This window comes from Anaerobacillus sp. MEB173 (assembly GCF_052119505.1).
Classification (GTDB): Bacteria; Bacillota; Bacilli; order Bacillales; family JBJMAU01; genus JBJMAU01.
Window position 1 is genome coordinate 1 of sequence record NZ_JBJMAU010000017.1, and the last position, 57,671, is coordinate 57,671.

Consider the following 57,671-nt stretch of genomic DNA (forward strand, 5'->3'; position numbering starts at 1 on the left):
AAATAATGATGACAAATCATTAAGAATCACACAGTTATCCATGCTGCACTCACTTTTCAAACACCCCTATATTTTTTCTAAGCTTTGGAACATACATCCATAAAAACAAAGAACGTGCCAACATAAATAAAATAAATGCAAGCCATAATCCATTGTTTTCGTAGAGTGGGATAAACAACCAGTTAGCTGTAAAGAAGACAAGTAATGCAAGAATAATCGAGTTCCGGATAAACTTTGCCTCTGTTGCACCTGAAAAAATTCCCTCTAATTGAGCATACCAAAATCCGACAAATGGAAAAATTATCATCCATATTAGGAGACTGACTGTTATCTCTTTGACAATAGATATAGTCGTAAATAATGAAACAACATATTCACCCAATATTGAGATACAAATTGAAAGAACGATTGCAGATAAAATTCCCCATTGTGCAGATAAGGTAAATGCTCTTTTATACAAGTCTTCATCTTTACTGCCAATTGCACGACCAACAAGAATACTGGAGGCATTAGCAAATCCGCCAAAAAAGTATGCTAAAAGGTAATGAATTTGCAAAAGTATAGCATTTGCTGCTAATGTTACCTCTCCCATACTTGCTCCTTTAGCTGTAAAAATTACAGTCATCGTCAGGAGACAAACCGTTCGTAAAAACAAATCACGATTTACTTTTAACATTTTCATAAGAGGGGCAGTTTCTAATATCATGTTTACTTTTATTTTTGAAATATGTAATTGTTGTGCACGATAGATCATCAATAGCCCAAATAATACTGCACTTATTTCAGAAATTAACGTTGCACTGGCGACTCCTGCTACACCAAACCCAAATCCTAATACAAAAATAAGATCAAGAATAATGTTTAACACATTCATAAATATTTGCGTAGTTAATGATAAACGAACCTTCCCAAGTCCCACTAGCCAACCAATAATGACATAACTAAGTAATGTAAAGGGGGCACCCCAAATTCGAATTGAAAAATACGTCTCTGCATGATTCGTAACCGCCTCACTAGCTCCTACTAAATAACAAGCTGCCTGTAGAATCGGATACTGCACAGCTATAAAAAATATGCCAAACAAGACCGCAATGACCATAGGCCGTAAAAAAGATAAGGTCATTTCCATTTCATTGTTTGATCCTTGAGCTTGTGATGTAAAGCCCGTTGTACTAACTCGAAGAAAGCCAAGTAACCAATACATTGTATTAAAGATTAGCGTACCAACTGCAACTCCACCGATAAAAGACGGATCAGGCATTCGACCAACGACAGCCGTGTCCACTGCACCTAAAACAGGTGTTGATATTCCCGCTACAATGAGTGGTATAGCAAGAGTTAAATATTCCTTATTTGAAAAGGGTGACTTGCTTTGTATCTTTATAGATTCCGTTTCTAGTTTCATAATCTTTCACCTTTTTTCAATACGTAATGAACAGGCATAGATCACCATTCAAATAGCCATGTATTTTTAATGGATAAAGATATTTAAATAATGATTTGAATATCTTATTTTTTGTAAATTCATATTCCTTCTCTTTTAACACAAAAAAGGTCACACATAATGATATGTTGTGACACTATTTTTTCATTTTTTCCGGACCCACAGGTTCACCCTAGCAAAAGTGAACGAAACCGTGGATGCTCTGCAAGAATGGATTCTCTCATTCGTAAAACATTAGGGTTTTTTGAGGAAAAAAATTGCTCTTTCGAATCATAAAGCTCGATCAACTCTCCTTTTTCCAGTACACCTAATGTATCAGAGATTGAAAAGGCAGCTTTAATATCATGGGTAATAAAGAGATAAGATAAGCCGAAGTCATCTTTTAATTCTCTTAATAAGTCTAAAGTTAAGCTTTGTGTAACCATATCTAAACTACTGACCGATTCGTCCAGGACGATTAACTTTGGTTTAAGAGAGATTGCTCTAGCAATATTAATTCTTTGCAATTGTCCGCCGCTAAATTGATGCGGGTATTTTTTTAAATCCTTCTCACTCAACCCTACTCGTTCCAAAAGCGAAATGATCGTTCTTCTCCGCTCATCTATAGTTAAATTTTCATAGTTCTCTAACGGTTCGCTTATAATACGCTCAGCCGTCATACGGGGATTAACAGATGAATATGAATCCTGAAAAACAACTTGCAGATCACGGCGTATTTTTCGTTGAGTCATTTTATCCGAATTATAAATATCGTATCCTTGAAACAAAACCTGGCCTTGATGCGGACGTTGTATGCCAAGAATCACTTTCCCTAAGGTACTTTTACCAGCCCCACTCGTCCCGAGTAATCCTAGACAGGTTCCTTCCTCAATTGAAAAGGAAATATCAGTAAGTGCATTATTTGACTGTTTTCTCCATGTAAAAAGCTTTTTAGAATTGTAGCTATGAGTTACTTCTTTTACCTGTAATAAGCTCATTGGTTTCACCTCTTTGCAAAATGCATTCTATCGATCACAACAACATATGGGTGATAGACTGTTGTTCAACTTGTAAGGTAGGCCTTGTGGTTAACAGCTTCTTTGTGTACTCATGTTGTGGATGATCAAATAATTGAAATACATTTGCTTTTTCGACAATCCTGCCATGTTGCATCACAATTACATCATCAGCCATTTCTGCAATTACCCCAAGATCATGGGAAATCAGTAAAATCGATGTTCCGTATTCTGAACGAATTTTATCTAATAGACGAAGGACTAATAGTTGGTTATGAAGATCAAGTGCTGTTGTTGGCTCATCAGCAATAATTACTGCAGGATGTAAGCATGCTGCCATGGCAATCATTACACGCTGAAGCATTCCTCCACTTAATTGAAAAGGATATTTTTTTAATAACTTATCAGGATGTGGTAAATTTACACTTTCCATTATATCAATCGCAAGCTCCTTTGCTTGCTTCTTATTTAATGTAGTATGCGACCTAATCGTTTCAACAAATTGGTGACCAACCGTAAAAACAGGCGTAAAGGCATTCATCGGATTTTGCATAATAAAGGCAATATCCTTCCCTCGAATTTGCCGCATTTCTTTGTTTTTTAACCCATTTAATTCTTGCCCTCTAAGTGTAATGCTTCCCTCTATTTTCATGTTTTTTCGATCAAGCAGTTGTAAGATAGACATACTTGTGACTGTTTTACCACTGCCACTTTCCCCAACAAGTCCCAGTACCTTTCCTTTTTCAATTCCGAAATTAATGTCTTGAACAAGTGTGGAAAGGACATTTTTTGTTTTTACTTGTACATGTAAGTCACTGACTTGTAAAATATTTCTCTCTTTTGGTTCCATTATTTTATCAGTCCTTCTTTATTATCGACGTTTAATCCCAAAACGTTCTGATAGTGATTCGCCTAATAAATTAAAGGTAACGACAACAAGCATAATCATTAGACCAGGATAAATCATTAATGATGGATTTGTCCTGATATATGATTTCCCTTCGTGTATCATGGCTCCCCACTCTGGTGTAGGGGGTTGCACACCTAAACCTAAAAATGACATGGAAGATAAATGCATGATAGCCCAACCCATTTCTAATGTTCCCATTACTGCTAGTGGTGGAAGGACATTAGGAATGATATGGTTCTTCATAATCTTCCATTGAGAAGAACCACTTATTTTTGCAGCGGTAATATAGTTCTGTTCTTTCAGGCTTAGAACTACTCCTCTTATGACCCTTGCGTAATAGACCCATTGTACAAAAATTAAAGCAATTACTACTTGTTTAAGGCCAGCCCCCCATATACCAATTAACCCAAGAACTAGCAAAAGGTCTGGAAATGACATCACACCATCACCAAATCTCATTAACGCTTGATCTACCCAACCACCTTTATAACCTGCAATAAGTCCGATGATCAAACCGATGCTTAAAGAAGAAATAAAAATCAAAGTAGCAAACCCCAGTGAAACACGAGCGCCATATAAGATACGTGATAACGTACATCTGCCTAAGTGATCTGTTCCTAATGGGTAATTCAAGGAAGGGCCCTGAAGTTTGTGAGCAAAATTAACTAAAGTGGGGTCATTAGGTGTAAGCCATGGAGCAAAGATCATGATAAAAAATAATATGCATAATATTAGAGAACATAAAACAATTACTTTTTGAGTTTTTACTATATCACCTAAACTTGCAATCATTGGAACTGCCTACCTTTTCTTGAAATACGTGGGTCAATGTACATTTGAATAAGGTCAACGATTAAGTTGCTAATAAGAAATAAACCTGCAGCTAACAGTACATAGCATTGAATAACAGGAATATCCCGGTTAAAAATTGCCTCGATAAAATACCGCCCAAATCCTGGCCATGAAAATACTGCCTCTACAATGATAGCACCTGTCATCAGCTTTCCTAAATTAATACCAAGACCAGTAACCATAGGGGATATGGCAATTCTTAATACATGTTTTCCCATTATTTTTTTTTCATGAATTCCTCTCGTTCGGGCGAAAAGCACATAAGGCTCTTCTAAGTTTTCAAGCACGCTTGCACGTAATAATCGGGTATATAAAGCGATTAATGGTAAAGCCAAAGTTATAGCGGGTAAAACCAGATGTTTCCAAGTTCCTATACCTTCTACTGGGAATAGGTCTAGTTTTACAGAAAAGAAAAAGATCAACAAATATCCAAACCAAAAGGAAGGTATGGATGCCCCGAAAAAAGAGAGAAATCGACTAAAATGGTCGATTCCACTGTTTTTCTTTATACCTGCCAAAAACCCAAGTGGGATACTGACTAGAACCGCTATGATGAGGCTCCCTACAGTCAACTGAATGGTTGCTGATATTCGAGAAGATATCTCTTCCCATACAGGTTTATTCGTTACATAAGATACCCCAAAGTTAAATTGGGATATCTGAATAACGGAGTTTACATACTGTACAAGAAGAGGTTTATCTAAGCCAAATTCGTGTCTTACTTGGGCCAATAGCTCTTCTGTTGGCTGGATATGCGCAGCAGCTAAGTACGCTTCAGCAGGATCTACTGGTGATAGGTGAATCATTCCAAATGTTAGCAAAGTAGCTACTAGAAAAATTGGAATTATAGTCATAATTCGTTTCAAAATATAAGTACCCATTAGAAAACTCCTGTCACTTACTCCTCGATACTAATACTTGTAAAAGGATGCTCATCCCGATTAGCAGGGAATGTAAAATTAGAAACACCTTTTTGATAGATTGCAATTTGCTTAATATAAGAAATCGGTACAATTGCACCTTGCTCTTGTAAAGAACCTAAAATGGATGTGTATAGTTCCTGACGCTCATTTTCGTCAGTTGTTTGTTGGACAGCAGCAATTTGGCTCAACAACTCATCTTTGTTAGGATAAGATGATATAGCTTCTCTAAACCCAAATCCTTCTGTTGAAACTACGTTTACGAAAGCATGCGGGTCATATGGAGCACCATAGTTACTGTAGAAATTCATATCAAATTCATTCTTACCGAATCTTTCCACTTGAGTAGGAAGTTCAACTCCGTCAATGTTTAATTTCACACCAATTTTCGCCCACTCTGATTGTAATGCTTCTGCCATCGTTTTTTGAATAGATTCAGCAGAATTATACATTAACTCGATTTCAAGTGATTTCCCGTCTTTTTCACGAATATCTTTTCCTTCTGGTAACTTCCATCCTGCATCGTCTAATAATTGCTCAGCTTTATTAACATCATAATCAACCGTTTTTACATCAATATTTGAAGTGTATGGAAGATTTGTTGATAAAATATAGTCGGCCTCTTCTTCCAATCCAGATGTTACACCCTCGACGATTGCTTGTTTATTAAACCCATAATGTAAAGCCTGACGCACCTGGATATCTGAAAGCGTCTCCCTATTCGTATTCATTACTAGTATTCTAGTTGCAACTGGTTCAGAAATACTACTCTCATATGAACCTGTAGATTTTAATTGATTAAAAGCATCTATATTAATAACACCTTCACCATATATAAGGTCTAATTCACCTTTCTCAAAAGCTAGTACGCGTGTTTCCGCATCAGGCATGATATTGACTTTAATTCGCTCTACACTTGGGAGTTCACCCCAATAATTTTCATTACGTTTAAAAATAGCATATTGATCTACTTTATGTTCTTCCAAAACCCACGGACCTGTACCGATTGGTTGTTCTACACCTTTTGAAGTGTCACCATTTTCAGGGAATCCCGCCTCTCCTAAGAAACGTACTGGACGAACAACAGCTAATTCCTGAATTGTAGGGTAATATGATTCCTTTAAAGTAAACTTAAATGTATGTTCATCTATGACCTCAGTATTATCAATTAACGAAATAAATCTTAACCAACCATGTCTTTCTCTGTGGTCTAAAATAGTATCAAAGTTCTTTTTCACAATCTCAGCATTGAAACTTGAGCCATCAGAAAATTTCACACCTTGACGTAAATTGAATACATATTCTTTCCCATCCTCAGAAATCTCCCAGGATTCTGCTAATTGTGGTTTTAACTCTCCTCCATCTTGGTAACTAACTAACGTTTCATAAACCATAGATTGAGCAAACATTTGAGATGGATTGTAGACATGTGGATTCATTTCTCCGACATCTCTAGGCCAAGCAAAAGTAATCATATTGCTACTTTCACTAGTAGAAGCTGAATTTTCTACTGATTCACTTGAACCTGAACAACCAAGTAAAGTCATAGATAAAATAAGAATTAATGCAGACATAAATAAAAATCGTTTTTTATGTATTTGGTTTGCCATAAAACTTGTTCCTCCCAATTGATATTGAAAACTATTATCAATAGTAAGGTACGAACATCTAATTGTCAATAAAATTTAAATATTTAACGGGGGCTTAATGTTTATATGTTTTTTAATAAATTACTGGTTGTAATTAGAATTGAAAGGAAGTTCATTCACCTTAACGGATTCAGCTCTTCTAGATATTTAAAAGCTATTAAATTTTTGCTTAATCAATCGTCGTTGTTTTTATCATTTTTTCAATTGTTAATTCTTATGTTTTTATACAAATTTAAATAAAATAGCTTTACAATAATAATCGTAACAATTACGATTAACTATTTATAATCTACGGAAAACGAAAGAAGGTAATTTATTTGAAGAGTACTACCGTTGATATTTTTATTCTTAGTGGCTTTTTAGGTAGCGGAAAAAGTACATTACTAGCAAAAATAATAGAATATGAGCAGCAGCAAGGTAGAAAAATTGGCATTATTATGAATGAAATGGGACAAGTAAGCATTGATTCGGATTTTATCCCCGATGAAACTCCATTCAAAGAATTATCAAATGGTTGTATTTGCTGTAATTTACAGGGAGAATTAAGTTTACAATTAAAACAGTTAATTGAAGAATATCAGCTTGATGCGATCTATATTGAATCAACAGGTGCTGCCCACCTACTTGATGTCATTGACGCATGTACCCATCCAACTTTACTTCATGGTGTAAAATTGAAAAGTATTATTACGGTAGTTAATGCAAAGCAATGGCAAGAAGGTAAAATGAGCATTAAACTAAAAAAACTGTTAATGGAGCAAATCAAGTATGCAGATATTATCGTCTTGAATAAATTGGATACGATTGAGAAAAGAGACGTAGATTCGTTAAGCAATAGTATAAGAGAGATTAATCCCGATGGACAGATTATCCCGACTTCTTATGCGGAAATCGACTTATCATTATTAACATCAACCATGATCAATTCAATAACAGTTACCAACGAAGACGATAATGAACATGCCCATTTTCATTTAAAAACCTTTACGTTCTCGATACATCATCCGATAAGTAGAATTGAATTAGAGAACTATCTCCAAATATGCTCAGGACAATTATATCGAGTAAAAGGGTTTATCAAAATCAAAGAAACACCTGGGATTTTCCTATTTAACTACGCTTATGGGTATCCAATATTTGAACGCTGCAAGCCTAATAAACAATACGAACCTGTACTCGTTTTTATCGGCGAAAATTTAGATGGACTGGAAATTGAATCAGCATTATTAAAATTGCAAAATGACTAACAACGAGAATAGGAAGTGTGCTTTATAATGACACTTCCTTTTTATCTAAGGATAGATATACGGATCAAGAGGCAAATCAATTTCTTCCCAGCTGTCTACTTTTATTATCGGTATCAGCAATTCATCTTCCTTTTGTACATCCAATTTCCCTATTAATCGTATCCATGAATTTTCTTTCATTCCAAGACTAAAGCCATCTTCAATTACTAATCCGGCAGCATGGGCATCTGCCACACAATGAGTGACAAGAAACCTCGTTATCACCATGCGTTTTGTATTGACATGAAAATCATCCTCTAAAATAAATCCAGCCAATTCAATTGATTTTCCAACAAAGCCTTCTGGATACGTCGTTATTGCGGTAAGATAGTTTGCATAGTTAATGTTGTCAAAATTAAGGACTGGCTCGTCAATTATTTTAAGAATATCTTTCTCTTGAGGGAAAAATTCATGATCTCTAAGCTCACCATGGTCATGATGAACTGAATAGCTAACTCCTCTTTTTTGAGCTTCTGCTGCACCAAAATCTTTATAAGGAAGAACAAAACCGGTCACTAATGGTACGATGATAATGCCATAACCTATGATTGCCCGTAGTGATAATCTCCCAACATTTCCATGATCATGATTACAGCCCCAAGGACCACATTGACTATGGTCATGTTCAAGCGAAGTAAAAATTCGCGTTACTTGAATAAAAAATAGAAACAAAAAAAGCACTGACGCAATCTGACTAAAATAAATATAATTTGGATTGATGAACCGGCTAATCTCCCCCGTCTCATGTAAAACAAAAATAAAAACAGCAAACAATAATAATACGAACGCCTTAAATAGTTGTCTTAGTTGTATGCGTATGATCGTTTCTCCCCCCTTTTAGATCCACGGATGTACAAATAGTAAAATCCCTAGTACAGTTGTTGTGATAATGATCATTAGTACAATAACAAAGCGAATGTTAAAAACGGCCATCATCATAATCGTATTTTTTAAATCAAGCATTGGTCCATAAATTAAAAATCCTAGCAATGACGTTTGTGGAAACAAATGGCGGAAAGATGCTGCGATAAATGCGTCTGCTTCGGAACATAACGATAGTAAATACGCAAGTCCCATCATAACAAGTGTGGAAGCAAAAACCCCTTCTCCCAGCCCCAAAACGGTTTTCGTTGATACGTATGTCTGTACAAATGCGGCTAAAATCGCGCCGATAATTAAAAATTTCCCCATATCAAAAAATTCATCTATCGCGTGCTCAAACATTGATTTTACACGAAAACCTAAAGGTTGATTGATGGTTGAATGTGATTCTACGGATAGTAATTGTTTACTTCTTTTTAACTGGTTTCTTTTAAACAGAATAGAGATGCTGCCAGTGATAATTATCGCGATCACTAAACCGAGCCCCATTCTTAATAAGGCAATCTTCAAATTTTCACCAAATGCCATATACGTTGAGAAAATAACAATCGGGTTAATCAGAGGACCTGTAAGCAGAAAGCCTACCCCTGCAAATAAGGGAACTCCCTTTGCGACTAAACGACGCACAATTGGAACAATTCCACATTCGCAAGCTGGAAACAACGCACCTATAAAACAACTCATAATCACAGCTAGGAATTTATTTTGGGGAATTAACCTTTTCAAGTGCTCCTCCGTGACAAAAACCTGAATCATCCCCGCAATAAATACCCCGATTAATACAAACGGAATAGCTTCAATCAAAATACTTAAAAAAATCATATTAAAGGTTAAGAACGAATCCGGTATATAGAAAGTAGTGATTGTCAATTGGTTGCTAAATAATATGAAGAGTGCAGCAACGGCTAAGAGGAGAAATCCTATCATTTCAGCTAGACGATCGTTTATTTGCATATCTATATTGCCTCCAACATTTTCTTTAATTCACTATATGCGGACAAGGACCATTCCATGATACAATTCGTAATGATTACGATTTAAATGTTTTTAGTCAAAAAAATAAACGTTAAAATTTGGTTAGAATCTTAACGTTTTAATTTCAATTATGCTTTTGTTTTTTGGATCATATGCTCCCATTCCTTCCAAATTTCTTCTTTAGGAAGGTCTATTCCAATTAGAACTAAATAATGGTCACCGCTATAATCTGTACGTTCCCAACTCATACGTTTCATCACAAGCTGAATAAGATATGTACCATCGCCGAGGAAAACGTAGCCTTTTGCTCGAAGCAAATTAGACTTCCATTTTTTTAGGAAGGTCTCAATTTCCCTTTTGCTTGTTTTCGCCAAAATCGGTAGTGAAATACTTTTTATGCGCGAGTATGAGTGATGGTGTGTGTGATGATTCGACTCGTGCTGAATACCTTTAATTTTATACATAACCCGATTTGGGTTCGAAAACTTAAATAGCTTTGAAACATCAATGTTACTGTAGTTCACAAAAGAAATGGTTGCGTCTGGATTATACTTGATTAGAAGTTTATTGATTTTTGCTTTTATAGCTTCCGACACTAAATCAATTTTATTAACAATCAGCTTGTCAGCTACTTCAATTTGTCTCCTTGTCGTTCGAACGAGCTCACGATCAGATTCAAAAACGCTATTATAAGAAAGGATATACTCTGCATCAATGAGTGTAATGACCTTTTCAAGATAAACTCGATGAAGTAATTCAGGTTCAGTTAATGAATCAGCAACCTCTTCTGGATTAGCGACTCCAGTAAGCTCAATAAAAATTATGTCCGGATTTAATGTAAGAAGTTTTTCTATCGACTGAGTGACTTCACTTTTTTTATTACAGCAAATGCACCCATCCAAAAGCTTCTCGATGATCTGACTTTTACTAGAGATGCTTTTTCCATCGGTATCGGTTTCTCCTATTTCGTTCATTAATACAGCCGGAGTAAGCTTTTTATGTGAGCATTCATTAAGAAACCTCTGTAACAAGGTTGTCTTCCCACTTCCTAAAAAGCCAGATAATATAATTACAGGTATCTTCTTCATTTGTCCCCCTCCTTTTTTTACTTTTATATGTATTGTATATAAATCGTAATTATTCCTATTTATTTCTTGGAGAGTAAAATAAGAAAATGAAATAATACTGCATATGAGATTATTTAGTAAACGGGCGACTACATCATGTTCATGACGGGCACGGACCAGTGGAGTTAGTAACTATTAATTAATCAAAAGAAGGCATGAGTAATTTACCACCCATACCTTTTCGTTGTTTACTCAGTTTCAATAAACGGCGGAAGTTCGTCAATAAACGTTGACCAATCCATATACATTTCTTCATCAGTAAGTAAACATCGATCAAGAGACTCTTCCACTTCTTGACGATTCATTTCTAGACCTATCATCGCAATTTCGGTCATGCGATCACCGTATAGTTGGTCCCATCTTTCCAGCAGTTCAGGCTCTTCTTGAAGCGTTCGCGCTTTTTCTTCCTCAGGATAGGCAGCTACCCACTCTCCTGCACCTTGAATCGTTAATGAAGGACCTGCCTGTGAGAGCAAACCAGCCATATGATTCCTAGTTGCCAACCAAAAAAATCCTTTTGCCCGAACGACATCAATCGGCCAGTCTTCTAGCCACTTTCTCCACCTTTCCGGGTGAAACGGACGTCTTCGTTGATAGACAAACGATGAAATTCCATATTCCTCTGTTTCAGGTGTATGCTCTTGATTTAACTCTTTAATCCAGCCAGCTCCTTGACTTGCTTTTTCAAAATCAAACAAGTCTGTATGTAAAACATCATCAAGAGATACCTGTGAGAAGGAGCTTTTAATAACTTTCGCGTCCGGATTTAACTTTTGTAAAACCGCCAGTAATTCTGTGGTATCTTCTTCACCGATCAAATCTGTTTTATTCAGGATAATCACATTCGCAAATTCGATTTGATCAATTAACAAATCAACGACTTCCCTTTGATCAGCTTCATCAGTTGCCTGTTTTCGCTCAAGTAAAGTTTCCCCAGAGGAAAAGTCATGCCAAAAGCGATTTCCATCGACTACCGTAACCATCGTATCTAGTGTACAAATTTCTGTTAAATTAATGCCTAGCTCCTCATCGATATACGTAAATGTTTGCGCTACTGGAATCGGTTCTGAAATCCCTGTTGATTCAATCACGATATATTCAATATCACCGGCCTTGACTAATTTTTCGACCTCAATCATGAGATCTTCACGCAGCGTACAGCAAATGCAGCCATTTTGAAGCTCGACCATTTTTTCTTCTGTTCTCGAAAAGCCGCCTTGCTTGATCATTGTCGCATCAATGTTTACTTCACTCATGTCATTGACAATCACAGCAATTTTTTTGTTTTCTTTATTGGCTAATATATGATTTAATAATGTCGTTTTTCCTGAACCTAAATATCCGCTTAACACAGTAACTGGAATTTTGCTTTTCATAGGTTTCACGCTCCTTTATGTTTAATAGTTGATAGAAGTTGATAGTTGACTGTCAATGGTGATAACCAATATCATTCCGTTTTATTTTGTATAGCTTAATACGATTTTTCTTGCGGCCATTCTAGCTCCTGAAATATTTCTGGAAACTGGACCAATTTCTAATTCAGCAAGTGATCCAGTTACATATAAATGACGACACCATTCTAACGATTCGCTGACAATTGGGAATCCACAGTTGGCGCATTGTAAGTTTTGTTCGGTTATTAGTTTTTGAAGCCATCGTTGTCCTTGCGGTACGGCTTGAAATCCTGTCGCTAAAATGATGGTGTTTGTACTCATTTTCTTCTTATTATTTTTCAGATTCAATTCGATACAATTTCGATTTACAGCTGCCGAAATAATTTCGTCTGTAATAATCGTTAGTTTTTCTTCTTTCTCTAGCTTACGTAACTTACGATGTAGTTCTTTTGGAATCGAGCCTTTGTTTCTCGCTTGTTGAATCATTTCTCTTCGTTCATCATAATCTTTGATCATTTTAAACAATTGTAGATGCTTTGGTCCTAACCAGCCTGGGTGACTATCAAAGGGATGCACTCGGAACTCATGACGTTTTAAAAGTGTCACTTTACCAGGAAACAACGCACTTAATGTAATGGAAACATGAGCCGCAGTGATGCCGCCACCTACGACTGTAATTGGAGGGGTCAGTTGATGAAGGTCAGCAAGTCTTTCATTAAAAACATGATAAATCTGGTCTGGAACTTTCCTTTTTATACTATCAATCCACTCAGGAATATATTGTTCACTCGTATTGAAAGCGATGACGATATTTTTTCCGAAAAATGATTGAGACTCGCTAGTTTCGACTCTCCACCCCTCTAGATGTTTCGTTACATCAGTGACCATTCCCTTATGCCATGCTTGATCGATACCAGCTTCTTTTAGCACCGCTTCACAATGTTCATTAAACAGTTGTAATGATGGACGCATGTAATAGCCATAAAACCCTTTTTCCTTTATCGGCTTCCCGTATTTCTCTAAACTAAAAGGATTTACGTCAATATGATGGACGGAAGGTGAGCGCAAGTACTCCATTCCGATCAAATCTGTATTCCGTTTCCAATTAAAAAGTGGTTCATCGTTTGGATCAATGATAAGAAGATTATCAACATCTACCTTACCACTTTTAATTAAAAAAGTAGCCACTGTACAGCCATGAATTCCTCCACCGATAATTATCCAATCATACAAATTCTCACTTCTCCTTTTAAATCGTAATAATTACTATTTACACTTTATTATATTTTATAATGCGAATCAAGAACAAAATGATAGGGTCTATTTCTCTATAGTAAAATGGAGCATTTTGTTTTTCATTCCAGTGTATTGATATTATAATATTTAAATCGTAATCATTCTTATTTTTGAAAAGGAGAGCATCAATGAAAATAAAAACTTTACCCTCTAAACAAGAACGTCACAAAAGGTTTGGTTCAGTACCCCCTGTTATAGGAAATAAGCCTTTAAATAAAGAGGACATGACTGATCTTCAAAACATACCAAATGATTTTCTATTCGCAATTGAATCGGTCGGAATTTGTAATGTTAAACACCCTATTCTTATTCAATCTGATTACAAACCAAAAAACCATACAACAGTTGGAACATTTTCCTTAACGACAAGCCTACAACAAAATACTAAAGGAATTAATATGAGTCGCCTTACTGAGTTGCTTCAAGAATATCACCTTGAAGGATTCGTAGTTAATGTAGAACAGCTTTATTCTTTTACAAAAGATTTAACAGAACGTATGGAACAAAAGAGTGCCCACATTAATGTTCACTTCCCTTGGTTTTTTGAGCGAACTAGTCCAATATTAAAGAAAGCTGGTTTAGCACATGCGGATGCTCGCATGAACGTAAATTACGATCAAGAGAAAGGGTTTACTCATGAAGTTGAGCTAACCGTCGCTGTCACTACTCTATGTCCTTGCTCTAAAGAGATAAGCGAATATAGTGCACATAATCAACGGGGTTATGTCACAATAAAAGCTGAGTTTTTCAATCCGCTAAATTTAATCAAAGACTGGAAAGTTATATTACTCAAAGCAGCGGAATCAAATGCTAGTTCGATGCTATATCCAATCTTGAAAAGGCCTGATGAAAAGTCTGTGACGGAACGAGCATATGAAAACCCTCGCTTTGTGGAGGATATGGTTCGCTTAGTTGCTGCCGACTTATTTGAAAATGAAACAATCAAATCATTTACTGTTGAGTGTCGAAATGAAGAATCCATCCATATGCATGATGCAATAGCAAAACTGTCCTATACAAAGGAAGACTAAACGAAGTAACGGGTTACAAATAAATCTAAGTGAACGCCTCGTTTACAAAAATGTTTTTTTACACTTCAATAAATAACATATTTTTACTCGTACTTTACTTCATTTTATTTTTCCTTTATTATATTTGTAAATCGTAATGATTTCGATTTACAAATATGAAAGGTGGATTACAATGGCAAAAAAATCAAAAGTAGCAAAAGAAATAAAACGACAAGAACTAGTTACTCGTTATGCTGAAAAAAGAAGAGAATTAAAAGAAAAAGGAGACTATGTAGGTTTAAGCAAACTTCCAAGAGACTCCGCTCCTAGCCGATTAACAAGAAGATGTGAGATGACTGGAAGACCTCGTGGTGTCCTACGCAAATTTAAGCTGTCTAGAATAGCATTTAGAGAACTAGCTCATAAAGGGCAAATCCCAGGTGTAAAGAAATCGAGCTGGTAAGATTTATTCGTAAAGGGATGTGTGAAGATTGGAAAAGCAACTACCTCTTACCGTTTTAACTGGCTTCTCTACAAGGGATCGATGTCTGTTTATGAAAAGAATCCAAACAAGGCAACAAAAAAGAGTAATGAAAATTCTTTTTCGGCAAACAAATATTAAATTAACGGAAAAAGTAGAAGATCCCTTTAACCATACAACCATAATAGGGGAGACCATTCATGATATAGAGTTAAATACGATATCCAATCTATATACAATACTAACAAGAGACAATATTGCTACAGATTTCGATGAGATTGTATTAGATGTTTATCCGCTCTCAGAGACACCAATCCTTATAGAAGCATTGATCTCTAAAAGGAAGGATACGAATTGGTTCCTTAAATCCCACATACATCTTATTGATGCAAGGGAATTTTGGTTTTCCTATTTTTCAGAGCATGAAATATCTGTTCGTGCTGCCGATTCAAATGTAACAATGGAATATACAGTAGGAGAAATGCTAATTAATCAGTTAGAAACTGCGGATACAATTGTCATATGTCACACCAATAGGTTATCTCATGAACGACTTGGTGAATTATTTTCTTTTATTAGGAGCTTGCAGCCAAAAGCAACGGTCGTCACAATGGAAGAGTTCTTTCAGTTAGATGATAAAAGAAAGGCTTCTAATGACATCCATACAGCACCTTCCCTCTATACTCACCAAATGAATTTATTTGAGTCAAGAAATCACCTAAAGGTCTTAGGTCAATATGGTATTTGTACGTATGTGTATAGAAGTCATTTTCCCATTACACTTTCTCGATTAGAACATTTTTTTCATGAGTTCCCTAATGAAGTTTTTCGAATGAAAGGACAATGCTACAGCCCTTTTAGTCAAGAACTTTATGTTGTGTCCCAAGTTGGCTCGTCTATTCAAGTAGATACCATTGAAATGCCCACATGGTCATCCAATGTCTTATCTGAATTTTTGTTTATTGGAGAGGAACTTGATCATAAGGACATTCAAAAGAAACTAGATGCTTGTTTCGAACATCCTAGCTCGTTAGGTTCGTAACTAAAAGTATCAATGAAAAAGACATTCCTTTCAGTATGGAATGTCTTTTTACTATCATTTATAATAAGTACAAGTCTATTTGTTAAAATGAACCCATTCATGGGAATAATTACGGTTTAAGAATTTTAAAATTTTTTTGATACCTTCTTTACCATTCCCTCATCTTTGTAAACACCTAGAACCGTTCCCTCATTTGGTATAAAACATTCTCCATTATAGTAATGACTCACCTTGTCTTCAATAGAACTCCCTTTTAGTAGTGATTCAACCAACTGAGGTGCATCCCTACCTGTCATCTCTTTATACCAATGACCATCTGGATAGGTAATTAGGACACATTTATCGTGACACCTTCCATTGCAAAGGGTTCTTGATGTGTGTATGACAGAATCTAACCTTTTAGCCATGATTTCATTTCTAACGGATTGGGTTAATTCTTCTGCCCCTGCTTTTTTACAACTACTTCCATTACAAATAAGGATGTGATGTTTTGTAGTTGATAAATTCCATGTTGCCATTTTCTACCTACCTCCCTGTTTTAATTCATGCTATACATAAGATCCTTTAAGAAAAACCATATAAGTAATAATAATCACTCGTCATTTATTCCACATCATAAATCGTAATGATTACGATTTATGATAAATGATTTTATATAAATAGTCAATTTTTAACTTCTATGATATTTTATGTATTTGGAAATTGAAGTCAGAAGTTTAAATTCAGTAAGCAAATAGATGTTTTAAAGCAACGTTAAGGACGTAAATTATCCTGTAGCTGATATGTTCATGATATTTGAAAGATTATCAGGAGAATGTTGAAGCTATAATGCTGAAATTAATAGGCTAGTTCGCATAAAAATAAACTGCAATTGAAAAAAAGAGGCTTCACATAAGTTTGTTAAATTAATGTGAAGCTTCCTAATTAATTACACTATGATAGGTTAGAGCATGATCAAATTGACAAACTTTTCGTCCTTTCATTCTTTGTTTCTGTTGTAATACCACATATGCTCTTAAGTTTTGTCTGTAATCGAGGGGTATATAATCCTAAAAACAAGGTGCGTCCTAAACTAAATGAAATGAATGACAGCCATAGGCCATGGTTTCCTAACGTAGGATAACTTATTACATAAACTAGAAAAAACAATAATAGAGCAAGCATAGTGGAGTTTCTAATTGGAATACCTTCAGTAGCTCCGGTAAACATCCCATATAACAATAATCCCCAAAACGTTACAAATGGATATAGTAATATCCAAAAATAATAATCAATCGCTATCTCTCTCAAACTCTCTAATGTCGTAAATACTGCTATTAACGGATCTTTAAATAGTAAAAGAATAACAAAAATGCAAGTTGACAAAACCAATCCGCCAATAAAAGACAATTTCAGCATCTGTTTATACAGAGGATAATGACGTTGCCCGATAGCTTTTCCAGTTAGAATACTATTTGCTCCGGCAAGACCATCATACATATAAGCAACTAAATAATGGATCTGGAATAAAATCGCATTGGCAGCTAATATATCAACGCCCAATGCTGATCCCCTTGCGGTAAAAAATCCAAAAACAGTTAAGAGACAAATCGTACGAATAAATAAATCGCGGTTCATTTTTAACATTGCCATAAATTTTACTTTATCGAACATGATCCTAGACTTAAAATATTCGAAAGAAAAAACATCGAACTTTTTTAAAAAGTATAAACCAATCATGACTGTACTTATTTCCGCAAAAAGTGTCGCGAACGCTACACCTTTCACACCAAAATTAAAAACAAGAACGAATAAAATACTCAGGATAATATTGATAAAATTCATATATAGTTGTAGTGCAAGCGAGAGCTTTACTCTAGCCGATCCGATTAACCAACCAAAAATACAGTAACCTAGCAGAGCAAACGGTGCTCCCCAAATACGTATTGCATAATATTCTGATGCCAACTGACCTACTAATGGCGTTGCCTCAATTAATAAGAAGGCTGCTTTTTCAATCGGAACTTGTAAAAGAATGAACAAAACACCAAAGCATACCGCTAAAAACGCCGGTCTAATAAATGCTAAAATTAATTCCTGTTGATTTTGGTTTCCGCTTGCTTGAGCGGTAAATCCCGATGTACCTACTTTCAAAAAGCCAAGAAGCCAATAAATTGTATTAAATATTAATGTGCCAATTGCAACACCACCTATGTAGGCTGGATCAGGCATCCTCCCGACGACCGCTGTATCAACAGCTCCTAATAGAGGTGTTGATACAGCAGCCAGCGTGATCGGGATCACTAATAACAAATACTGTTTCCATGTCAGACTGGCATTTGAATTTAAAGCCTCTTTTTCCATAAACAATCTCCAATCTTATTTAATTCATTATCCCTCCATCACATTCTAAATCCATATTTTCTATTACCACTACAATCGATGAGGCATTAAAATCTTCAACATGGACTCCCCATAAATTTCGTTAAACTATTGAGAAGCCTTGACATTCAATCAATGGAAGCAGCTTTGATCAACGCTTTTGTATACGGGTGACGATTACTATCGTAAAGCTCATCTATACCAAACTGGTCAACAATCGAACCATCTTTTAGGACAATGATCTTCTCACATAGAAAAGCTACGGCTCTGATATCATGCGAGATAAATAGAATCGTCATCTTCGTCTGCCTTTGAATATCCTTTAATAGATTCAATATTTGTACTTGGACCGTAACATCCAGACTAGCTGTTGGTTCATCACAAACAATCAATGATGGCTCAATGCTTAACGCCCTAGCAATACTAACCCTTTGCTTTTGTCCCCCACTTAATTCCCCGGGGTACCTGTTGACCATTCCTTTGTCTAACCCGACCATTTCTAAAAGCTTTTCGGCAATCTCTTTTTGTGTAAGACCTTTTTCTGTTATATAGGAAGGAGTTATTTCCTTAAAATTGTTCAAGGGCTCTAATAGACTTTTCCATATTGGTAACTTTGGATTCAATGTACTCGATGTGTCTTGAAAGATCATTTGAACATCTTTTCGATACTGACGAAATCGCGATCTTTTTTTCGGTGGGATTGACTCACCGTTCAACGTCATTTGTCCTTCCTTAGAAAGCTCTAAACCTAATAAAATTTTGGCAAGCGTACTTTTCCCACTGCCACTTTCACCAACAATTCCAATGCTTTCTCCTTTACAAGCCTGAAAGGAAATATTGCTTAATGCTTGAACATGTTTACTGTATTTTTTTGATAGGCTATCAACGACTAATAAACTCATAGAGCAGTCACTCTTTCATTCGTTATGATTCCCTTCTCTCCAGGGAGTGATAGTAAACAAGAACATAGCTTCTTTGTATATGGATGCTGATGATGACAACGAATCTGTTCCGGATCGCCTTCTTCTACGATTTGTCCCCGATGCATCACATACATTCGATCCGTCCGCTTATAAGCCTGGACCAAATCATGAGTGATCATTAAAACTGCACAGCCTGTGTCCCTACGAACTTGATCGATATAATTCAACACCTTTTCACCATTCATTACATCTAGTGCCGTTGTTACCTCATCACATATAAGTAAAGCTGGCTTTAAGGCAAGAGCCATAGCGATGGCCGCGCGTTGAACCTGTCCGCCACTTAATTGAAACGGATAACTCTGGTACACACGATTTGCATCTAACCCCATTTCTTCAAGAACCTGAAAAGCTATGTTTTTTGCTTCTTTTTTGCGAATGGGAAGATGTGTGCAAATTGTTTCTACTATTTGCTTTCCAATTTTGATATACGGGGTAAAACTCCCACGATAATCTTGAAAAATAATGCCTATCTCTTTTCCAAGTAGCTTCCGGTGTTCTTTTGCTGACATTGATACTATATTTTTATTTTGAAATAAAATCTGACCTTGCACCTTCATCGTAGAAGGGAGAAGACCCAAAATGGCTTTTGCTGTTATACTTTTTCCGCTACCGCTTTCACCAATTAGCCCAACAATCTCACCTTTTTTAACTTGTATATTTACTTTTTTTAAAATGGAATCCTTTCTCCCACTACTTTCAATATACAAGTCTTCTATAGAAATCAAAGGTTCACTCACATAAATTCCCTCCCTTTGCGAATATCGAAGTAACTTTTCAAGCCATCTCCTAATAAATTACAACAGAGGACTGTTACCATAATTGCAAGTCCTGGGTAAATCATAAGGGAAGGTACAACTTGAAAATACCCGCGTCCATCATTAAGCATTGCGCCCCACTCCGGGATTGGTGGTTGTGCGCCCAAACCAATATAGGAAAAAGCGGAAATAAGTAATATTACTTTTCCAACATCGATAGCCGCCATCACAATAATGTCCGGCATTATTTGCGGAAGCAGATGCATACGAATCGTTTTAGATGTACTAGAATGAGAGATCTTTGACACCAAAACATATTCTTTCTCCTTTTCCGCTAAAACTAATCCGCGAACTACGCGAGCATAGACAATCCACCTGACTAAAACGATAGCAATAACAATATTCGTTAAGCTCGGTCCTAAAATTCCGGCAATTGCAATCGCCAAAATGAAATCCGGAAACGCTAAAATCCCATCAATCATTCTCATGAAAAATGCATCAATTTTTCCACCAATATAGCCGGAAACAAGTCCAATTGGAACACCAATACACAATGCCATTAAAATCGCAAAAATGCCTAAACCAATCGTTAATTTAGCTCCATATATAATTCGCGAAAACACATCACGACCTAACTGATCGGTTCCTAACCAATGAACTGATGAAGCACCTTGAAGTCTGTTTCCCATATCAATTTGAAAAGGATCATGCGGAACTAAAGCCCCTCCAATGAAAGTAACACCAACAAGAAAAAGAGCAAGGATCATACCAAACATCATACTAGGATTACGAATTAATCTTGATCTACTAATTACTGTTGTTGCTTCCATTAGACAAGCTCCTTTCCTTGCTTTATTTGAGGATTAATCACTAAATATAGTAAGTCTACGACAAGATTTGTAAAAACAACGAGGACGCCTACAATTAGAATATAACCTTGTATAACAGGATAATCACGTTGCATGACAGACTGAACAATCAACTCACCCATGCCAGGCCATGAAAAGAGGATTTCGATCACTGTTATTCCGCCTAGAAGACTGCCGATACTCAATCCGAACATGGTAACTAACGGAATAAGACTACCTCTAAGAGCATGAAAAATTAAGATTCTCTCTTTTTTCAACCCTCTTGCCTTAGCCGCTTCAATATAAGAACTCTGAAGCGTTGAAATCAGTCGTTCTCGTAAAAGCCGAATATATAAAGGAGCCATTGCAACACCAAGTGTAATAGAAGGTAATACAAAATGAGCGAGTGTCCCGGTCCCCATAACTGGAAGTAATTTTAATTTCAATGATAAAAAGTAAATTAATAATAGCCCTAGCCAGAAGCTTGGGATCGAAGCTCCAACTAACGCAAACCAACGACTGATATAATCAGGCCACCGGTTTTCGTATACAGCCCCTAACATTCCAAGAGGGACTGAAATGACAAACAGTACCATTAGCCCTCCGAATGACAAAGCAATCGTAGCAGGTAATCGGCTCATAATCAGATCCAGAACTGGCCGGTTAGAAATGATCGATTCTCCTAAATCTAACTTTACAACCCCCGATAACCACTTACTATATTGAATGTAAATCGGTTGATTAAAGCCATATTCTTCTCTTAACTTTTCTTCTTCCGCTGATGTTGTAATGACATCATCTACTTTTAAAATAGTTCTTATCGGATCTCCTGGTGTGACCTTCATTAACAAAAAGGTCACAAAAGATAGGACTAGAACCATTAGGACTAACTGAAGTATTCGAGACCCTATTACTGATAAAACTCTTTTCATGGTACTCACCTGCCATAATTTTGATTAAGACAAAAACTCCCATCGATTTAGAAAATCTGTAGCTGCAAGTTGCTGCTTGTCTACTTAAATGAATACGAAAAGTGAAAGTGCCTAAAGACACTTTCACTCCCAATTACTCCACATCCATTTTATTAGTAATTAGATAGTATTCCTCCGAACCGGGACTCCAGTTCTTTACACGCTCGTTTACACCAACAATAATATGAGGATGTAAAATAAACGAGTGTGGAACCTCCTCTTGAATGATGTCTACCGCTTTCTTTTGTAAAGAAATTCGTTCGTTAAGATCTGATGTAACATTTAATTGTTTCGTTATTTCATTTAATTCGGGAATGTTAATTTGACCGGGATTTAATGAACCTTCTGGTAAATACGATACATTTAAAAAGTATCCGCCATCTCCTCGAGGTGCACTCAATAGGCTATATGTGGCTATATCCCATTCATCTTGCTGATCCCATAAATAACTATCAATACTCTCAACCATTACAATATTTAGTTCAATTCCTAAATTTGCAGCTTCGGCCTGTAAATATTGTGCCATTAACGGAAGCTCTGGTCGCCCTTGAAATGTTGACAATGTTAGCTGAAGTACCTCTCCATCTTTTTCTAACTTGCCATCGCTATTTTTTTCATACCCTGCTTCTCTTAATAATACTTCTGCCTTTTCTGGATCATAACTTTCAGACTCTTCCTCTTTGGCAAAAGCAAAATCTGAATGGAACGGCCCATTGGCAACTGTAGCATGGCCATTCATGATCTCTTTAACTGCAACAGGGCGATTGACAAGTAGGTCTAGTGCCTTTCGAACGTTTACGTCCTGTAACGCTGGTTTTGCCAAATTATATAGAAGGAAATGAACACGTAAACTTGAAACTGATTCAACACGAAGATGTTCATCCATCTCAATTGGTTCAAGTGCTTCTGGAGGTAAATGATAAGCAATATCTGCTTCTCCAGATTGAAGTGCAAGAGCTCGAACATTTGCATCAGAATTGAACTTGACCGTCACTTCGCTTACATTGGCAGCTCCATCCCAGTAACCGTCATATCTTTCTAGCTTAATTTCTGATTCAGGTGTAAAACCAACCACTTGGAATGGTCCTGTTGCAATCGGTCTTTCGCTAATATTATCAGAGTCTACTTTAATAATAGAAGCATTTACATGGACCAGTTCAGAAGGAAATACAGGGTACTCTTCTGTTGTGATAAAGGTAATCTCATGACCGTTTGCTTCCATAGACTCAATTTTCAACGTAGATGCCATCGCAGGATTCACCTCAAGAAGACGTTCAAATGATGCCTTTACTGCTTCAGCATCAACTGGTGTCCCATCGTGAAACGTAATTCCATCTCTAATCGAAAATTCCCACGTTCTCTCATCAATCTGTTCCCATGATTCTGCTAACCACGGTTGGATTTGTAAATCTTCATCAATTTTCACTAGTGTTTCTGCTATACCTGCACGAACTCCCATCCAATCTTGATGAGGATCTATCGTTTTGGAGGCAAAGCTAAATAGTAGTGTTACAGACTTAGCCTCTGTCTCAGAAGAGTCAATTGTAGCATCTCCTGTAGTAGAACTGTCATCACTTTTGCTGCCGCACCCCATAACAAAAGCGAGAAGTAAGATAATAATGCTGTAAAAAAAGATCCCCTTTTTATTAAACAACTTGTTTCCACTCCTTCACGTCTTTAGAAATATTTTACTTAGACAACCTTAATTATTATATAAAACGTAACGATTACGATTTATATCATATACTATTTAAATTTAGTTGTAAATTAATATTTCTCTCAACGGATGAATATAAACAAAGCTGAATAAAATTACACTCACACTATGTTATTTATTTTTTCTTCCTCTCTTTATAAACCTGTTTTAGCTCAATAATCACTCCAAATAACAGTAGGATTAAAAAAGAGACTTCTCAATAGTTTGGTCAACTAATGAGAAGTCTCTTAAATTACTTACATTATCAAGCATGAACACCTGATTTGACATAGTTGCATAATTTACCGATCTGCTCTACTTCAACAACTACAATATCTCCTGACTTCATTGGACAACTTCCTGAAGGTGAACCAGTTGCAAGTATGTCCCCTGGCTCCAATGTCATAACCTGTGAAATCCAACTAATAAGGAAAGGAATTGAAAGTGACATCTGATTGGTATTACCATCTTGTACGACTTTGCCGTTTAATGATGTAACTATTCGTAAATTAGTCGGATCTAGACCTTTCACAATACACGGCCCCAACGGACCAAAAGTATCAAAACCCTTACCTCTTGTAAACTGGGGATCAGTTTTGGTAAGATCCCTTGCAGTCACATCATTAAATATCGTACAACCGAATACGTAATCCAATGCTTCTGCTTCTTTTACATTTTTGCAGCGTTTCCCAATAACAAGTGCCACTTCCCCCTCCATTTCCACCTGTTTAGATAAATCACTTGACGGGAGAATAATTTCCGATTGATTCGGGATTAAGGAAGACGTTGGTTTTAAAAACAAAAACGGCTCTCTTAAATTGGCCTTGCCACCAGTTTCTTTTGCGTGTTCCGCATATGTCCAGCCAAAATTAACGATTTTCGAAGGTACTACCGGTTCCAAAATCTTTACATCACTGAAGTTAACTTTTGAACCATCATATTTTAAATCATCGTTTAAAACATCAGTAAAAGTACTAGATAATTGTAAAATCTCATCATCTTCAACAATTCCGTAATATACTTTACCATCATGTCGTTGATAACGAACTATCGTTTGCGTCCTTTGTAGTACCTGCATGATCACACCCACTCCATCGATTACTTGATAAATCTTACCTGCTCACTAATTAACGCGTATTGTTCTTCCTTCTTTTTATTGAACTCCACCTTATTTTCTTCATAGATATTATTTCCTTCCGCATCAATGGAAACAATAAGAGGGCCAAATTCATACACTTCACACACCCAAAGAGATTCAGGCATTCCAAGATCCTTCCAGTGGACTTCTTTGATTTGTTCAACCTTCTGTGCTGCATAAACGGCATTCCCTGCTGGAAAGACTAGATGAAGCGCTTTATGAGTCTTACATCCTTCTTCCGTGTTCTTCCCCATTCCACCTTTTCCAACAATGAGTTTAACACCTGTTTCTTCAATAAATTCCTTCTCGAACTTTTCCATTCTCATACTCGTAGTGGGACCAACAGAAACAATCTCGTATTTCTCATTTCCCAGGTCTCTAACGATAGGACCAGCATGAAAAATTGCTTTCCCTCTTAGGTCTACAGGCAGAGGGATTTTTTCTTCAATTAATCTTCTGTGAGCAACATCCCTGCAAGTAACGATCGTACCAGTTAGATAGATAATGTCCCCAACCCGTATATCTTTAAGGTCCTCATCTTTTATAGGTGTTGTTAAAACCTTTTTACTCATAGTGTTACCCCCTCGTGAGTACTAATTTCATAGTTTAAGTTACTATCAAAGGTGATCTTTCCTCTTCTATGTGACCAGCATCCTGTATTTACCGCAACACCAATAGTAGAAGGATGCCTTGCCGTATTCACCACATTTACACCCATGACTGATTTAGAGCCCTTAAGTCCTTGAGGTCCAAGCCCAATCGCATTGATTCCATCCTCAAGAAGTCTTTCCATCTTAGCAGCATTTTCATTTTCATTATGACTTCCAACAGGTCTCATAAGAGCTTTTTTTGAATTTAACGCTGCAGTTTCAACAGAAGTACCAACGCCTACACCTACTAGAAGTGGTGGACAGGCGTTAATTCCATAACTTGTCATTCGATCAAGTACAAACTTTACCACACCTTCATATCCTTCACCGGGCATTAGAACCGTCGCCACTCCAGGAAGCGTACACCCTCCACCTGCCATATAAGTATAGATTTCTACTTTATCACTATCTTCTTCAATTTCCCAAAAGATGCTTGGTGATCCGTCACCGATGTTCTTCCCTGTGTTGTATTCATCGAAGGTTTCTACAGAATTATGACGTAAAGGAGTTTCTTTCGTTGACTTATACACACATTCTTTTAGGATACTGTCCAACTGTCCAATCAAAGGAAAATTCTGACCACATTTAACAAAAAACTGAAGAACACCTGTATCCTGACATGAAGGTCTCTTTAACTCATAAGCTAGCTTCTGGTTTTCTTCCATTGTTTTGTAAATGATTTTTGCAAGCGGATTATTTTCTTCTTCACTTAACTCTCGTAGTTTATTTTCCACATCATCCGGAAGTTTGTAGCTTACAAGGGATACAAACTTGGACATTAGATCGGTCATTTTTTCTATTTCCTGTTTTTTACTTACCAGTATTTTATCCATAACAACTCTCCTCGTCTTTATTCTTCATTTCCATGACTCAATCATAATTAACGTATACGTTATTGTCAATATTTTTCTGATAATTCATAATCAAAGACTTATAAACTACTAATTATAAGAGGTTTATAAATATATAAATAAAATTTTCTGAAAAATGAATTGACATTAACGTATTCATTATTGTACCATTCAGGTAAGAATCCGAACTAAACACCACTCAAACAATCCTTATTGAAAACGGTAACAAAGTGACGGATTAGAATTAAATTAGGAGGGGAACGTATGATGACTAACGCGAGGGAATTTTGGAATCAAATGTGGAGGTGGAATGATCAAGTAAAACAAGTAACCAAAAGTTTATTAGGAATTCAAATGATGGCAAACCTTTCAACAGCTCGAAAGCATGCACCTTCATCTAATCGAAGCACTACTACAAGTGGAAATAACCCTAGCCCTAAAAAAAGAGAATATAGTAAACCTCAACTTATCGGCCTTATTACTGGACCTGCCTTATTCATCTTGATTAATTTGTTAGTTTCCCCCCAAGGTATGACCAACGAAGCCGTTACCGTTCTAGCTATTGTATCTTGGATTGCCACATGGTGGGTTACCGAAGCAATTCCGATCCCACTCACTTCCTTATTACCATTAGTCTTATTTCCATTAATGGAGATAATGAGCATGGGAGATGTTTCAGCGTCTTATGGGGATCCACTTATTTTTCTTTTTGTTGGAAGTTTCATGATCGCATTAACGATGGAAAAGTGGAACTTACATAGACGGATTGCGATTGGTATCATCGCCTTTATCGGAACAAATCCTAATATGATTATTCTTGGTTTTATGAGTGCAACTGCATTCTTATCTATGTGGATATCAAATACAGCTACAACAATGATGATGATCCCAATGGCCCTGGCTGTTACAAAACATGTAGCCGATTCGATGAAAAAGAATGACCCTACTGTTTCTACAACTCCTGGTGATTTTCGGTTTGGTACAGCATTAATGTTAGGTACAGCCTACGCGGCATCTATCGGTGGCTTTGGAACATTAATCGGAGCACCAGCCAACACAATTTTAGCAGCAACTGTCAATAACTTATATAATGTTCAGATCTCGTTTGCTCATTGGATGCTCTTCGGCGTACCACTAGTCGTCTTACTCGTACCACTTGTTTGGTTATATCTAGTAAAGTTTGCGTTTCCTATGAATACTAAGAATATATCTGGAGGACGCAACATTATTAAGGACGAGCAAAAAGCACTAGGGAAAATTAGTTACGAAGAGAAAATTGTACTAACTGTTTTTACCTTGATTGCCATTGCGTGGATTACACGAAGTTTCATACTCCAAAGTTTCATACCTGGAATTAATGACACAATTATTGCTTTAATTGGAGCGTTCATTTTATTTTTAATTCCCGCTAAAAACAAAGAAGGTAAACTACTAGATTGGGATACTGTAAAAAAACTTCCTTGGGGTATTTTGTGGTTATTCGGAGGAGGCTTGGCAATTGCCGCAGGAATCTCACACTCAGAGTTAGACCAATGGATTGGTAGTCAACTTGTAAACTTTACTGAAGTTCCTCTTTGGTTAACACTTGCATTGATTATTGGTGTTATTACGATCCTTACTGAATTCACATCAAATACAGCAACATCAACTATGGTCTATCCAATTGTCGCAGCAGGTGCAACTGCATTAGGAATGGACCCTATCATATTAATGGTTGCCGCATGTATGGGTGCAACATTTGCTTTTATGCTCCCCGTTGCAGCGCCGCCAAATGCAATCGCCTTTGCATCAGGTTATATTAAAATGAGTACAATGGCTAAAACAGGTGTTTGGTTGAATCTATTAGCAATTCTGTTTTCAGTTATTATTGTTTCCCTTTTAGTTCCGCTTATTTTTGATGGGTTAATGTAAAAGAAAGCCAGTATCCGAAATTCTAGGATACTGGCTTTCTAATGTTTTACCTCATTTTCTAATTCGTTTATAATCCCAATCGCATCTATTATTTCATTACGCGCTCTATTTCGGTGTGATTGCATCACCATCCGAGCAGCTGCACCATCTCCAGCTTTCATACAAGCAATAATGGCTTTATGCTCTATTATTGATTTATTTGGCATTGGGCGGTGATTTATTGTAAATAAACGAGCACGATATAGTTGGTCTGAATAAATATCAATCACAGAATTAAGACGCTTGTTCCTCGCAAATTTTATAATAAGGTTGTGAAATTGATCGTCTAACATTGCCCATTTTTTCAAATTAGTTTCTTTAAGCATCATTTCCTGTTGTTCAATTAATTGTTCAAGTTGAATAATTTCATTACCGTGTATTTCTTCAGTCGCTTTTTCAACCGCCAAACCATCCATTGTTTCAACAATTTCATAGATCTCCATAAGATCATCTTTCGCAATAGGCTCAACAATAAACCCTCTCCTAGGGACAAGACGAACCATCCCCTCTGTTTCCAAACGAACAAGCGCCTCTCGCACAGGCGTCCGACTCATTTCTAAGGTTTCAGCCATTTCGCGCTCAAGTATAGTCCTTCCTGGTGCTAGAATTAAATCACGTATAGCCAGTCTAATAATATGGTAGGCACGTTGAGGTAATCGATAATTGTCTAGGTCCTTAAGGGTTGCTATATAAAGTTCCAGTTCTTTATTTAATTCTGACTGATCTAAATATTGTTTGTCTCTTTCCATCTCTACACCTATCTACCCTTTATAAATTTTAAATATAAATTATTATGATCTTCACCTATACTTTAAGTAAAACTATTACTGTATATATTTTATCAAGTATGATGTAGATCTTAAAGTTTTATGACTTTTATCATTACTCGTTAAACTGGTATAGAACTAGGAGAAGTCATGGAAAGAACAGTCACCACGCAGAAGATCAATAAACCTATTCAAGCTACTTCACTCTTCTAGCCGCTTGCTGAATAGGGTCCCATACTCCATTGTATGGAGGGGCATATGCAAGATCTAAATCAAGCAGCTCATCGGTTGTCATCGAATGGAAGATTGCCGTTGCCAGTACATCGATTCGTTTGTCGACCCCATTTTCTCCAATGATTTGCCCGCCATGAACTTTAAATGTCTCTTTATGATAGACAAGTTTTAATTTCATTTTTTTATCATCAGGATAGTAACCAGCGATATCAGTTGCTGTTATTGTTACTGAGCCACAAGGAATGTGGAGCATTTTAGCTTCTGTTTCTGATATCCCTGTTCTTCCCAAAGTTAAATCGAAAAACTTTATGATTGAAGTGCCAACAACACCTTTAAATGTTTTATGTATATTAACAATGTTTAACCCAGCAATTTGACCTTGTTTATTGGCATGTGTCCCCAATGGAATATGATCATCCTTTTCTTTGACTCGATGATATTGTGTTGCACAATCTCCTGCAGCATAAATATCTTCAATACTTGTTTGCATATATGCATTGACTTGAATCGCACCATTAACACTCGTTTTAATTCCGGTCCCTTCCAAAAATGCGGTATTTGGCTTTACACCCACTGCAACTAATACTAAATCTGTGTCATACTTCCCTTTATCGGTTTTCACATATTCAACACGCTCACCACCGCCGAATGCTTCAACAGATTCACCCATTTTTAACACAATGTTGTGCTTCACCGCTTCTTCATGAATTAGTTCTGCCATTTCCTTATCAAATATTTTTGCTAATTGCTCATTTCTTTCAATGATCGTTACCTTCTTGCCAAGCTCTGCAAAGCTTTCAGCCATTTCAAGGCCAATGTAGCCGCCGCCAATTACCGTCACATTTTTTATATCTTTCTCTAGATAATCCATGATTGCCTTTGCATCAGGTATTGTCTTTAATGCAAAAACACCTGGAAGTTTCACACCCTCCCACTTTGGAATAACCGATCCTACGCCGGTTGCAATAAGAAGGCGGTCATATGGTAAGCTAAACATTTCACCATTACTATGGTTAATTCCACTCACTATTTTATTTTCCGCGTCTACCTTTTGGACTTCATGAAATACTCGTGCATCAATTCCATATTTCTCTTTGAAAGTGGACTGTGAACGGGCAATTAACTTATCTGTTGACTCAATCTTCCCGCTGATCACATAAGGCAGGCCGCATTGTCCGTACGAATACACGCCGCCCTTTTCTAAAACAGTGATTTCATGTCCAGAGCTGTTCCGAACGATTTGCATGGCAGCACTCATGCCTGCTGCATCTCCACCAATAATAAGTACTTTCATATTATCCCTCCTCTCTTTATTTTCCATTTGTTTCTGATTTTTAAACATGAAGTCTAATATACGAGGACAAGAAAAGTATATTGTCATTATTGACCTTTTATTCAAGGGGTTGAGCGGCTATTACATCATCGCCCAAGGTGAGAGTTTGTAACATCTTTAACGGCATTTATTATTAAGTTATCAAATCAAACACTTACGAAAAAGGTGCCCAAAGTTTATTCAGACACCTTACTAATTGACCATTATCCCCTTTATTATTTAACATTTCAAACCTTGATGACAAATTCCCATCGTTATTCTTTATTTTTTAATTCGGATTGAGTGGATGCGCCTGCAGCAATTTGCTTAGCAGCTTTCTTCATCGTATTTGCTATTTCTTTTAAAGGTTTTGTTATCCTTCTTGAAATAATAGTTGAAACAAAAATGGATGCAAGAATAATTAAAAATGAACTTATTATTAAAGGTATAATAATAGCTTCAGCTTTTTGCTTAAAGTCATCAACAAACACTATGCCTAAGATACTCCACCCTGTCTTTTCATTTTTACTAAACCCAATCAGTGCATCTTGACCGTCTATGTTATGACTAATCATTCCTACTCGATTCTCTTTCTCAATCTCATTATAATAAGTCAGTTGAGTAATATCAGAACCAATTTGTTCTTGCATCGGATGGGCGATAATCTTTCCATTACGATCAATGACCGTCGCATAACCTGTATCACCAATATTGATACTATCAATCATTGTAACTAAAACACTTAGAGAAATATCCATGGAAATAACACCAATGACCCGTCCCTCGTTAATGACTTTACTAGCGGTACTAATAATGTACTCACCAGTTACAGATTGATATACATCAGTCCAAGCAATCGAATTCGATTTAATTCCATCCAAATACCATGGTCGAGATCTTGGATCATAATCATCAGGAAGTTCCATTTCGGGGTACATATAGTATTCCCCTTGTTCTGTTCCAAGGTATAGATCAGTAACTTCTGGAGTAGCTTCTACAAATAATTTAAATATACGATGTATTTCTGCTTCATCCAAGCTAATAACTTCTTCTCTCTTTGATAGAACTTTCAGTGATTCTTCATAGGTTTGAAAAAAATTATTAAAAGCTGTATTAGTATCCTTAATCCTGTTCATTGTATCTTCAGAAGAGTCATCGACCATTGTGTTTAAAGAGATTTGATAGCTAATGAATGCTGAAGTTACAATCGCAATAACAATCAGTGTAATAAATGGTACTAATATTTGTCTGCCAACACTTTTTTTAATAAAGTTCATGTATACCTCCATTCAAAAAAATTAAATAAATAAAAATTTTTATAAAAGACGTTAAATCTTTTAATATAGCAAAAAGCGTGCCACATAATAAATGCTTATATAGGTAGTAATAATTAAAAAATTCAAAATATTAGATGTTTGTTTGTAAAAAAAATTTTACACCTATAAATTAGATTTTTACAATTAAAAAACTTTCATTTGCATAGGAGGGTATGAATAACAAAGCAGTCCAAAAGCGCGTGAATAAAGTGCTAAAAGCTAAGTCTCAAGTAAAATTTATACCTCAAATGTTCAGTCGGATTAAATTTACTGAATTTTCTCAATTGTTTTGTAATCATGATTGTGTTATAATCATGATTAATCACTTAGATGGATACTGTTAAACCTCTGGGATAAGATTCTTAGTGAAATGAACAAATCAAACTCATTGTTGAAGCTTAGGTTATATTTTGCTTTTTTGCCTTTGAACGTAAGTAATTAAAGCTTGTTTATTGAAAAGGAGGGTTTGTATGTTTAGATTAAAAAACAAAGTGGTGATTATTACAGGCGCTGGAACTGGTTTAGGAAAACAAATGGCCCTGGGATTTGCGAAAGAAGGAGCAAAGGTAGCCATTTGTAGCCGCAAAAAAGCAAATATGGATCTGATGAAGCAACAGCTTTTATCAATTACTTCAGAAGAATTTATCTTAGTTCAAACGGCAGATGTATCCGTTGAATCACAAGTAAAGCGCTTTATTCAATCCATTTATGAGAAGTTTGGTAGAATTGATATTTTGATTAATAATGCAGCAATTTTTGAACAATATTCTATTGCAGATACCTCTTTAGATACGTGGAATGCACATATTGAAAATAATGTTACTTCTGTTTTTTTAATGATGAGAGAGTGCATAAATGTGATGAGAAGTCAAAAGTCTGGTAAGATTATCAATTTTACTACAAGCCTAACCAAAGAAGGTGCAGCAGGTTTTGGTCCTTATAGTGCAAGTAAAGCAGCTGTGGAAACATTATCTTACTCAGTAGACGATGAAGAAGCGAAAAATGGTATTCATGTACATGTGGTTAATCCTGGAGTAATGAAGAATGGCTTACATGCAATTGGAGAAGATCCTGCTAATGTTGTGCCGTATCTATTTCACCTGGCAGTATCAAGCATCCCAGTAGAAAGACATCCTATTCAAATTGAAGATCTGCATATTCAAGTGCAATGATCTTTTATCACGTTTTTTAGAAGTTACTAAGACTCCCTACTTAAAATATAGAAGTTTTGTAGAATTTTAAGGCTGGAAGTTTAAATAATCTTAGTGACAATAAAATCATTATTATTTACTTACTTTAAGCCACTCTTTGTTTTTGAAATTATTGTGAGGTGATGAATATGAAACTTACTGAATTAAGAAAATCTGAACATACAAAAAAAGAAAATGATGTCTCGATCACATATTCAAGACAAAATCCATTCCAATCGAAAGTTCTGAAAAACATTAATTTAAATGGGCCTAATTCTAACAAAGAAACGAGACATATTGAGTTATCCTTAGAGGGATCTGGCCTTTCCTTTGTTCCAGGTGATTGCGTTGGTATTATCCCTGAAAATGACCCAGAACTTGTAGATTCCCTCCTTGAGGAAATGAAGTGGAATGAAAACGAATCTGTCACAATTAACAAGCAAGGCGATACACTTCCACTTAAGGAAGCATTGACCACTTATTTTGAAATTACATTATTGACAAAAAAAATGATGCAGCAAGCGGCAGAATTCACAGAAAACATTGAGTTACAAAACCTTGTATCCGTTGAAAATATAAATCAACTGAAAGAATATATCGACGCACGTGATTTACTTGATTTGTTACGTGATTTTGGACCATGGAATGCTTCAGCACAAGACATTTTGTCTTTTTTAAGAAAAATGCCGCCCCGCCTATATTCAATTGCAAGCAGCATGAACGCTTATCCTGGTGAAGTACATCTAACAATTGGTGCGGTGCGCTACACAGCTCATGGACGCGAACGAAAAGGGGTTTGTTCAGTTTTATGTGCGGAACGTCTTCATGAAGGGGATACACTTCTCTTGTTTATCCAAAAAAATAAACACTTTAATCTTCCTGAATCTTTAGATAAAGATATAATTATGGTTGGTCCAGGGACAGGTATTGCACCATTCCGATCATTTATTCAGGAACGTGCAGTAAATGGAGGAACAGGTAGATCGTGGCTATTCTTTGGAGACCAATATTCAGCTACGGACTTTCTATATCAAAACGAGTTAGAATACTATCAAAATGATGGGATACTTACAAGAATTGAAACTGCGTTCTCCCGTGATACCACACAAAAAGTATATGTACAGCATAAAATGTTGGATAACAGCAAAGAATTATTTGAATGGATAGAAAAAGGTGCATATTTTTACGTTTGTGGAGATAAGCAATATATGGCTAATGATGTCCATGAAACACTTATTAACATTATTAAGAGAGAAGGTTCAATGGGCCGTATTGAAGCTGAAGCATATCTAAATGATATGAAAGAGCAAAAGCGTTATCAACGTGATGTGTATTAATGAAAAATGGATCATTATTATTAGCACTTTCAGGTAATGTTTCCTAGTAAACGGCTATTTTTGCATAGAATGTTGATATTTAAAAATAGTAACCAAGTTTAAATTTCCAATTCTTCCTCTTAGAACTCAAGCGGGTTAACCCGCTTGAGTTCTAACCACTTGTCGCCACAGAATTTTCTTTCGTAGTCTTTCAAAACTCTTTATCCCGTAAGACATACGTTTAATAACTTTTGTTGTATTATTTACACCTTTAATACAGCCGTTATTATACGGATACCTTAGGTGAGAGTGTGTTATATCTTACACGTCGTGTGCAAAAAGTGCAGTATTATCAAGGTTTTCCTAAATATTATCTGTAACACCTTTAACTTGATTTTACCGTTGTTCACTGGAATGCGTTAGCAAAATGTTAGCAACATTCCTATACACGATTTATACCACTTGTTTTGATAGTAATTCTACAATAGTTTTTACACTTGTTTCAGGACTGGTTAAAATCGGGATACTCCTTGATTCTAGAGCATCCAATACTCTGGCCATTGAAAATTGAGCTAATAAAATAACTTCATTATCAACGGATAATTTTGCAATTTCATTCTTTATAAGCTCGTCATGCTTATGGATATTTCCATTTTGGATTGCTTCAAATGCCTCTGAAATAACGACGGTTTGAATAGAAACTGTTTTGTTAGATTTTTCGGCATATTCTTGTAACAGTTTTGTCGTTGTTGGTCCTGCCGCTTCAACGGTTGCAATTACACCAATTCGAGTGGCATTTTCCACCGCTAGCTCTAACATACTCTGATCGGAACTTAGTACAGGAATATTAAATAGTTCACTTACTTTTGGTATATAAGGTGAAAAAGATGAACAAGTAAATAAGATAGCATCCACCTTACTTTTTTCTGCTTGACCAGCTAAATATACAAGCCGTCTTATCATATCTGGTGTAATAATTCCTGTTTCATTTAATTCTGCCAGAAGTCCCTCATCCATAAAATTTAGTAAATTAACTTCAGGTGCGAAAGTATTAAATGCCTTTAAGATTGGCTGAACGGAATTCATTGTTGCATGTACCAGTCCTATACGATACGTTTTATTAACCATTTTCCCCCTCCTTTTACTTTCAAGTGTTCTTACATGAAGTTAGACTATTGCCCTTTAGTAAGGTCTTTTAAATGATCAATTGATTTTGCAAGAAATTCAGTTTTACCAAAACTACCGGACTTTAATACAATTAACATTTCATTACCTATTGCCAAACCAGAAGGTAAACCTGGTTCAATTTCTTTTAAAACATAATTGCCTTCGATTCCAAGTTTCCTGCAGATTGTTCCTGATGTGTCTCCACCGGCAATAACTAACCTTTTTAACCCTGTCTGGTTCACGATTTGATACGATGCTTCTGCTAATTTAGCAGAAACTAACTTACTTATTGTTAGAGGGTCTAGATTGTATTCTTTGAAGCCGATTTCTTTAGTTTGAAAAACAATTTCATCTCGATTGTCAGCCATAACAAGTACGTCGGTTCCATTTAAAATACTACTTTTTGCCTCATTAACTATTCTATTAATTTCAGTTTGAGCATCTACCTCGTTAAAGACTTTACGAGAATCGAGAACAGAAACTTTTATCCCATTATTAATTATATACTTTGTTTGTTCCTTTGTTTGCGGAGTTAGACTTCCTGACACTACCAAAACGCCGTTGTTATCTTCAATGTCTAAATTCTTTAAAACATGATTATTATTTTTTGCTGGCCAAAACTTAGGAAGTTCTTCGGCAATTGCTGAGCTACCACAAATGACTGGAAAATCACGAATGGCTTCGGCTACAATTGTCAGGTCATTTTGATTTTCAGAGTCAATAATACAATAATTAGCAACCTTTCTCGACTCACTAATAGCTTTTTTCAAGGTTTCAGCACCTTGCCTTACAACATCAAGTTTGATGAGCATAACTTTACGATTTGTTTGTTCCTGTAATATATCTACTAGGTTTGATTGATGCATTGGATGAACAGGATCATGTGCAAAATTTGAGTTTTCTAGTAATACACCATGTACAGAATGAATTCCATTAACCGTTTGTCTGCCGTTTTTCGGAAAAGCAAGACTAATGACTGCAAAATCCTCTTCAAGTGCATCTAACATCGCATCAAATTCATGCCCAATATTTCCTCGAAATACAGAACAAGTTTTATTAAAATATAAAGCACATCCCATTTCCTTCAGGCTTTTTGTAGCATTAAACACTTTTTCATAACTGAGTTCCCGGTGATCCAATCTGCTATCCGTATCTACAATTAAAACATCCGAATCAATCTCAAAATGAGCCTTTTCTTGATAAGGCAGGATTTTAACAGAATACTCGTTATTGCTAAACATCACTCCTATATCATTTGCTCCGGTTGTATCATCAGCAACTACTCCAATCACTCATATCCCTCCTACCTAGTACTCTTTTACTTAGTTATTTTCATTTAATATTTTTCGCGGTTTATATAAAGAGTTTTCCAGAAAATCTTCTACTACTTTATCAGGAATTTTTACTAATTGAATGTTAGCTTTCTTAGCTTCTAGTATCATACGGCAAGCCATTTCCAAAGTTTCTAACCTCATCAATGCCTCTGACATCGAATCATCAAATACAATTACTCCATGGTTTTTCATTATTATGACATTAGCTCCTAATGATTGTTCAGCAACTGCTTCACCTAGCTCTTGTGATCCTGGGTGGTAGTAATCTACATAAGCAACATGTTCAAGGTAATACATTGTTTCGATAAACAATTCAGACGAAATCATGATCTCATTACTACATGAAAATAATGTTGTATAAAACGGACTTGAGTGCAATATCGCTTTTGCATCCTTACGATTTTTATAAATTCCGGAATGCATGGGTGTTTCTTTAGAAGCTTTTCGTTCCCCTACTTTTTCAGCAGTATGAACATTAAATATAACAAAATCATCTTTTTTTAAGTCACTCATTTTTGTACCAGAAGCAGTGATAAGCATATGGTCCTCATCAATTTTCATACTTAAATTTCCTGAGGTTCCCCAAGCTAACTGATTATCTACCAAATATTTTCCGGCATGTATTAGTTCTGCTGTTTCAGAAAAATTCATTTGTTTCACCCTTAGTTACTTTCTTTTACTTTCAGTCTAGCAATAATTGCCTCTGCAAATGACGAGGTTGTCTCTTTCCCACCTAAGTCAGGAGTTGTCACACTATCTTCCATTGTTTTAAAAATTGCCGTTTCAATTAATTCTGCTAACTCAAATAAATTCTTATCATTATGGCGGTTGCCAAGCCATTGTAAAAGCATTACCGTAGATAACATAATACCTACTGGGTTTGCAATGTTTTTCCCTGCAATATCCGGTGCTGAACCATGTGCAGCTTGAGCCATTACTTGGTTGTCATTTGTATTAATTGAAGGTGATAACCCAAGGCTTCCTGCAAGCTCTCCAGTTAAGTCTGAAAGTATATCTCCATACATGTTTTCAGTTACAATTACATCAAAGTGGTTAATTCTCCTAACTAAGTGAGCAGTCATTGCATCGATATGATAATCATCTACTTCTACTTCCGGAAACTCTTTTGCTACTTCTAAACAAACATTTTTAAATAATCCCGTTCCTAATTTAATAACGTTCGCTTTGTGAACGATTGTTACTTTTTTACGACGCTCCATTGCCATTTTAAATGCTGCACGAGCAATCCTTTCAATCGCCTTTCTTGTAAAAACACCAGTAGAAACAACAACATCTGGAGTAATTTGCCACTCGCCAGTACCTACATACATATTTCTGTCTGTATAAAACCCCTCAGTATTTTCACGGTAAATAACTAAGTCAGCATGTTCACCGACTACACTCTTAATTCCTGGCATCGATTTTGTCGGACGAATGTTTGCATATAAATCAAAAAAGTGACGAAGTTCCCCACTCGGATTACGGTTTTCTTTATGCTCTGGTGGATATGCTGCAGAATCATGTGGGCCCATAATCCAACCATCAGCTTTTGCTAACTTTTCCTTTGTGGTGTCAGGTACCGGATTATTAAATTCTTCTATTGCAGGCCACCCCATCGGTAACGATTCTAAGTCAAATTTTGCTAATCCAGTAACTTCTGTTGCCGCTTTCAGTAAATCAACAGTTGCTTTTACTATTTCAGGCCCTATCCCATCTCCATAAAGAACTCCCAATTTATAAACTGTCATCTACCATCACTTTCCTTTCTTGTTTTCTATTTAAACTGTAATATAATAGAAGGAATAAATAAAATATTTACTTTTTATTAAATTCAATAGAATTTTTCTATACCTTATTAACTTATGGGAGGCTCCTGTGGACGACAAAGACTGGATCATACTTAAAACACTCTATGAAGAAAAAAATATTACAAAAACAGCTAATCAATTATTTTTATCGCAACCTTCCTTAACTTACCGCCTCAAACAAATTGAAAAAGAATTGGGAATTACGATTATTAACCGTGGACGAAGAGGTGTTGAATTTACAGAACAAGGTGAATATCTTGTAAAATATGCAAATGACATGTTAGTAAAGTTGAGCAATCTTAAGGAAAGTTTGTGGAATATCGCCAGTGAAGTACGTGGTACATTAAGATTGGGAGTGGCAAGAGCTGTTGCTATCTATAAACTGCCTAGAATCTTAAAGGAGTTTAATACACTACATCCTGGAGTAGAATTTATTGTAAATACAGGTCTAAACTTAGACCTTATAAATTCTGTTTATAAGCAAGAAACACATATTGGAATTGTTCGAGGAAACCACCATTGGTCTGACCAAAAAATTATTCTTGATGAAGAAAAAGTTTGTGCCATTTCCAATAATAAAATAAATATTGAACTGCTACCTGAAATTCCAAGAATTGATTACAATACCGATCCTGCTTTAATCATGTTAATCGATAATTGGTGGAAAGAAAATTTTTCAAAGCCACCAAAAGTGATGATGATGGTTGATAATATGGAAATTGCCAAAAGAATGGCTGCTAATGGGCTAGGTTATACAATTGTTCCTGATATTGTATTAGAAGCGAACGATAACTTTTTTTCTTATAACCTAAAAGATCCAAACGGCCAAGATCTAAAATGGATTACATGGGTACTTTTTCGAAAAGAGTACCTTAACTTATCAACCGTTAAAGAATTTGTAAAGTTTATCAAATCTAACTATTAACACTAAATTACTACATTTAAAATGTGGTAATTTTTTTTAATTTAAAAAGCATAGATTTTGGACTTTAAAAATTCCTGCAATTAAATTTTTTACATAACCATTAGATTTTTTTATCGTTAGACATAAACTATTTAAATTTTATTAATATTTTTTAATCTCTATAATTAAAGTAACGACATATTCTTTTTAGGAGGCTCTTATTATGACTGAAATAATTAATCAATTTGAAAAAATTCCAACTACTTGTATTTCTGACGCTTTGCAAGGATTGACAAACATGGATGTTTCTATAAAACCACTTAAAGAAGATTACAGAATGGCAGGAAGAGCTTTTACTGTTAAAGTACCAGTAGGTGATAATCTACTAGTGCTTAAAGCGATGAAAGAGGCTAAGCCTGGTGATGTTTTAGTTATTGACATTCACGGTGACACAACTCGTGCTATAGCCGGCGATTTTGTTTTAGGAATGGCACAAACCCTAGGAATTACAGGAGTTGTAACGAATGGTGTCATTCGTGATATTCAAGGAATAAAAGCATTAAATTTCCCGGTCTTTTGCCAAGGAACAACGCTAGCAGCCGGTGGAAAAGCAGGATTTGGAGATATGAATATACCTATTTCATTAGGTGGAACAACCGTTAATCCAGGTGATATCATTGTAGGAGATGCAGATGGTGTTGTAGTTGTTCAACAGCATATTGAAGAAGAAATCTTAACAAAGTCCTTAGAAAAGCTACAAAGAGATGAAACTAGAGAAAAAAATATATCTGAGAATATTGAAGCTATACACAAATACATTGATGATATGCTTTCAAAATAATATAGAGGCTAAGGCTTTGAAGCCTTACCTTCTTTTGCATTACTTTATAATCAATAACTTCTTATAGCCCAATAAAAATTAAATAGCAAAAAAGCTTGTCGGTCATGTTTGAAATTCAAAATGATCGACAAGCTTTTTAAATGTTACTTATTGATTATATTATCCTTGAACATTATTATCTCTTGTACTATTAAAGTAACGAACTAGTTTAAAGATAATAGGTAATATTATTATCGATAAAATAATTGTTGTTAATACAATTGAGATAGGACGAGCTACAAAGATTCCTAAACTACCATCTGAAATAATCAGTGATTGTAATAATGAATTTTCGGCCATTGAACCTAAAACTAAGGCAAGTACTACCGCAGCGGGAGAGTAACCATACAGTTTCATACAAAAACCGATTAAGCCCATCCCTAATAGAAGCCAAGTTTCGATCATACTAGCATGTAAAGTATAAGTACCAATAACACATAGAATGACGATTACAGGAATGATATATCGATAAGGTATATCCAAGAACTTTACAAATAAAGGTATTGCAATAATATTCAATACTACTAAGATTACATTTCCAAGGTACATACTTCCAATTAGTCCCCAAGCAAATTCAGGATTAGTCTCCATTAACATTGGACCTGGTTGTAGTCCCCAAATCATTAAAGCTCCTAATAAGACAGCTGTTGCACCTGAACCTGGGATACCAAGAGAGAGTAATGGAACCATTGCGCCCGATGAAGCTGCGTTATTGGCTGCTTCAGGTGCAACAAGACCTCGCATTTCACCTTTACCAAATTTCTCAGAGTCTTTAGCTATCTTTTTTTCAATTGAGTACCCCATAATTGAACCAATGGTTGCACCTGAACCTGGTAATACTCCTGCCACAAACCCAATAATTGATCCTCTAAGTACGGTAAACTTTGATTCTAGATAATCCTTTGTGCTTGGCCAAAAATCTTTTGATCGAAACGTTAATCTAATTCTTTCCACTTGCCTTTTGTGTTGACCAGTATAGATACAATATAATAGTTCACCAATTCCAAATAAACCAATGGCGACTGGTACGAAATAAATACCACCGATTAATTCTGGCGAGCCAAACGTAAATCGCTGAGCACCACTGATTACGTCTACTCCTACCATCGCGATCGCAAAACCGAATAAAGCAGAAATCACACCATTTAACTTATTTTCACCCATCATTGTCGTTAACAATAATAACCCAAATAGAATGATTAAAAAATATTCAACTGGTCCAAAGGAAGATGCAAAGTTTGCTAGCATTGGAGCTAATGAACAGATTAATATAACCCCGATTGTTCCCCCAATAAATGACGCTAACGCTTGCATTACTAGTGCTGGACAAGCTCTTCCCTTCCTAGCTAATGGATAACCGTCAAGAGTTGATGCTACAGTTGCCGCTTCTCCTGGCGTATTTATTAGTATTGAAGTAATTGTTCCACCATACATTGAACCATAGTAGATACCAGCAAGCATGATGATAGCTGTAGTAGGTTCTAAACCAAATGTCATCGGAATAAGAATTGCTATCCCTGCTGCTGGGCCAAATCCTGGGAAAAGGCCTACTATCATCCCAACTAGCGCCCCTATTATCAAAAAGAGAATATTAATGGGCGTTATAGCAACTGATAAGCCGAGTCCTAGGTTTGCTATTAGATCCGTCATAAACTTTCCTCCTAAATATTCTCCTTTTTCCTCCTATTAAAAACCAAAGATACCTTTTGGGAGACCGGCCTGTAACCAAACATCAAACAACAAATATAAGCCGATTGGGAACAGGATGCTATAAATTGTGTTCTTCACTATTTTCCCCCTGTTAAATTTCCATAACAGTACAAACATAAAAAGCATCATTGTTACTAATCCACCCAAAGTAGTTAAAACAGCAATAAACCCGAAAATTAAGAAAATCATCCACACTGTGTCTTTTTTATATTTAGTAGTAATGTCCTCGTCTTTCTCTTCTAACGATATTGAGTCTATTTCTTTTACATCTATGTTTTCCGAAGTCGCATTTACTTCTTTTGATTGTTTTCTAGCTTTAAAGTCCTTTATACAATTTACTCCTGTACAGATAATTAAACCAACACCAATGATTAAAGGAAAATAGCCTGGTCCTGGTCTGCCTGCTGAAGTCAAAAAGGATAGTGTTTGCAAACCATATAGTGTATATAAAATTGATGCTACAAAAAATCCTATCGAAAACCACAATCGCATTTTTATCACCCTAGTGTTAGTTTTAATGGGAGTAGGGGTTTAACCTACTCCCGCCGTTAATTATTCAATTGCACCAGTTTCTCTTAAAATTCTTTCAAAGTCAGAATTTGTTTGCTCTAGGTACTCTTTAAAGTCATCACCCCAAAGGTTAAAGCCAAGAATTCCATTTTGTTCAAGATATTCTGCCCATTCAGGTGCTTCTATTGCTTCTTTTAGTGCATCAATCCACCATTCTTGAACTTCAGTAGAAACATTCGGAGGAAGCACGATTCCTCGAGGTAAAGCAAATGAAAACTCATAACCTTGTTCCATAAACGTTGGTACATCTGGATAGCTTTCATTTCGCTTTTCCGCAGAAAAAGCCAACGCTACTAAATTTCCAGCTGTTAATTGTCCTCCAACCTCAGCTGGATTAGATACAATTGCATCTACACTGCCAGATGTTAAAGCTGTTACCATTTGACCCGCATCATTGAAAGGTACATATTCAAAATCTATATCAGCTTCTTCCGCAAATAGACCAGCGACTACCCGGCTTGGTCCAGCAGCACCAGTTCCACCAATGATTAATCTTTCTGCCTTTGCAACTTCAACAAATTTATCAACTGTATCAAATTCAGTATCTGCACGAACTACTAAAAACATTGCGTCTTGAGCTAATAAGCCTACAGGTGTAAAATCAGCATAATTCCAGTCAGTATCTGAAATAAGAGGTGTAGAAATAAAGTTACCACTTGTAGAAGTAGCGACATACTCGTTACCTTCTTGGTTTTTCACATAACTCCAACCGATAGCACCACTTCCACCTTCTCGGTTCTCAACAACAATATTATTGCCGTATATATCGTATTTTTGAAGTATATCTGCTAGAGTACGAGAGATAAGATCATTACCTCCCCCTGGTCCGAATGCAACAATCATATTTAATTGCTTTTCTGGATAATTAAATTCTGCTATTTCCTGTTCTGAGCTGGTATCATTTGATGAACTAGGATTTGAAGTCCCCCCACTATTTCCACAAGCTACAAGTACTGATAGAAATGAAATGAATAAGATTGATCGAAATAATAGTTTTGTAATCTTCATAACGTCCCCCTAAAATTTAGTTTGTTTTTCGGACTTTTCTCGCTACTTTACCCAGTTCTTAATTCACCCCTTCCCTAAAAAAATGTAAACGCTTTATCTACTTAAATTATATCTTTTAATTCTCCATTGAAAAAATATCGATTATTTATACTTAGGTATAACTATTTTAAATTGTATGGCAATTTAAAAAGTAAAAAATGACTCCAGACCGAATGCTGAAGCCACCTTTTATATCAAGAGATCATTTTATTTTTGATTTAAGGGATTTTCTTTAATAAAACTAACAAAAGCTGAAACTATATTCATATTTAGGAAATCTTGATAATAATATAACCAAGTATTAATCATTATCGGCTGCCCAAAATTATCCTTTAAGACAACTTTCTTTATTTCTTCTGCATTATTTAAAATGATATTAGGTAAAATTGCATACCCTAAACCATTTTTCACTACTTCTTTACAAGTATTCTCTCTATCAACTTCCATCCCGATTAGCGGAGGCTTGGAGAAATGAGCCTCCCACCAGTTATCAACTAGTGCTTTTACATATATTTCGGCCTCATAGTCAATTCTAGATAACCTTGGAAGGTCATTTATATGGACTTCATCTTTGGAAGCAATACATAAAGGGTCTTCAAGTATTAAATGCTTTTGGTGCTGCCAATTATCATCGCCACTTACAATGGCAAGATGTACTTTTTGATTGGTTAATAATTGAATGATGTCTTTACTCCAACCAGTGATAACTTCTAATTCTACATTCGGATATTGCACTTTAAATTCTTTTAATAAATCCGGCAATTTATACTTTGTAAAATGATTGGACACACCTAATTTTAGTGTACCAATAACCTTATTTTTCATATCTGCAACATTTTTTCGGATTTCTTCCATCTTCATTATCATTCTATCAGCACTTTTTGCTAAAAACTCACCCTTTGGAGTAAATCTAACCCCCCATACTCCTCGTTCGACAATTTCAAATCCAAACTCCTCTTCAATTTGACGTAAACGTATCGTAAGTGAAGATTGGGAAACATATAAACTTTCCGCAGTTTTTGTAATATTTTTATGAATGTATAATGTTTTAAGAATGTGCCAGTCCCGATCTTCCACTACATCTCTCTCCTAAGTCAAATAGTTTACTGTATATTGTACTATTAAAACTTTTCTATAACAAATCACGTAAAATACGTCGAAAACTAATGTACTGGACCCTTCTCAACATAAAAAAGCATAGACAATTTGCCTATGCTTTAAAATACAGATCCATCTATTTAAAAAATTTACTGATCTATTAATTGCTTTAATACAGTTTGCATTATACCACCATTTCGATAATATTCTACTTCTACAACACTATCGAGACGTACTAAACCATCGAATGTAAAGCTACTTCCATCTTCTTTTGTTACTTTGACAGTAATGGTTTGGCCAGGTTTTAATTCATTATTAATTCCTAAAATATCATACGTTTCTAAACCAGTTAAACCAAAAATTTCTGCATTCGTACCTTCAACAAATTGTAATGGTAATACCCCCATTCCAACTAAATTACTTCGATGAATTCTCTCAAAACTTTCAGCAATAATTGCCTTTACACCAAGTAGGTAAGGACCTTTAGCTGCCCAATCGCGCGAACTTCCCGTACCATACTCTTTGCCCGCAATGATAACAAGGTTCGTTTGATCTTCTTTATACTTAAGAGAAGCATCATACATCGACATGATTTCACCAGTAGGAGTGTACTTCGTATATCCACCTTCAATTCCCGGAACAATTTGGTTACGAATACGGTGATTGGCAAGCGCACCACGAATCATAACTTCATGATTTCCTCGACGCGATGGATATGAATTATAATACTCTTTTTCTACTCCTTTTACTGCTAGGTATTGTCCTGCAACACTGTCTACTTTTATTGCTCCAGATGGTGAAAGATGGTCCGTTGTAACAGAATCTCCTAATAAAGCTAAAGCTCTGGCATCAACAATATTGGTTAAATTTTCCACTTCTTTTGTAAGCCCTTTTAAAAATGGAGGTTCTTGAATATAAGTCGAATTTCCATCCCAATCAAACAATTGTCCATCTGGAACATCAACGCTATCCCATCGCTTATTTAAAGTTAAGACATTTTGATATCGCTCATTGAACAACTCTGGACGAATATACTTTTCGATAACATCTTCAATTTCCTTCGATGTAGGCCAAATATCTTTTAAATATACCGGTTTGTTAGTATTGTCATAGCCTATTGGATCATTCGTTAAATCAATATTGACCGTACCAGCTAAGGCATATGCGACAACTAATGGTGGGGAAGCAAGATAATTAGCCTTAATTTGAGGGTGAATACGTCCCTCAAAATTTCTATTACCTGAAACGACCGATGCAACTGTCAAATCATGATCAGCAATCAGATTACTTATTTCATCAGGTAGAGGACCTGAGTTTCCAATACATGTTGCACATCCATAACCTGCTACATGAAACCCATATGCTTCTAATGGCGCGATTAAACCTGCTGATTGTAAATAATCCGTTACAACACGTGAACCCGGTGTAAGAGAACTCTTAACATAACTTGGTTTTTTTAATCCTTTTTCCAGTGCTTTTTTGGCTAGTAACCCAGCACCAATTAAAACATTAGGATTAGATGTATTCGTACAGCTAGTTATCGCTGCTAAAACAACATCTCCCGTTCTAAGCTTGATCTTTGTTTCCCCTTCCCCTGCTGAAACTTCTTTTTTCATTTCCTCTTTTGTTAGTCCAAATCCCCCTTGATTAATAGGCGCTTGGAAATCCTTAAGATATGCTTGCTTCATTTTATCTAGATCAATCCGATCTTGTGGACGTTTTGGACCTGCTAAACAAGGTACAACCGAGGATAAATCTAGCTCAATATAGTCTGAATAAACAGGTTCAGCACTGTTCTCTGAATAAAACATACCTTGAGTTTTGTAGTAGGTTTCGACAAGTCTTATTTGTTCCTCACTACGGCCAATATACTCCAGATAATTTAAAACCTCTTGATCAACAGGGAATAATCCCATTGTTGCCCCATATTCTGGTGCCATATTAGAAATTGTTGAACGTTCAAAAACAGTTAAATGTTTAATACCCGGGCCATAAAATTCGACGAACTTCCCGATAACACCCTTCTTACGTAGCATATTCGTAATTGTCAAAGCAAGATCAGTAGCTGTACTTCCTTCATTCAGCTTACCAGTTAATTTAAAACCAACAACCTCTGGAGTTACTGTATAGATTGGTTGTCCTAGCATGCCAGCTTCCGCTTCAATTCCGCCTACACCGTAACCAACGATACCAAGCCCGTTAATCATTGTCGTATGAGAATCCGTACCTACTAACGAGTCTGGGTAAATAACTGTTTCACCATTTACCTCCTTTATAGAAGCTACTGTAGCTAGAAATTCTAAGTTAATTTGATGCATAATCCCTGTAGATGGTGGGAAAACACGGAAATTATTAAAACTAGACTGAGCCCATCGCAAAAATCGAAAACGTTCTTCATTTCGATCAAATTCAACCTTTTCATTTAATTCCTTTGCTTTTTCACTTCCAAAATAATCAACCGTCACTGAGTGGTCAACAATTAAATCAACAGGAATTAGCGGGTTTATTTTTGAAACATCACCGCCGACTCTATACATTGCTTCTCTTAACGCAGCTAAATCAACAATTGCAGGAACACCCGTTGTGTCATGCAATAAAACACGTCCTGGTTTAAACGGAACTTCCTGATTTGGGTTTCGTTCATTAGCCCAATTTGCTAATTGAAAAATATGTTCTTTTGTAATCGCTTTCCCATCAAACTCACGTAAAGCAGATTCTAAAATAACTTTAATTGAATAAGGAAGTTTAGAAGTTTCACCGATTTCAAGATCTTCTAGTTCTTTTATTCCATAGTACGTATAATTTTTGTTATTAAATTGGAGCGATGATTTAGCTTTTAAAATATTCTGTTCTGTTTTTACCATCATGATTTCCTCCTACCCCTACTAAAATAGCTAACTAAAAATTATGAATAATTATTGTATTTTTCTATTTTTATTGTAGTTGAATTTTTATTACCGAAAAAATATATATAATGAATACTTAGGAATGAAAAATTTGAATGATTATTAAAATTCAATTGGATAAGAAAAAAGTGTTGTCGACTTGACAACACTTTCTAAAGAAAGGTTATTTATTATTTAATACTTATTTTTGCGGAATTGTTAAATTGGTTATTCTCTATAAATTGAACAAACTCTTTTACCATATTTAAGTTCGATGTTTGTTCCTTATACAACATATAAGATCTTCTTAGAATTGGATTACCTTGCTGGTCTTTGATATCTACTTTATTTAGCTGCATGTCATCATTTATCACTAAACTGGGGAGAATCGCATAACCTAAATTATTTAAAACCATTTCTTTACACGTGTCTGTTCCATCCACAATCATCGCTATTTGGGGAGGCTGTTGATAATTCTCTTCCCACCATTTATCAATTAAAGTCCGTAACTTTCCATCTGTTTGATAATCTACCCGAGGCAAATTAGGCAAGTTTGCAAGATCCACTTTTTCCTTAGATACAATACAAATTGTTTCTTCAAATAATAAATGTTTTTTATCCTGCCAACCATAATCACCACGGATAAAGCTGATATGTACATCATTGTTATACACTAACTTATACATATCTTTACTCCAACCAGTCGTAATTTTAAAATCGACATTAGGAAATTGGGACTTAAAAGAATTAATGATTCCAAAAAGCATATACCTTGTTATGAAATTAGAAACGCCTATTTTTAGCGTACCAATTAATTCGCTATCCATGTTCCATGTTTGTTCTTTAATTTTTTCATACTCTTTTAATACTTCTTTTGCACTTTTAGCCAAATATTCACCTTCAGGAGTAAAATTTACACCCCTTCTCCCACGGAACACGATTTGAACCTGAAAGTCAGATTCGATTTGCTTCAATCTTTTTGTTAAAGCAGGTTGCGTCATATATAAACTTTCTGCTGTTTTAGTAATATTTTTGTATTGGTAAAGTTTATGTAGAATTTCCCAATCGCGATTGTCCATAATACCTCCACCCATGGTATTTTAATACTTTATTTAAATTCAATGGATAACTAATATCATAAATTATATGGTATTTTTTGACTTGAAGCAAAGATGAATCTTTTGATAACTAAAAAAAGCCGCCCGATATCGGACGTAATTAAGTAAAATATATTTTCAGAAAAAACGGTACATACATAGAATATCTTTATCCATACAGATAACTTTTTTCTATCTCTCTAATTACATAAAACATTGTATACTTGTTGCATTAAGGTTATTACCAGTCGATAGGAGTGAAGAGTTATCAAAAATACAATAGATTTAGATGGCGTTATCGATTTACATATTCATTCAGCACCAGATATCCGTGAGCGCTCTCATGATGATCTTGAATTAGCCAAACAAGCAAAAGAAATTGGAGTTCGAGCAGTTGTCATCAAGTCCCATTATGTACCAACAATGGACAGAGCTTATTTAGTGAATAAAGTTGAACCGAGTGTTCGTATGTTTGGCAGTATTACTCTAAATCCCTCAGTAGGAGGTATTAACCCCTTTGCAGTAGAGGCGGCGCTTAGCCTTAGAGCTAAAGTAGTATGGATGCCTACAATCTTTTCAATAAAACATAGACAACTAGAGGGAAAAAGTGGTGGGGTAGAAACAGTCAGAGATAATCAAGTAATACCTGAGCTAAAAAATGTCCTTAAACTAATCGCCGATAACAAAGCGATTTTGGCAACTGGTCATCTTTCCCCTGAAGAGATATTTATTGTTGTAGAGGAAGCCAGAAAACAAGGTGTCGAAAATATAGTGATAACACACCCTGAATTCCATGTTGTCAATTTATCCATTCCAGAACAAATAAAGTTGGTCAATGACTATCAAGTTTTTCTTGAACGGACATACGCACAACCAATAGGTGGAGGAAAATATAAGTCTAATCTCCTAACCAATTTAAAAGCGATTGAAGAAGTCGGTTATAAATCAACGATCGTTTCAACCGATGGTGGACAAGTTGAAAATCCAATGTGGAAGGATGTATTAAGAGAATATATACAATATCTTGTCGATAACGGCATTTCAACCAAAGCGATTCATACGATGACACGAGAAAATCCTGCAAAGTTACTTGGTATATAGCGTTAAAGCCCCTGTTACTTGAGTCTTAACTAAGTATTAAGGGGCTTTTTTTAACAATGTAACGATTGTATTTAATTGTAAGATTGTTTTATGAATTTGAAATGTAACTAAAATATTTATTTTTCAACTGTTTCTCCCTTATCAATATTGCCAAACCTTGTGACCCACTTTAGTAATAGAGGTAAAATTAATAAAATTGTCATCACTCTCATTATTTGTAAACTCGCTACAAGAGCTGGGGCTAAATTCAGTGCAGTAGCCGTTGAAGACATTTCAGGGGCTCCTGCAGGAACAGTACCTAAAAGACTGATAAAGAAACTTGCAGGCGTTAATATGTAGAAAAGAATAGAGACGGCTATACTCATAATTAAATATACAACTATTATCTTTATACTAATAGGGCCAAGGGATTTTAATTGTTCTAAACTTTCTCTATCAAACCTCATCCCAATCAAGGCACCTATTAAAGCCTGACCTATTCCAGTTACATATCTTGGCATTCCATTTACCCCAATTAACAAGGTACCTACTAGAAATCCCAGCAACATTGAAACAAGAAGAATTCCACCTGGTATTTTTATATTTTTTGAAATAAATACAGCCGAACAAAGGATAAGCAAGAATATTGCCAATTTTGATGGGGTTAAAGCAATCTCGTTCTGTTCTGTAATAATCTCTATATTTCCTCTATTGAATATTCCTACTATAAAAGGGATAGTCAAAACAAAAAAGGTTATTCTTCCCGTGTGAAAAGCTGCAACTATCCTTTGATCAGCACCATAATCCTTACTAATTGCAATCGCTTCAGAAGCCCCTCCAGGTAAACAACAAAAGAAAGCTGTATTTGCATCTAGAAAGGAATTTTGTCTCAAGTATATTCCCAGTAACAGTGCATATAAGATCGTAATGAAAATTGTAATTATTAATGGGAATATAAAACTCTTCATTTCTGAAAATATTGTTGGTTGCATCATAAAACCTATGTTTGTTCCAACTATGCCAAGCACAAACTTAAAAATTATATCTGGGAATATAAGTTTTTTTATAAAAAGGCTACAGAAAATACCAGTGAGAAGTGAGCCAAGTAGCCAACCGGCTGGAACGCTAAGTAGCACAAAAATGTAACCAACTAACACTGCTAAGATTAAATAAGCAACTTTTTGAACTAGTTCTTTCATTATTCATTCCTTTTTAATTCAAGTTTTAAAAACATTCAAAGACATATAATAAATGAGATGAACTAGAGTAGGCTAATGCAAAGTCCACCTAATTTAAATGTAATGGCAAATCCTCAAAAATTAAAATAGAAATTAATGATGGCTAGCTATAAAAAATTTGAAACACAATAAAAAAGAAGCTTCCTATATGTTTCATCTACTTGTGAGAAGCCTCCGCTAATTTTCCTCTTTATTAGCAAAATGTTAGTATATGTAACAAACATTCCTATACCACGTTTTAAATTACTTTTATTTGTAAATTAATCCTCAGTTATTTTTTCCTTCGAATTAAATGATGCCGTCATGATTAACAATCCTGAAATATAAAAAACACTCGCTATACCACCAACAGCTGAAATACCACCTAATAATACAGGCATTATTACCTGAGTCAACTTATTAATAGATAGCCTCAGTCCAAGACCTTCTCCCACTCTTTCTTTCGGTAAAGAATTTATTGTAATGGATATAGAAAGTGGTTGACCAATTCCTAAGCTTAATCCAAGAATAAATGAAATAACACCTAACACAAAAACATTAGACAATAATGGGGTTATTGTAAAAATTAATCCTGCACTTAAAATTGAACTTGCTATTATTAAACTCCTACTATATCTTTTTACGAAATATGGCAGGAGTAAACGGACAAGAATTCCCGCCACAGCATTTATTGAGATAATTAATCCAATTACTGAAGCAGTCAATCCCTTATCCATTGCAAGTAACGGAAAAAAAGCTAGATAAATATCCTTTGCCAACAAAACAATTGCACTTACTAAAAATGCTTTTCGTAAATCTGAAATAAAAAGCAAGTCGAACGACTTATTTTTTTCTTTCGGTAATTTTTCTTTTTGCAATGCTTTACTTTTTCCATTTTTAAGAAAAAAGATAAAAGGAAAAGTAACAATTATTATGACTCCTAACATAGCTAATGTATTAGAATAGCCAATACTATCTGTCAGAAAACCACTAGCTAATGGTCCTGTAAAACTCCCGATTGCCACTCCAATACTAAAAATTGCTATATAGTAATCCCTTATTTTCGTTTTTGAAAATTCCCCTAAATAACTTTGCATAGCAAGTACAAAAATTAACTGGGAAAGACCTGCTAGGATTTGAGAAGCGTATAACCCAACAAGAGCATTAAAATAATAAGGGATTATTAATGATATACTCCCTACCATAACACCTAAACTTAAAGGTATCCTACTACCTAATTTATCAATTATTTTACCAAATGGAATGGCCATAAATAATGGCAATAATGAAAATAGAGCAATAATTAGTCCAATTTGAAAATTATTTGCTCCTAAAAAACTTGAATATACTGGTATTAAAGGTCTACTCCCTACAAGGCTAAACATAAATAAAGAAGTACAAATCACAATCAAAAATCTGTTTGTATTTCTTTTCATTGAACTGACCTCTTTCCTTCAAACACCCTATTTAAGCATGTAATTTTTATTACATAATTTAACTTGTAAGGAATATTCCTTTCCTTAAATATGTATGTTATCATTCTATTAATCATTTGTAAATGTTACTTTGCTGCAGCGAAAATAATTATTTCATAGGAGGTAATGATGAAAACAATTAACTTAAACCAAGAAGAAATAGATCGGTTAACCTGGAGTGAAATTACACAAAAAATATATGATATTCAATATAAAGATTTAATCACATATTTCTACAAGCAAAAAAGCAAAGGGGATAACGGTTTATTTGTACAAAAGTTATTAAACGATCTATCTGAAGAAGAACAATCAATAAGCGACGAAATAATTAAAGTATTTAATAAAAATATGTTAGACTCCGAACAATGGAATAAACCCTCACAAAAAATATTAGAAGAAGTAAAAGTTGCAACTAACTCTATTGCTAATTCTTCTAATGAAAAACTAGCAATAAGGTGCTTTTTATTGCTTACGTTACACTATGTATTTACTGCATATTCAAGAAAAGATTTTAGACAGTTCATCGGTTTTAAAAAAGAAAGCTTCTTTAAATTCTTCAGGAAAAAGTCCAAATAAAGAAATATAAAAATCCGTGGATTAAAACCACGGATTTTTTAGTTCCTATGCTATTTCTTTGTTCTTTTTTGAATCACGAATGAACGGAGTAACAAAAGTTAATACAGCTACTATCAACAAAACCGCTGATATTGGTCGAGTAAAGAAGATTGTCCAATCATTTTGAGAGATTAGCATGGACTGACTTAAACTTGTTTCAGCCTTAGGTCCTAATATTAACGCTAATACAATTGGAGCCAACGGGAATCCATATCTTCGTAAAATAAATCCTAATAGACCAAACGCAAGCATAATCCAGATATCATAATAATTGTTATGAATAGCATAAGACCCTACAATACTTAGTATTAAAATAATCGGTCCTAAAACGATCGGTTTAACAACCAATACTTTCGAAAAGGCTTTAGCACCTGCAATACCTATAATTATTACTAATATATTAGCAATAAATAAACTAAAGAAAAGAGCATAGACAATATGTCCACTGTGAACAAATAATTCTGCTCCCGGTCTTAACCCATGAATTAATAAACCACCTAAAAATACTGCTGATACCGCGTTACCCGGAATGCCTAGAGACAACAACGGGATTAATGACCCCCCAGTAACCGCATTATTAGATGATTCTGGAGCAACTAACCCATGAACTGACCCTTTTCCGAATTGATCTTTTTCTTTTGACCAACGTTTTGCTTCATTATAAGCAATAAAGGCTGCCGGATCCGTACCGACCCCTGGAATAATTCCAATTGCAGTACCTATGATAGATGAACGTCCCATATTAGGGAATAGTTTAAGTAGATCTTTGAAATTCGGTAACATCCTTCCAGATACAGTTGGTATGTCTGATTCTTCAGTTGATTTATTACCTTTAGAGTTTTTAGAAGAAATCATTAAACTAAATGCTTGGGAAGCAGAGAATAGCCCTATCAGCACTGGTATTAATGTAAATCCTTCTAAGAGAACCGGACTACCGAATGTATACCTTGGAAAGCCTAGTATCGGGTCCATCCCAACTGTTGCTAAAAAGATACCTAAAGCACCGGCAAGGAGACCTTTATACGGATTTTTTCCAGCTAAACTAGAGATTATCGTTAAACCAAATACAGCTAGCGCAAAATACTCTGGTGGACCAAATCGTAATGATTGGAGTGCTAAAAACGGTGCAACTGTTGATAATAAAACTACACTAACTATTCCTCCGAAACCCGAGGCAATTGCTGATAACCCTAGTGCCTTAGCACTTAACCCTTTTTTGGTCATTTCATACCCGTCTAATACTGTTGCAGCTGCGGATGGTGTACCAGGGGTATTAAGTAAAATTGCAGAAATTGAACCTGCATATACTGAGGCCGAGTAAACAGCCCCTAATAGTATTAGACCTGTTGCAGGATCCATTGAAAATGTAAATGGTATAATAATAGCCAGAGCCATTGTTGAACTCAATCCTGGTAGCGCACCTGTAAAAATACCAAACAGAACACCACAGAGGATTGCCAAAATATTTGTAAGTGTAAAAACACTAACAATAGCTCCCAACCAAAGTTCCAACATAATCTTTCACCTCAATTATAAAAAGTTTTGAAATACCCCCTGCGGCAACGGAACATTTAACAGAAACTGGAATATTATTGTGATAACTACAGAACTAATTATAGAAATTAGCATTACTTTTTTGAGATATCTATAACCTAAATACCATAAAAGACCACCAATAAGAAAAATAGTTAAAATACTAAATCCGACGATATTTAATAAAAACATATAAATAATGATCGTACCAGTTATTAACGCTAAAATTTTAAATTCGTAACCTGTAATGGATGCTTCACTCGCATCTTCTCGATTTGGGTTTTTGAATGTATCAATTATTAACCCAATAGCGAGTAAAATAAGAACAATTGAAAATAACCGCGGCCAAAATATTGAACCTTCAGGGAACCTGAAACTCCATAGGAAAGTAAAAGTAGCAAATAATATAAAAACACTAGCTAAAATTCTATTTGTTTTAACCATACTGTCCTCCTTATAACAAAAAGGAAAGGGCTAGCTTTCCTTTTTGTTTATTTTTCTGCAAATTTCATGTACTTATTGTAAGTATCTGCAATAATTGCTTTAAATTCCTCTGGGCTTCTGTACGTGATACCAATACCTGAATTTATCATTTGATCTTGGTATTCTTGTTTTTCTGTTGTTACTTTAAATGCTTCGTGAAGATATTCAATTATTTCTGGATCTGTTCCCGCTGGTACTGCAATACCTCTCCATGAACCTGAAATGATGTCTATTCCTGATTCCTGGGCAGTTGGTACATCCGATGCAAGCTCAGATCTTTCACTATCAAAAAGCAATATAGGTTTTAAAGTTCCACTATTTACTTGACTTTCAATTCCAGAAAAGTTCCCAATAAGTGCTTGAATATGGCCACCAGCTGCCGCGGCTACTGCTAACGCTTCTCCATCAAAAGGAACTGTTGTCAACTCAATACCTGTTTTTTCTGTGAGCTCTTTGGCTGTAAAAGCTGGCACTGTCTGTGAACCAGAGACACCAATACTAATTTCACCCGGGTTTTCTTTTGCATATTCTAAAAATGAATCGGCATCATCAAACGGAGCATCTTTACTAACTACTAAGAAAAATGGATCGTTTACCGTCATAATAACCGGCTCAAAAGATTCATGTGTATAACTAACTTCATTAAAAATAGGATTACTCACGATGGATGAAGTAATTAGTGTCAAAGTATATCCATCTGGATTTGCTGATGCTCCTGCAGTTTGTCCAATTGATCCCCCGCCGCCATCTCGATTTTCTATAATCATTGATTCTCCAACAAACTCTTCAGCGTGGTGAGCTAAAATTCTAGAAGTATTATCTGCAGGCCCACCAGCCGAGAAAGGGTTGATAATTTTGATTGGTTTAGTTGGGTAATTTAGAGCTGTGTCCGATGTGCTCTCTCCATTAGCTTTTTCATTTGTTGAAGAGTCTTGTCCACACCCTGCTAAAGTAAGCAGAGAAGCCATAGTTAATGCCATTAAACCTTTAAATAGATTTGTTTTCTTCATTTTTTAATCCCCCTTTAATTTGTAAACCTATTTTTAAAAACTATCCAGTCTACTTTCTTCCATAGCATCAATTACTTGTGACCAAGAATTTGGTGTTTTCCCTTGGAATTTTTCTTTAAAATTAAATTCCCCAAGACGTTGGAGTTTTTCACAAGCTCCTTTTGACATTAAATGATCTAATTTTTCTGTTTCTAACATTTTAATTGTACCTTGTAATTCCACAGATCTTCTAAGCGCATGAATAGATGTTCCCGTAACCAGCCTATTCATCGTCTCTTCAAAAGTCTTACTATCCATAGTCTCGCTAATTGACTTAATCACTAGTTCTTCCACATTAAATTTCCGAGCAGCAACAAGCATTTCAATTAGCAAAGATGGTAGCCCTTTCATGAATATACTTCGGATTAACTTTACAGCGGAAGCTTCTCCAGCAGTATCACTTACCTTATTAATGTTCATGTTGTAAGAAGACATCATATCAATAAACTTATCTGTTCCATTACCACTGGAAAGCATTGGAACCTGATGCTTATAAACAGGTAATGGTCCCATCATTGCTGCATCCACAAAACTTGTACCTTTTTCATTGAGGCATTGACTTATTTCTAGTTTTACATCCGGTGTTGAAGCAGATACATCAACATAAATACTTTCCACTTTTAAATTAGGCAGCAACGATTGACTAACTGCCAATGCTTTATCAGCTGGTACTGCTACAATTACCACATCTACCGTACTTACAACTTCATCTGGAGCTTCCTTAAGAATTACCTCTGCATTATTAGCACGTTCTTGAATTAACTGTCCAAATTTTTTGTCATTCCATAATGGATCAAAAGCTACTACATTTTTAAGACCCTCACCTTTTAATCCCATGGACATTTCAAATGCGGCCTCTCCAAACCCTATAAATCCTAATTTCATTTTCTACTCCTCCAACAGGCTTTTATTTAAACGACTCGATTTTCTCTTTTAACCAAGTTGGCTCAATACTACCTTCTATTTTTCCCGCTTTACGACTTTCTTCGTATTTTGCGATCACTTCAACTCTATTATTTTCATATTCTAATTTTTTTTCTGCTTTTAATAGAGCTGTTTCAATTTGATCTTTCGGAACTACCACAACACCATCATCATCACCAATGATTAAATCCCCT

Annotated in this window: 52 protein-coding genes and 1 pseudogene (1 of these 53 running past the window's edge); 11 read left to right on the forward strand and 42 right to left on the reverse strand. The window is 35.5% G+C overall.

Features of this window, described 5'->3' with window-relative positions:
* Positions 1–49: 49 nt before the first annotated feature.
* The 6 genes from ACJ2A9_RS19660 to nikA (ACJ2A9_RS19685) form a co-directional block, all read right to left on the reverse strand.
* Positions 50–1,405, reverse strand: coding sequence for an MATE family efflux transporter (locus tag ACJ2A9_RS19660; RefSeq protein WP_441423395.1), 1,356 nt, complete (start codon positions 1,403–1,405; stop codon positions 50–52).
* Between the two features lie 206 nt (positions 1,406–1,611).
* Complete coding sequence (nikE, locus tag ACJ2A9_RS19665) at positions 1,612–2,421, reverse strand: nickel import ATP-binding protein NikE (protein ID WP_441423396.1); 810 nt, start codon at positions 2,419–2,421, stop codon at positions 1,612–1,614.
* Positions 2,422–2,455: 34 nt separating this feature from the next.
* Positions 2,456–3,289: a nickel import ATP-binding protein NikD gene (gene nikD, locus ACJ2A9_RS19670; protein ID WP_441423397.1), complete on the reverse strand. Its 834-nt coding sequence runs from the start codon at positions 3,287–3,289 to the stop codon at positions 2,456–2,458.
* A 21-nt stretch (positions 3,290–3,310) separates the two neighbouring features.
* Positions 3,311–4,141: a nickel ABC transporter permease subunit NikC gene (gene nikC / locus ACJ2A9_RS19675; RefSeq protein WP_441423398.1), complete on the reverse strand. Its 831-nt coding sequence runs from the start codon at positions 4,139–4,141 to the stop codon at positions 3,311–3,313.
* Positions 4,138–5,082 carry a nickel ABC transporter permease subunit NikB gene (nikB, locus tag ACJ2A9_RS19680; RefSeq protein ID WP_441423399.1) on the reverse strand — a complete coding sequence of 315 codons (945 nt, stop codon included), beginning with the start codon at positions 5,080–5,082 and terminating at the stop codon, positions 4,138–4,140. The genes nikC (ACJ2A9_RS19675) and nikB (ACJ2A9_RS19680) overlap by 4 nt, the downstream gene beginning before the upstream one ends.
* Before the next feature lie 17 nt (positions 5,083–5,099).
* Entirely contained in the window at positions 5,100–6,695 is a 1,596-nt protein-coding gene (gene nikA, locus ACJ2A9_RS19685) for a nickel ABC transporter substrate-binding protein (protein ID WP_441423446.1), read from the reverse strand.
* 392 nt (positions 6,696–7,087) lie between these two features.
* On the opposite strand from nikA (ACJ2A9_RS19685), the gene ACJ2A9_RS19690 reads away from it, so the two are divergent.
* Entirely contained in the window at positions 7,088–8,017 is a 930-nt protein-coding gene (locus tag ACJ2A9_RS19690) for a CobW family GTP-binding protein (protein WP_441423400.1), read from the forward strand.
* 45 nt (positions 8,018–8,062) lie between these two features.
* Here ACJ2A9_RS19690 and ACJ2A9_RS19695 read toward each other — a convergent pair whose 3' ends face one another.
* The 5 genes from ACJ2A9_RS19695 to ACJ2A9_RS19715 all read right to left on the reverse strand — a co-directional run bounded on the left by ACJ2A9_RS19695 (position 8,063) and on the right by ACJ2A9_RS19715 (position 13,667).
* Positions 8,063–8,878, reverse strand: coding sequence for a TIGR03943 family putative permease subunit (locus ACJ2A9_RS19695; protein ID WP_441423447.1), 816 nt, complete (start codon positions 8,876–8,878; stop codon positions 8,063–8,065).
* A 15-nt stretch (positions 8,879–8,893) separates the two neighbouring features.
* Entirely contained in the window at positions 8,894–9,898 is a 1,005-nt protein-coding gene (locus ACJ2A9_RS19700) for a permease (RefSeq protein ID WP_441423448.1), read from the reverse strand.
* Positions 9,899–10,041: 143 nt separating this feature from the next.
* Complete coding sequence (locus ACJ2A9_RS19705) at positions 10,042–11,001, reverse strand: CobW family GTP-binding protein (RefSeq protein ID WP_441423401.1); 960 nt, start codon at positions 10,999–11,001, stop codon at positions 10,042–10,044.
* Between the two features lie 227 nt (positions 11,002–11,228).
* Positions 11,229–12,416, reverse strand: coding sequence for a GTP-binding protein (locus ACJ2A9_RS19710; RefSeq protein ID WP_441423402.1), 1,188 nt, complete (start codon positions 12,414–12,416; stop codon positions 11,229–11,231).
* A gap of 81 nt (positions 12,417–12,497) precedes the next feature.
* Positions 12,498–13,667 carry an FAD-dependent oxidoreductase gene (locus ACJ2A9_RS19715; RefSeq protein WP_441423403.1) on the reverse strand — a complete coding sequence of 390 codons (1,170 nt, stop codon included), beginning with the start codon at positions 13,665–13,667 and terminating at the stop codon, positions 12,498–12,500.
* A 191-nt stretch (positions 13,668–13,858) separates the two neighbouring features.
* Between ACJ2A9_RS19715 and folE2 the strand changes: the two genes are divergently transcribed.
* From folE2 to ACJ2A9_RS19730, 3 genes are all read left to right on the forward strand, one after another.
* Positions 13,859–14,761 carry a GTP cyclohydrolase FolE2 gene (gene folE2, locus ACJ2A9_RS19720; protein WP_441423404.1) on the forward strand — a complete coding sequence of 301 codons (903 nt, stop codon included), beginning with the start codon at positions 13,859–13,861 and terminating at the stop codon, positions 14,759–14,761.
* 172 nt (positions 14,762–14,933) lie between these two features.
* Positions 14,934–15,203 carry a 30S ribosomal protein S14 gene (rpsN, locus tag ACJ2A9_RS19725; protein WP_441423405.1) on the forward strand — a complete coding sequence of 90 codons (270 nt, stop codon included), beginning with the start codon at positions 14,934–14,936 and terminating at the stop codon, positions 15,201–15,203.
* Between the two features lie 28 nt (positions 15,204–15,231).
* On the forward strand, positions 15,232–16,263 hold the full coding sequence (locus ACJ2A9_RS19730) for a GTP-binding protein (protein WP_441423406.1): 1,032 nt from the start codon (positions 15,232–15,234) through the stop codon (positions 16,261–16,263).
* Positions 16,264–16,388: 125 nt separating this feature from the next.
* Here the strand turns inward: ACJ2A9_RS19730 and ACJ2A9_RS19735 are convergent, their stop codons facing one another.
* The 10 genes from ACJ2A9_RS19735 to ttdA all read right to left on the reverse strand — a co-directional run bounded on the left by ACJ2A9_RS19735 (position 16,389) and on the right by ttdA (position 26,498).
* A complete protein-coding gene (locus ACJ2A9_RS19735; protein WP_441423407.1) occupies positions 16,389–16,781 on the reverse strand; it encodes a (2Fe-2S) ferredoxin domain-containing protein in 393 nt (130 codons plus the stop codon).
* Positions 16,782–17,217: 436 nt separating this feature from the next.
* A complete protein-coding gene (locus ACJ2A9_RS19740; protein WP_441423408.1) occupies positions 17,218–18,606 on the reverse strand; it encodes an MATE family efflux transporter in 1,389 nt (462 codons plus the stop codon).
* A gap of 146 nt (positions 18,607–18,752) precedes the next feature.
* Positions 18,753–19,526: an ABC transporter ATP-binding protein gene (locus ACJ2A9_RS19745; RefSeq protein WP_441423409.1), complete on the reverse strand. Its 774-nt coding sequence runs from the start codon at positions 19,524–19,526 to the stop codon at positions 18,753–18,755.
* Positions 19,523–20,344, reverse strand: a complete 822-nt coding sequence (locus tag ACJ2A9_RS19750) for an ABC transporter ATP-binding protein (RefSeq protein ID WP_441423410.1) — start codon at positions 20,342–20,344, stop codon at positions 19,523–19,525. Before ACJ2A9_RS19750 ends, ACJ2A9_RS19745 begins: the two co-directional genes overlap by 4 nt.
* The gene (nikC, locus tag ACJ2A9_RS19755) at positions 20,341–21,192 is read right to left on the reverse strand and encodes a nickel transporter permease (protein ID WP_441423411.1); all 852 of its coding nucleotides are present in this window, start codon (positions 21,190–21,192) and stop codon (positions 20,341–20,343) included. The genes ACJ2A9_RS19750 and nikC (ACJ2A9_RS19755) overlap by 4 nt, the downstream gene beginning before the upstream one ends.
* Complete coding sequence (gene nikB, locus ACJ2A9_RS19760) at positions 21,192–22,142, reverse strand: nickel ABC transporter permease (protein ID WP_441423412.1); 951 nt, start codon at positions 22,140–22,142, stop codon at positions 21,192–21,194. The genes nikC (ACJ2A9_RS19755) and nikB (ACJ2A9_RS19760) overlap by 1 nt, the downstream gene beginning before the upstream one ends.
* Before the next feature lie 133 nt (positions 22,143–22,275).
* Positions 22,276–23,835 (reverse strand): nickel ABC transporter substrate-binding protein, encoded by a 1,560-nt coding sequence (gene nikA, locus ACJ2A9_RS19765; protein ID WP_441423413.1) that lies wholly within the window; start codon positions 23,833–23,835, stop codon positions 22,276–22,278.
* A 307-nt stretch (positions 23,836–24,142) separates the two neighbouring features.
* Positions 24,143–24,955, reverse strand: a complete 813-nt coding sequence (locus ACJ2A9_RS19770; RefSeq protein WP_441423414.1) for a fumarylacetoacetate hydrolase family protein — start codon at positions 24,953–24,955, stop codon at positions 24,143–24,145.
* 20 nt (positions 24,956–24,975) lie between these two features.
* Positions 24,976–25,587, reverse strand: a complete 612-nt coding sequence (ttdB, locus tag ACJ2A9_RS19775; RefSeq protein WP_441423415.1) for a L(+)-tartrate dehydratase subunit beta — start codon at positions 25,585–25,587, stop codon at positions 24,976–24,978.
* Positions 25,584–26,498 (reverse strand): L(+)-tartrate dehydratase subunit alpha, encoded by a 915-nt coding sequence (gene ttdA, locus ACJ2A9_RS19780; RefSeq protein ID WP_441423416.1) that lies wholly within the window; start codon positions 26,496–26,498, stop codon positions 25,584–25,586. The genes ttdB and ttdA overlap by 4 nt, the downstream gene beginning before the upstream one ends.
* Before the next feature lie 282 nt (positions 26,499–26,780).
* On the opposite strand from ttdA, the gene ACJ2A9_RS19785 reads away from it, so the two are divergent.
* The gene (locus ACJ2A9_RS19785; RefSeq protein ID WP_441423417.1) at positions 26,781–28,427 is read left to right on the forward strand and encodes an SLC13 family permease; all 1,647 of its coding nucleotides are present in this window, start codon (positions 26,781–26,783) and stop codon (positions 28,425–28,427) included.
* A 38-nt stretch (positions 28,428–28,465) separates the two neighbouring features.
* Here the strand turns inward: ACJ2A9_RS19785 and ACJ2A9_RS19790 are convergent, their stop codons facing one another.
* The 3 genes from ACJ2A9_RS19790 to ACJ2A9_RS19800 all read right to left on the reverse strand — a co-directional run bounded on the left by ACJ2A9_RS19790 (position 28,466) and on the right by ACJ2A9_RS19800 (position 32,056).
* A complete protein-coding gene (locus ACJ2A9_RS19790; protein WP_441423418.1) occupies positions 28,466–29,215 on the reverse strand; it encodes a GntR family transcriptional regulator in 750 nt (249 codons plus the stop codon).
* Between the two features lie 214 nt (positions 29,216–29,429).
* Positions 29,430–30,761, reverse strand: a complete 1,332-nt coding sequence (locus ACJ2A9_RS19795; RefSeq protein ID WP_441423419.1) for a CoA-disulfide reductase — start codon at positions 30,759–30,761, stop codon at positions 29,430–29,432.
* A gap of 293 nt (positions 30,762–31,054) precedes the next feature.
* Entirely contained in the window at positions 31,055–32,056 is a 1,002-nt protein-coding gene (locus tag ACJ2A9_RS19800; protein ID WP_441423420.1) for a cache domain-containing protein, read from the reverse strand.
* 509 nt (positions 32,057–32,565) lie between these two features.
* Here ACJ2A9_RS19800 and ACJ2A9_RS19805 point away from each other — a divergent pair.
* Both ACJ2A9_RS19805 and ACJ2A9_RS19810 read left to right on the forward strand, forming a co-directional pair.
* Positions 32,566–33,267, forward strand: a complete 702-nt coding sequence (locus tag ACJ2A9_RS19805) for an SDR family NAD(P)-dependent oxidoreductase (RefSeq protein WP_441423421.1) — start codon at positions 32,566–32,568, stop codon at positions 33,265–33,267.
* A 167-nt stretch (positions 33,268–33,434) separates the two neighbouring features.
* Positions 33,435–34,622 (forward strand): diflavin oxidoreductase, encoded by a 1,188-nt coding sequence (locus tag ACJ2A9_RS19810; protein ID WP_441423422.1) that lies wholly within the window; start codon positions 33,435–33,437, stop codon positions 34,620–34,622.
* Between the two features lie 135 nt (positions 34,623–34,757).
* Here ACJ2A9_RS19810 and ACJ2A9_RS19815 read toward each other — a convergent pair.
* The 5 genes and pseudogenes from ACJ2A9_RS19815 to ACJ2A9_RS19835 all read right to left on the reverse strand — a co-directional run.
* Positions 34,758–34,898 (reverse strand): annotated as a pseudogene (locus tag ACJ2A9_RS19815) (transposase); the annotation flags it as partial.
* Between the two features lie 156 nt (positions 34,899–35,054).
* Positions 35,055–35,729 carry an aspartate/glutamate racemase family protein gene (locus tag ACJ2A9_RS19820; RefSeq protein WP_441423423.1) on the reverse strand — a complete coding sequence of 225 codons (675 nt, stop codon included), beginning with the start codon at positions 35,727–35,729 and terminating at the stop codon, positions 35,055–35,057.
* A gap of 44 nt (positions 35,730–35,773) precedes the next feature.
* Entirely contained in the window at positions 35,774–37,060 is a 1,287-nt protein-coding gene (locus ACJ2A9_RS19825; protein ID WP_441423424.1) for a four-carbon acid sugar kinase family protein, read from the reverse strand.
* A 30-nt stretch (positions 37,061–37,090) separates the two neighbouring features.
* Positions 37,091–37,753 carry a class II aldolase/adducin family protein gene (locus ACJ2A9_RS19830; RefSeq protein WP_441423425.1) on the reverse strand — a complete coding sequence of 221 codons (663 nt, stop codon included), beginning with the start codon at positions 37,751–37,753 and terminating at the stop codon, positions 37,091–37,093.
* An 11-nt stretch (positions 37,754–37,764) separates the two neighbouring features.
* On the reverse strand, positions 37,765–38,850 hold the full coding sequence (locus tag ACJ2A9_RS19835; RefSeq protein ID WP_441423426.1) for an isocitrate/isopropylmalate dehydrogenase family protein: 1,086 nt from the start codon (positions 38,848–38,850) through the stop codon (positions 37,765–37,767).
* 127 nt (positions 38,851–38,977) lie between these two features.
* Here ACJ2A9_RS19835 and ACJ2A9_RS19840 point away from each other — a divergent pair, with 127 nt between their 5' ends.
* Together ACJ2A9_RS19840 and ACJ2A9_RS19845 are read left to right on the forward strand one after the other, a co-directional pair.
* Positions 38,978–39,835, forward strand: coding sequence for a LysR family transcriptional regulator (locus ACJ2A9_RS19840; RefSeq protein ID WP_441423427.1), 858 nt, complete (start codon positions 38,978–38,980; stop codon positions 39,833–39,835).
* A gap of 202 nt (positions 39,836–40,037) precedes the next feature.
* Positions 40,038–40,655 carry an RraA family protein gene (locus tag ACJ2A9_RS19845; RefSeq protein ID WP_441423428.1) on the forward strand — a complete coding sequence of 206 codons (618 nt, stop codon included), beginning with the start codon at positions 40,038–40,040 and terminating at the stop codon, positions 40,653–40,655.
* Between the two features lie 159 nt (positions 40,656–40,814).
* Here ACJ2A9_RS19845 and ACJ2A9_RS19850 read toward each other — a convergent pair whose 3' ends face one another.
* From ACJ2A9_RS19850 to ACJ2A9_RS19875, 6 genes are all read right to left on the reverse strand, one after another.
* Complete coding sequence (locus ACJ2A9_RS19850; RefSeq protein ID WP_441423429.1) at positions 40,815–42,344, reverse strand: tripartite tricarboxylate transporter permease; 1,530 nt, start codon at positions 42,342–42,344, stop codon at positions 40,815–40,817.
* Positions 42,345–42,380: 36 nt separating this feature from the next.
* Positions 42,381–42,896 carry a tripartite tricarboxylate transporter TctB family protein gene (locus tag ACJ2A9_RS19855; RefSeq protein WP_441423430.1) on the reverse strand — a complete coding sequence of 172 codons (516 nt, stop codon included), beginning with the start codon at positions 42,894–42,896 and terminating at the stop codon, positions 42,381–42,383.
* A 60-nt stretch (positions 42,897–42,956) separates the two neighbouring features.
* Positions 42,957–43,982, reverse strand: a complete 1,026-nt coding sequence (locus ACJ2A9_RS19860) for a Bug family tripartite tricarboxylate transporter substrate binding protein (protein ID WP_441423431.1) — start codon at positions 43,980–43,982, stop codon at positions 42,957–42,959.
* A gap of 246 nt (positions 43,983–44,228) precedes the next feature.
* Positions 44,229–45,098, reverse strand: a complete 870-nt coding sequence (locus tag ACJ2A9_RS19865) for a LysR family transcriptional regulator (RefSeq protein WP_441423432.1) — start codon at positions 45,096–45,098, stop codon at positions 44,229–44,231.
* A gap of 170 nt (positions 45,099–45,268) precedes the next feature.
* Complete coding sequence (gene acnA / locus ACJ2A9_RS19870) at positions 45,269–47,983, reverse strand: aconitate hydratase AcnA (RefSeq protein ID WP_441423433.1); 2,715 nt, start codon at positions 47,981–47,983, stop codon at positions 45,269–45,271.
* Between the two features lie 212 nt (positions 47,984–48,195).
* On the reverse strand, positions 48,196–49,083 hold the full coding sequence (locus tag ACJ2A9_RS19875) for a LysR family transcriptional regulator (RefSeq protein WP_441423434.1): 888 nt from the start codon (positions 49,081–49,083) through the stop codon (positions 48,196–48,198).
* A 315-nt stretch (positions 49,084–49,398) separates the two neighbouring features.
* On the opposite strand from ACJ2A9_RS19875, the gene ACJ2A9_RS19880 reads away from it, so the two are divergent.
* Complete coding sequence (locus ACJ2A9_RS19880; protein ID WP_441423449.1) at positions 49,399–50,202, forward strand: DUF6282 family protein; 804 nt, start codon at positions 49,399–49,401, stop codon at positions 50,200–50,202.
* Positions 50,203–50,318: 116 nt separating this feature from the next.
* On the opposite strand, the gene ACJ2A9_RS19885 is transcribed toward ACJ2A9_RS19880, so the two are convergent.
* Positions 50,319–51,380: an AbrB family transcriptional regulator gene (locus ACJ2A9_RS19885; protein ID WP_441423435.1), complete on the reverse strand. Its 1,062-nt coding sequence runs from the start codon at positions 51,378–51,380 to the stop codon at positions 50,319–50,321.
* Between the two features lie 299 nt (positions 51,381–51,679).
* Positions 51,680–52,834: an MFS transporter gene (locus tag ACJ2A9_RS19890; RefSeq protein ID WP_441423436.1), complete on the reverse strand. Its 1,155-nt coding sequence runs from the start codon at positions 52,832–52,834 to the stop codon at positions 51,680–51,682.
* 168 nt (positions 52,835–53,002) lie between these two features.
* Here ACJ2A9_RS19890 and ACJ2A9_RS19895 point away from each other — a divergent pair, with 168 nt between their 5' ends.
* Complete coding sequence (locus ACJ2A9_RS19895; protein WP_441423437.1) at positions 53,003–53,449, forward strand: hypothetical protein; 447 nt, start codon at positions 53,003–53,005, stop codon at positions 53,447–53,449.
* Between the two features lie 45 nt (positions 53,450–53,494).
* Here the strand turns inward: ACJ2A9_RS19895 and ACJ2A9_RS19900 are convergent, their stop codons facing one another.
* The 5 genes in view from ACJ2A9_RS19900 to ACJ2A9_RS19920 are tightly spaced (at most 47 nt apart) and all read right to left on the reverse strand, a layout consistent with a single transcriptional unit that may run on beyond the window.
* Positions 53,495–55,000, reverse strand: coding sequence for a tripartite tricarboxylate transporter permease (locus ACJ2A9_RS19900; protein ID WP_441423438.1), 1,506 nt, complete (start codon positions 54,998–55,000; stop codon positions 53,495–53,497).
* An 18-nt stretch (positions 55,001–55,018) separates the two neighbouring features.
* Complete coding sequence (locus ACJ2A9_RS19905; protein WP_441423439.1) at positions 55,019–55,465, reverse strand: tripartite tricarboxylate transporter TctB family protein; 447 nt, start codon at positions 55,463–55,465, stop codon at positions 55,019–55,021.
* Between the two features lie 47 nt (positions 55,466–55,512).
* Positions 55,513–56,514 (reverse strand): tripartite tricarboxylate transporter substrate binding protein, encoded by a 1,002-nt coding sequence (locus ACJ2A9_RS19910; RefSeq protein ID WP_441423440.1) that lies wholly within the window; start codon positions 56,512–56,514, stop codon positions 55,513–55,515.
* A gap of 33 nt (positions 56,515–56,547) precedes the next feature.
* The gene (locus tag ACJ2A9_RS19915; RefSeq protein ID WP_441423441.1) at positions 56,548–57,438 is read right to left on the reverse strand and encodes a DUF1932 domain-containing protein; all 891 of its coding nucleotides are present in this window, start codon (positions 57,436–57,438) and stop codon (positions 56,548–56,550) included.
* A gap of 22 nt (positions 57,439–57,460) precedes the next feature.
* Positions 57,461–57,671 carry the end of an RraA family protein gene (locus tag ACJ2A9_RS19920; protein WP_441423442.1) on the reverse strand. The gene runs 467 nt beyond the window's last position, so 211 of the gene's 678 nt are visible here — the last part of the coding sequence; the start codon falls outside the window, past its right edge — the gene reads right to left on this strand; it ends in the stop codon at positions 57,461–57,463.

Coding starts and splice junctions, on each gene's coding strand:
- ACJ2A9_RS19660 (WP_441423395.1), bottom strand. CDS start 1,405: ATGAAACTAGAAACGGAATCTATAAAGATACAAAGCAAGTCACCCTTT.
- nikE (WP_441423396.1), bottom strand. CDS start 2,421: ATGAGCTTATTACAGGTAAAAGAAGTAACTCATAGCTACAATTCTAAA.
- nikD (WP_441423397.1), bottom strand. CDS start 3,289: ATGGAACCAAAAGAGAGAAATATTTTACAAGTCAGTGACTTACATGTA.
- nikC (WP_441423398.1), bottom strand. CDS start 4,141: ATGATTGCAAGTTTAGGTGATATAGTAAAAACTCAAAAAGTAATTGTT.
- nikB (WP_441423399.1), bottom strand. CDS start 5,082: ATGGGTACTTATATTTTGAAACGAATTATGACTATAATTCCAATTTTT.
- nikA (WP_441423446.1), bottom strand. CDS start 6,695: ATGTCTGCATTAATTCTTATTTTATCTATGACTTTACTTGGTTGTTCA.
- ACJ2A9_RS19705 (WP_441423401.1), bottom strand. CDS start 11,001: ATGAAGAAGATACCTGTAATTATATTATCTGGCTTTTTAGGAAGTGGG.
- ACJ2A9_RS19710 (WP_441423402.1), bottom strand. CDS start 12,416: ATGAAAAGCAAAATTCCAGTTACTGTGTTAAGCGGATATTTAGGTTCA.
- folE2 (WP_441423404.1), top strand. CDS start 13,859: ATGAAAATAAAAACTTTACCCTCTAAACAAGAACGTCACAAAAGGTTT.
- rpsN (WP_441423405.1), top strand. CDS start 14,934: ATGGCAAAAAAATCAAAAGTAGCAAAAGAAATAAAACGACAAGAACTA.
- ACJ2A9_RS19735 (WP_441423407.1), bottom strand. CDS start 16,781: ATGGCAACATGGAATTTATCAACTACAAAACATCACATCCTTATTTGT.
- ACJ2A9_RS19740 (WP_441423408.1), bottom strand. CDS start 18,606: ATGGAAAAAGAGGCTTTAAATTCAAATGCCAGTCTGACATGGAAACAG.
- ACJ2A9_RS19745 (WP_441423409.1), bottom strand. CDS start 19,526: ATGAGTTTATTAGTCGTTGATAGCCTATCAAAAAAATACAGTAAACAT.
- nikC (WP_441423411.1), bottom strand. CDS start 21,192: ATGGAAGCAACAACAGTAATTAGTAGATCAAGATTAATTCGTAATCCT.
- nikB (WP_441423412.1), bottom strand. CDS start 22,142: ATGAAAAGAGTTTTATCAGTAATAGGGTCTCGAATACTTCAGTTAGTC.
- ACJ2A9_RS19770 (WP_441423414.1), bottom strand. CDS start 24,955: ATGCAGGTACTACAAAGGACGCAAACGATAGTTCGTTATCAACGACAT.
- ttdB (WP_441423415.1), bottom strand. CDS start 25,587: ATGAGTAAAAAGGTTTTAACAACACCTATAAAAGATGAGGACCTTAAA.
- ttdA (WP_441423416.1), bottom strand. CDS start 26,498: ATGGATAAAATACTGGTAAGTAAAAAACAGGAAATAGAAAAAATGACC.
- ACJ2A9_RS19785 (WP_441423417.1), top strand. CDS start 26,781: ATGATGACTAACGCGAGGGAATTTTGGAATCAAATGTGGAGGTGGAAT.
- ACJ2A9_RS19790 (WP_441423418.1), bottom strand. CDS start 29,215: ATGGAAAGAGACAAACAATATTTAGATCAGTCAGAATTAAATAAAGAA.
- ACJ2A9_RS19795 (WP_441423419.1), bottom strand. CDS start 30,761: ATGAAAGTACTTATTATTGGTGGAGATGCAGCAGGCATGAGTGCTGCC.
- ACJ2A9_RS19800 (WP_441423420.1), bottom strand. CDS start 32,056: ATGAACTTTATTAAAAAAAGTGTTGGCAGACAAATATTAGTACCATTT.
- ACJ2A9_RS19805 (WP_441423421.1), top strand. CDS start 32,566: ATGTTTAGATTAAAAAACAAAGTGGTGATTATTACAGGCGCTGGAACT.
- ACJ2A9_RS19810 (WP_441423422.1), top strand. CDS start 33,435: ATGAAACTTACTGAATTAAGAAAATCTGAACATACAAAAAAAGAAAAT.
- ACJ2A9_RS19820 (WP_441423423.1), bottom strand. CDS start 35,729: ATGGTTAATAAAACGTATCGTATAGGACTGGTACATGCAACAATGAAT.
- ACJ2A9_RS19830 (WP_441423425.1), bottom strand. CDS start 37,753: ATGAATTTTTCTGAAACAGCAGAACTAATACATGCCGGAAAATATTTG.
- ACJ2A9_RS19835 (WP_441423426.1), bottom strand. CDS start 38,850: ATGACAGTTTATAAATTGGGAGTTCTTTATGGAGATGGGATAGGGCCT.
- ACJ2A9_RS19845 (WP_441423428.1), top strand. CDS start 40,038: ATGACTGAAATAATTAATCAATTTGAAAAAATTCCAACTACTTGTATT.
- ACJ2A9_RS19850 (WP_441423429.1), bottom strand. CDS start 42,344: ATGACGGATCTAATAGCAAACCTAGGACTCGGCTTATCAGTTGCTATA.
- ACJ2A9_RS19855 (WP_441423430.1), bottom strand. CDS start 42,896: ATGCGATTGTGGTTTTCGATAGGATTTTTTGTAGCATCAATTTTATAT.
- ACJ2A9_RS19860 (WP_441423431.1), bottom strand. CDS start 43,982: ATGAAGATTACAAAACTATTATTTCGATCAATCTTATTCATTTCATTT.
- acnA (WP_441423433.1), bottom strand. CDS start 47,983: ATGGTAAAAACAGAACAGAATATTTTAAAAGCTAAATCATCGCTCCAA.
- ACJ2A9_RS19875 (WP_441423434.1), bottom strand. CDS start 49,083: ATGGACAATCGCGATTGGGAAATTCTACATAAACTTTACCAATACAAA.
- ACJ2A9_RS19885 (WP_441423435.1), bottom strand. CDS start 51,380: ATGAAAGAACTAGTTCAAAAAGTTGCTTATTTAATCTTAGCAGTGTTA.
- ACJ2A9_RS19890 (WP_441423436.1), bottom strand. CDS start 52,834: ATGAAAAGAAATACAAACAGATTTTTGATTGTGATTTGTACTTCTTTA.
- ACJ2A9_RS19895 (WP_441423437.1), top strand. CDS start 53,003: ATGAAAACAATTAACTTAAACCAAGAAGAAATAGATCGGTTAACCTGG.
- ACJ2A9_RS19905 (WP_441423439.1), bottom strand. CDS start 55,465: ATGGTTAAAACAAATAGAATTTTAGCTAGTGTTTTTATATTATTTGCT.
- ACJ2A9_RS19910 (WP_441423440.1), bottom strand. CDS start 56,514: ATGAAGAAAACAAATCTATTTAAAGGTTTAATGGCATTAACTATGGCT.
- ACJ2A9_RS19915 (WP_441423441.1), bottom strand. CDS start 57,438: ATGAAATTAGGATTTATAGGGTTTGGAGAGGCCGCATTTGAAATGTCC.